The 57098-nt window shown below is 68.8% G+C and carries 55 protein-coding genes and 1 pseudogene (1 of these 56 only partly in view); 23 read left to right on the top strand and 33 right to left on the bottom strand.

The window, feature by feature from the left end:
• A protein-coding gene (locus PUT80_RS04210) for an LLM class flavin-dependent oxidoreductase (protein WP_037807638.1) crosses the window boundary here: on the bottom strand, nucleotides 1–549 show its 5' portion. 339 nt of this gene lie to the left of the window's left edge; only the first 549 of its 888 coding nucleotides appear in the window; the start codon lies at nucleotides 547–549; the stop codon falls past the left edge of the window.
• 57 nt (nucleotides 550–606) lie between these two features.
• On the opposite strand from PUT80_RS04210, the gene PUT80_RS04205 reads away from it, so the two are divergent.
• Entirely contained in the window at nucleotides 607–1431 is an 825-nt protein-coding gene (locus tag PUT80_RS04205) for an HAD family hydrolase (protein ID WP_106961491.1), read from the top strand.
• A gap of 85 nt (nucleotides 1432–1516) precedes the next feature.
• Here the strand turns inward: PUT80_RS04205 and PUT80_RS04200 are convergent, their stop codons facing one another.
• Nucleotides 1517–2248, bottom strand: a complete 732-nt coding sequence (locus PUT80_RS04200) for a lysophospholipid acyltransferase family protein (protein ID WP_043837805.1) — start codon at nucleotides 2246–2248, stop codon at nucleotides 1517–1519.
• A gap of 65 nt (nucleotides 2249–2313) precedes the next feature.
• Nucleotides 2314–3831 carry a hypothetical protein gene (locus tag PUT80_RS04195; RefSeq protein ID WP_275291158.1) on the bottom strand — a complete coding sequence of 506 codons (1518 nt, stop codon included), beginning with the start codon at nucleotides 3829–3831 and terminating at the stop codon, nucleotides 2314–2316.
• 194 nt (nucleotides 3832–4025) lie between these two features.
• Here PUT80_RS04195 and PUT80_RS04190 point away from each other — a divergent pair, with 194 nt between their 5' ends.
• Nucleotides 4026–5948: a DUF6541 family protein gene (locus tag PUT80_RS04190; RefSeq protein WP_275291157.1), complete on the top strand. Its 1923-nt coding sequence runs from the start codon at nucleotides 4026–4028 to the stop codon at nucleotides 5946–5948.
• 7 nt (nucleotides 5949–5955) lie between these two features.
• On the opposite strand, the gene PUT80_RS04185 is transcribed toward PUT80_RS04190, so the two are convergent.
• Together PUT80_RS04185 and PUT80_RS04180 are read right to left on the bottom strand one after the other, a co-directional pair.
• Entirely contained in the window at nucleotides 5956–6342 is a 387-nt protein-coding gene (locus PUT80_RS04185; RefSeq protein WP_275291156.1) for a hypothetical protein, read from the bottom strand.
• A complete protein-coding gene (locus PUT80_RS04180; protein ID WP_275291155.1) occupies nucleotides 6335–6811 on the bottom strand; it encodes a hypothetical protein in 477 nt (158 codons plus the stop codon). The genes PUT80_RS04185 and PUT80_RS04180 overlap by 8 nt, the downstream gene beginning before the upstream one ends.
• 307 nt (nucleotides 6812–7118) lie before the next feature.
• Here PUT80_RS04180 and PUT80_RS04175 point away from each other — a divergent pair, with 307 nt between their 5' ends.
• A complete protein-coding gene (locus tag PUT80_RS04175) occupies nucleotides 7119–8657 on the top strand; it encodes a tachylectin-related carbohydrate-binding protein (protein ID WP_275291154.1) in 1539 nt (512 codons plus the stop codon).
• Nucleotides 8658–8723: 66 nt separating this feature from the next.
• Here the strand turns inward: PUT80_RS04175 and PUT80_RS04170 are convergent, their stop codons facing one another.
• The 7 genes from PUT80_RS04170 to PUT80_RS04140 are packed head-to-tail and all read right to left on the bottom strand — an operon-like array spanning nucleotide 8724 to nucleotide 15220.
• Nucleotides 8724–9755 carry a lysylphosphatidylglycerol synthase transmembrane domain-containing protein gene (locus PUT80_RS04170; RefSeq protein WP_275291153.1) on the bottom strand — a complete coding sequence of 344 codons (1032 nt, stop codon included), beginning with the start codon at nucleotides 9753–9755 and terminating at the stop codon, nucleotides 8724–8726.
• Between the two features lie 14 nt (nucleotides 9756–9769).
• Nucleotides 9770–11014: an acyl-CoA reductase gene (locus PUT80_RS04165; protein WP_275291152.1), complete on the bottom strand. Its 1245-nt coding sequence runs from the start codon at nucleotides 11012–11014 to the stop codon at nucleotides 9770–9772.
• Complete coding sequence (locus tag PUT80_RS04160; protein ID WP_037807099.1) at nucleotides 11011–12063, bottom strand: acyl-protein synthetase; 1053 nt, start codon at nucleotides 12061–12063, stop codon at nucleotides 11011–11013. Before PUT80_RS04160 ends, PUT80_RS04165 begins: the two co-directional genes overlap by 4 nt.
• The gene (locus PUT80_RS04155) at nucleotides 12060–13469 is read right to left on the bottom strand and encodes an AMP-binding protein (protein ID WP_037807096.1); all 1410 of its coding nucleotides are present in this window, start codon (nucleotides 13467–13469) and stop codon (nucleotides 12060–12062) included. Before PUT80_RS04155 ends, PUT80_RS04160 begins: the two co-directional genes overlap by 4 nt.
• A gap of 28 nt (nucleotides 13470–13497) precedes the next feature.
• Nucleotides 13498–14229, bottom strand: coding sequence for an SDR family NAD(P)-dependent oxidoreductase (locus PUT80_RS04150; protein ID WP_275291151.1), 732 nt, complete (start codon nucleotides 14227–14229; stop codon nucleotides 13498–13500).
• Nucleotides 14222–14467, bottom strand: a complete 246-nt coding sequence (locus PUT80_RS04145) for an acyl carrier protein (RefSeq protein WP_134664451.1) — start codon at nucleotides 14465–14467, stop codon at nucleotides 14222–14224. The genes PUT80_RS04150 and PUT80_RS04145 overlap by 8 nt, the downstream gene beginning before the upstream one ends.
• A 9-nt stretch (nucleotides 14468–14476) precedes the next feature.
• On the bottom strand, nucleotides 14477–15220 hold the full coding sequence (locus PUT80_RS04140) for a UDP-N-acetylglucosamine acyltransferase (protein ID WP_275291150.1): 744 nt from the start codon (nucleotides 15218–15220) through the stop codon (nucleotides 14477–14479).
• A gap of 191 nt (nucleotides 15221–15411) precedes the next feature.
• On the opposite strand from PUT80_RS04140, the gene PUT80_RS04135 reads away from it, so the two are divergent.
• Complete coding sequence (locus tag PUT80_RS04135) at nucleotides 15412–16518, top strand: DegT/DnrJ/EryC1/StrS family aminotransferase (protein ID WP_275291149.1); 1107 nt, start codon at nucleotides 15412–15414, stop codon at nucleotides 16516–16518.
• Nucleotides 16515–17468, top strand: a complete 954-nt coding sequence (locus tag PUT80_RS04130) for a Gfo/Idh/MocA family oxidoreductase (protein WP_037807086.1) — start codon at nucleotides 16515–16517, stop codon at nucleotides 17466–17468. Before PUT80_RS04135 ends, PUT80_RS04130 begins: the two co-directional genes overlap by 4 nt.
• Here PUT80_RS04130 and PUT80_RS04125 read toward each other — a convergent pair whose 3' ends face one another.
• The 7 genes from PUT80_RS04125 to PUT80_RS04095 form a co-directional block, all read right to left on the bottom strand.
• Nucleotides 17469–18206 carry a hypothetical protein gene (locus PUT80_RS04125; RefSeq protein WP_275291148.1) on the bottom strand — a complete coding sequence of 246 codons (738 nt, stop codon included), beginning with the start codon at nucleotides 18204–18206 and terminating at the stop codon, nucleotides 17469–17471.
• Entirely contained in the window at nucleotides 18203–18703 is a 501-nt protein-coding gene (locus PUT80_RS04120) for a SigE family RNA polymerase sigma factor (RefSeq protein WP_037807080.1), read from the bottom strand. The genes PUT80_RS04125 and PUT80_RS04120 overlap by 4 nt, the downstream gene beginning before the upstream one ends.
• Before the next feature lie 109 nt (nucleotides 18704–18812).
• Complete coding sequence (locus tag PUT80_RS04115) at nucleotides 18813–19385, bottom strand: Uma2 family endonuclease (protein WP_275291147.1); 573 nt, start codon at nucleotides 19383–19385, stop codon at nucleotides 18813–18815.
• An 84-nt stretch (nucleotides 19386–19469) separates the two neighbouring features.
• Complete coding sequence (locus tag PUT80_RS04110) at nucleotides 19470–20087, bottom strand: acyltransferase (RefSeq protein ID WP_275291146.1); 618 nt, start codon at nucleotides 20085–20087, stop codon at nucleotides 19470–19472.
• Nucleotides 20087–21271 carry a glycosyltransferase family 4 protein gene (locus PUT80_RS04105; protein WP_275291145.1) on the bottom strand — a complete coding sequence of 395 codons (1185 nt, stop codon included), beginning with the start codon at nucleotides 21269–21271 and terminating at the stop codon, nucleotides 20087–20089. Before PUT80_RS04105 ends, PUT80_RS04110 begins: the two co-directional genes overlap by 1 nt.
• Before the next feature lie 70 nt (nucleotides 21272–21341).
• Nucleotides 21342–22271, bottom strand: a complete 930-nt coding sequence (locus PUT80_RS04100) for an NAD-dependent epimerase/dehydratase family protein (RefSeq protein WP_134664465.1) — start codon at nucleotides 22269–22271, stop codon at nucleotides 21342–21344.
• Between the two features lie 26 nt (nucleotides 22272–22297).
• Nucleotides 22298–23446, bottom strand: coding sequence for a DegT/DnrJ/EryC1/StrS family aminotransferase (locus tag PUT80_RS04095; RefSeq protein WP_093572722.1), 1149 nt, complete (start codon nucleotides 23444–23446; stop codon nucleotides 22298–22300).
• Between the two features lie 114 nt (nucleotides 23447–23560).
• Between PUT80_RS04095 and PUT80_RS04090 the strand changes: the two genes are divergently transcribed.
• Both PUT80_RS04090 and lhgO read left to right on the top strand, forming a co-directional pair.
• Nucleotides 23561–26638, top strand: a complete 3078-nt coding sequence (locus PUT80_RS04090; RefSeq protein WP_275291143.1) for a BTAD domain-containing putative transcriptional regulator — start codon at nucleotides 23561–23563, stop codon at nucleotides 26636–26638.
• 61 nt (nucleotides 26639–26699) lie between these two features.
• The gene (gene lhgO / locus PUT80_RS04085; protein WP_037807063.1) at nucleotides 26700–27884 is read left to right on the top strand and encodes an L-2-hydroxyglutarate oxidase; all 1185 of its coding nucleotides are present in this window, start codon (nucleotides 26700–26702) and stop codon (nucleotides 27882–27884) included.
• Between the two features lie 19 nt (nucleotides 27885–27903).
• Here lhgO and PUT80_RS04080 read toward each other — a convergent pair whose 3' ends face one another.
• The 3 genes from PUT80_RS04080 to serS all read right to left on the bottom strand — a co-directional run bounded on the left by PUT80_RS04080 (nucleotide 27904) and on the right by serS (nucleotide 30750).
• The gene (locus PUT80_RS04080; RefSeq protein WP_275291142.1) at nucleotides 27904–28905 is read right to left on the bottom strand and encodes a DUF3558 family protein; all 1002 of its coding nucleotides are present in this window, start codon (nucleotides 28903–28905) and stop codon (nucleotides 27904–27906) included.
• Between the two features lie 76 nt (nucleotides 28906–28981).
• On the bottom strand, nucleotides 28982–29455 hold the full coding sequence (locus PUT80_RS04075) for a hypothetical protein (protein WP_275291141.1): 474 nt from the start codon (nucleotides 29453–29455) through the stop codon (nucleotides 28982–28984).
• Nucleotides 29456–29481: 26 nt separating this feature from the next.
• The gene (serS, locus tag PUT80_RS04070; protein ID WP_275291140.1) at nucleotides 29482–30750 is read right to left on the bottom strand and encodes a serine--tRNA ligase; all 1269 of its coding nucleotides are present in this window, start codon (nucleotides 30748–30750) and stop codon (nucleotides 29482–29484) included.
• 152 nt (nucleotides 30751–30902) lie between these two features.
• On the opposite strand from serS, the gene PUT80_RS04065 reads away from it, so the two are divergent.
• On the top strand, nucleotides 30903–32183 hold the full coding sequence (locus PUT80_RS04065) for an aspartate aminotransferase family protein (RefSeq protein WP_043837839.1): 1281 nt from the start codon (nucleotides 30903–30905) through the stop codon (nucleotides 32181–32183).
• A 94-nt stretch (nucleotides 32184–32277) separates the two neighbouring features.
• Here PUT80_RS04065 and PUT80_RS04060 read toward each other — a convergent pair whose 3' ends face one another.
• Genes PUT80_RS04060 through PUT80_RS04045 form a run of 4 tightly spaced genes read right to left on the bottom strand, consistent with a single transcriptional unit; the run spans nucleotide 32278 to nucleotide 35518 of the window.
• Nucleotides 32278–33192 (bottom strand): haloalkane dehalogenase, encoded by a 915-nt coding sequence (locus PUT80_RS04060; protein ID WP_275291139.1) that lies wholly within the window; start codon nucleotides 33190–33192, stop codon nucleotides 32278–32280.
• Between the two features lie 37 nt (nucleotides 33193–33229).
• On the bottom strand, nucleotides 33230–33682 hold the full coding sequence (locus PUT80_RS04055; protein ID WP_037807046.1) for a DUF350 domain-containing protein: 453 nt from the start codon (nucleotides 33680–33682) through the stop codon (nucleotides 33230–33232).
• A gap of 54 nt (nucleotides 33683–33736) precedes the next feature.
• Entirely contained in the window at nucleotides 33737–34903 is a 1167-nt protein-coding gene (locus tag PUT80_RS04050; RefSeq protein ID WP_037807043.1) for a glutathionylspermidine synthase family protein, read from the bottom strand.
• A complete protein-coding gene (locus tag PUT80_RS04045) occupies nucleotides 34904–35518 on the bottom strand; it encodes a hypothetical protein (protein ID WP_106961492.1) in 615 nt (204 codons plus the stop codon).
• 97 nt (nucleotides 35519–35615) lie between these two features.
• On the opposite strand from PUT80_RS04045, the gene PUT80_RS04040 reads away from it, so the two are divergent.
• From PUT80_RS04040 to PUT80_RS04025, 4 genes are all read left to right on the top strand, one after another.
• Nucleotides 35616–36605, top strand: a complete 990-nt coding sequence (locus PUT80_RS04040) for a septum formation family protein (protein ID WP_275291138.1) — start codon at nucleotides 35616–35618, stop codon at nucleotides 36603–36605.
• A 3-nt stretch (nucleotides 36606–36608) separates the two neighbouring features.
• On the top strand, nucleotides 36609–36959 hold the full coding sequence (locus PUT80_RS04035) for a metallopeptidase family protein (RefSeq protein ID WP_037807040.1): 351 nt from the start codon (nucleotides 36609–36611) through the stop codon (nucleotides 36957–36959).
• Between the two features lie 153 nt (nucleotides 36960–37112).
• Nucleotides 37113–38354: an MFS transporter gene (locus PUT80_RS04030; RefSeq protein WP_275291137.1), complete on the top strand. Its 1242-nt coding sequence runs from the start codon at nucleotides 37113–37115 to the stop codon at nucleotides 38352–38354.
• Between the two features lie 56 nt (nucleotides 38355–38410).
• On the top strand, nucleotides 38411–38869 hold the full coding sequence (locus PUT80_RS04025; RefSeq protein WP_134727970.1) for a hypothetical protein: 459 nt from the start codon (nucleotides 38411–38413) through the stop codon (nucleotides 38867–38869).
• Nucleotides 38870–38890: 21 nt separating this feature from the next.
• On the opposite strand, the gene PUT80_RS04020 is transcribed toward PUT80_RS04025, so the two are convergent.
• From PUT80_RS04020 to pheA, 3 genes are all read right to left on the bottom strand, one after another.
• Nucleotides 38891–39559 (bottom strand): DUF4232 domain-containing protein, encoded by a 669-nt coding sequence (locus tag PUT80_RS04020; protein ID WP_037807032.1) that lies wholly within the window; start codon nucleotides 39557–39559, stop codon nucleotides 38891–38893.
• Between the two features lie 151 nt (nucleotides 39560–39710).
• Nucleotides 39711–40328, bottom strand: a complete 618-nt coding sequence (locus PUT80_RS04015) for a histidine phosphatase family protein (protein ID WP_275291136.1) — start codon at nucleotides 40326–40328, stop codon at nucleotides 39711–39713.
• A gap of 82 nt (nucleotides 40329–40410) precedes the next feature.
• Nucleotides 40411–41316, bottom strand: a complete 906-nt coding sequence (pheA, locus tag PUT80_RS04010; RefSeq protein WP_037807627.1) for a prephenate dehydratase — start codon at nucleotides 41314–41316, stop codon at nucleotides 40411–40413.
• Between the two features lie 98 nt (nucleotides 41317–41414).
• On the opposite strand from pheA, the gene PUT80_RS04005 reads away from it, so the two are divergent.
• The 4 genes from PUT80_RS04005 (at nucleotide 41415) to PUT80_RS03990 (ending at nucleotide 45010) form a co-directional block, all read left to right on the top strand.
• Entirely contained in the window at nucleotides 41415–42038 is a 624-nt protein-coding gene (locus tag PUT80_RS04005) for a macro domain-containing protein (RefSeq protein ID WP_275291134.1), read from the top strand.
• 134 nt (nucleotides 42039–42172) lie between these two features.
• Nucleotides 42173–43108: a type I pantothenate kinase gene (coaA, locus tag PUT80_RS04000; RefSeq protein ID WP_037807027.1), complete on the top strand. Its 936-nt coding sequence runs from the start codon at nucleotides 42173–42175 to the stop codon at nucleotides 43106–43108.
• 164 nt (nucleotides 43109–43272) lie between these two features.
• Complete coding sequence (locus PUT80_RS03995) at nucleotides 43273–43422, top strand: hypothetical protein (RefSeq protein ID WP_009085794.1); 150 nt, start codon at nucleotides 43273–43275, stop codon at nucleotides 43420–43422.
• Nucleotides 43423–43456: 34 nt separating this feature from the next.
• The gene (locus PUT80_RS03990) at nucleotides 43457–45010 is read left to right on the top strand and encodes a DUF1841 family protein (protein WP_238603623.1); all 1554 of its coding nucleotides are present in this window, start codon (nucleotides 43457–43459) and stop codon (nucleotides 45008–45010) included.
• Here PUT80_RS03990 and PUT80_RS03985 read toward each other — a convergent pair.
• The gene (locus tag PUT80_RS03985; protein WP_275291133.1) at nucleotides 45007–45870 is read right to left on the bottom strand and encodes a hypothetical protein; all 864 of its coding nucleotides are present in this window, start codon (nucleotides 45868–45870) and stop codon (nucleotides 45007–45009) included. The genes PUT80_RS03990 and PUT80_RS03985 overlap by 4 nt on opposite strands.
• Before the next feature lie 108 nt (nucleotides 45871–45978).
• Between PUT80_RS03985 and PUT80_RS03980 the strand changes: the two genes are divergently transcribed.
• The 6 genes from PUT80_RS03980 (at nucleotide 45979) to PUT80_RS03955 (ending at nucleotide 51582) form a co-directional block, all read left to right on the top strand.
• Nucleotides 45979–46299, top strand: a complete 321-nt coding sequence (locus tag PUT80_RS03980) for a nucleotide pyrophosphohydrolase (protein WP_134664482.1) — start codon at nucleotides 45979–45981, stop codon at nucleotides 46297–46299.
• A 62-nt stretch (nucleotides 46300–46361) separates the two neighbouring features.
• The gene (locus tag PUT80_RS03975; RefSeq protein WP_158714396.1) at nucleotides 46362–47030 is read left to right on the top strand and encodes a Crp/Fnr family transcriptional regulator; all 669 of its coding nucleotides are present in this window, start codon (nucleotides 46362–46364) and stop codon (nucleotides 47028–47030) included.
• A 109-nt stretch (nucleotides 47031–47139) separates the two neighbouring features.
• Nucleotides 47140–47892, top strand: coding sequence for an adenylate/guanylate cyclase domain-containing protein (locus tag PUT80_RS03970; RefSeq protein ID WP_037807018.1), 753 nt, complete (start codon nucleotides 47140–47142; stop codon nucleotides 47890–47892).
• An 80-nt stretch (nucleotides 47893–47972) separates the two neighbouring features.
• Nucleotides 47973–49901, top strand: a complete 1929-nt coding sequence (locus tag PUT80_RS03965) for a hypothetical protein (protein ID WP_037807015.1) — start codon at nucleotides 47973–47975, stop codon at nucleotides 49899–49901.
• 1 nt (nucleotide 49902) lies between these two features.
• A complete protein-coding gene (locus tag PUT80_RS03960; protein ID WP_037807013.1) occupies nucleotides 49903–50883 on the top strand; it encodes a hypothetical protein in 981 nt (326 codons plus the stop codon).
• A gap of 72 nt (nucleotides 50884–50955) precedes the next feature.
• On the top strand, nucleotides 50956–51582 hold the full coding sequence (locus tag PUT80_RS03955; protein ID WP_009085782.1) for a response regulator transcription factor: 627 nt from the start codon (nucleotides 50956–50958) through the stop codon (nucleotides 51580–51582).
• 1 nt (nucleotide 51583) lies between these two features.
• Here PUT80_RS03955 and PUT80_RS03950 read toward each other — a convergent pair whose 3' ends face one another.
• Nucleotides 51584–52540, bottom strand: coding sequence for a WYL domain-containing protein (locus tag PUT80_RS03950; protein ID WP_037807011.1), 957 nt, complete (start codon nucleotides 52538–52540; stop codon nucleotides 51584–51586).
• A gap of 59 nt (nucleotides 52541–52599) precedes the next feature.
• Here PUT80_RS03950 and PUT80_RS03945 point away from each other — a divergent pair, with 59 nt between their 5' ends.
• Nucleotides 52600–53739, top strand: coding sequence for an epoxide hydrolase family protein (locus PUT80_RS03945; protein ID WP_037807009.1), 1140 nt, complete (start codon nucleotides 52600–52602; stop codon nucleotides 53737–53739).
• 1037 nt (nucleotides 53740–54776) lie between these two features.
• Here the strand turns inward: PUT80_RS03945 and PUT80_RS03940 are convergent.
• On the bottom strand, nucleotides 54777–55958 hold the full coding sequence (locus tag PUT80_RS03940) for a GAF domain-containing sensor histidine kinase (RefSeq protein ID WP_078870230.1): 1182 nt from the start codon (nucleotides 55956–55958) through the stop codon (nucleotides 54777–54779).
• A gap of 70 nt (nucleotides 55959–56028) precedes the next feature.
• Nucleotides 56029–56649 (bottom strand): annotated as a pseudogene (locus PUT80_RS03935) (ATP-binding cassette domain-containing protein); the annotation flags it as partial.
• Between the last annotated feature and the right edge of the window lie 449 nt (nucleotides 56650–57098).

The following is a 57098-nucleotide window of genomic DNA, read 5'->3' as shown; positions in this document are numbered from 1 at the left end:
GGCCAGCGTCATGGTGCGCGGGCCGTTGGCCGCGACCAGGAACGGCAGCCGGGGGCGCTGCACCGTGCCCGGCAGGTTCCGCGCGCCGCGCGCGGAGTAGTACTCGCCGGAGAAGTCGAAGTTGTCGGTCATCAGCAGCCCGTCGAGCGCCTCGACGAACTCGGTGAAGCGGTCGACCCGCTGCCGCGCGGTCAGCTCCGGAGCGGCCAGCACCTGCGCGTCGTAGCGCGAACTGTCCACGCCCGCTCCGACGCCCAGCACGAACCGGCCGTCGGACACGTCGTCGAGGGTGATCAGCTCGCGCGCGAACGGCACGGGGTGCCGCGCGACCGGAGAGGCGACGAAGGTGCCCAGCCGGATCGTGGAGGTGACCATGGCGGCCGCGGTGAGGGTGGGCACAGCGGAGAACCACGGCCCGTCGACCAGCGACCGCCAGCCGAGATGGTCGTAGGTCCACGCGTGGTCGAAGCCGTACTCCTCGGCCGCCCGCCACTTCGGCTCGGCCGCCCACCAGCGGTCTTCAGGAAGAATTACGATGCCTGCTCGCACGAGGCCGACCGTAACGTCCGGCACTGACATTCGCTCGAACGGGCGGCGACCGGGAGAATGGGAGACGTGGAGAAACCCCGGTTGATCGCGTCCGACGTCGACGGCACCCTGCTCGGCCCCAGCGAACAAGTGACGCCGCGCACGGTGTCGGTCGTGCAGCGGGTGCTGGCCGACGACGTGCCGTTCGTGCTGTGCACCGGCCGCCCGCCGCGCTGGATCGCGCCGATCGCCGGACCGCTCGGGCTGACCGGCTACGCGGTGTGCGCCAACGGAGCCGTGCTGCTCGACATCGGCACCGACTCGGTGGTCGCGGTGCACGGCGAACTCGAGCCGAAACTGCTGCACGACCTGGCCTCGGCACTCGACAAGGCCCTGCCCGGCTGCCGGCTGGCGGCGGAACGGATCAGCACCGGATCGGTGGACCACGAACTCCGCAATTTCGTGATCGAGCCGGAGTACCACAACCCGTGGGGCGACGAGGAGAGCCGCATCGCGCCGCGCGCCGAGGTGCTGGGGAAAACGGCGATCAAGCTGCTGGTCAGCCGCCGCGGGATGACGTCGGAGGAGATGGCCGAGGCGACGAGCGCCGTGCTCGACGGGGCGGTGGACGTCACGTATTCGTCCTCCGGCGGGCTGATCGAACTGTCCGCCCACGGCGTGACGAAGGCGACTGGGCTCGCGGACATCGCCGAGCGCTTCGACGTGCCCCAGTCGTCGGTGATCGCCTTCGGGGACATGCCCAACGACGTCGAGATGCTGCAGTGGGCGGGCCACGGCGTCGCGATGGCCAACGGCCACCCGACCGTGCTGGCGGTGGCGGACGAGGTAACCGGACCGGCCGCGGAGGACGGGGTGGCGGAGGTTCTGGAGCGCTGGTTCTAGGCACCCCAATGTGGCATTGGGTGCGTCAGATGCACCCAACGCCACATTCGGTGCGCTCAACGCACCCAATGCGGCATTGGGGCGCTCAAGAGCGGCGGTCGAGCGCAGCCGCCTCCTCGGGCGTCGGCGCGCTGCCGCCGAGGTGGGCGGGCAGCCACCAGCGCTCGGCGTCGCTCTGCGGGGCCTCCGGGTACTCCGCCTGTGCCTTCTCCAGCAGCTCCGACATCCGGGCGCGCAGGTCCGTCGTCAGCGCTTCGCACGAGTCCTCCGGGCCGGGGCGCATCGGCTCGCCGATCACCACCGAAATCGGCACGTGCCTGCGGGTGAGGTCGCGCGGACGGCCCTTCGTCCACAGCCGCTGCGTGCCCCACAGGGCCATCGGGATCACCGGGACGCCCGCCTCGGCGGCCATCCGGACCGCGCCGGTCTTGATGTCCTTCACGGTGAACGACTGGCTGATCGTGGCCTCCGGGAACACGCCGACGACCTCGCCCGCGCGCAGCCGCGCCACGGCCTCGTCGTAGGACGCCTGCCCGGCGGCGCGGTCCACCGGGATGTGGTGCATGCCGCGCATCAGCGGGCCGGCGACCGGGTTGCTGAAGATCTCCTGCTTGGCCATGAACCGCACGAGCCGCTTCGCCGGGCGGGCGCCGAGGCCGCAGTAGATGAAGTCCAGGTAGCTGACGTGCGTGCAGGCGAGCACCGCACCGCCGCGGGCGGGCACGTGTTCGGCGCCGGTGACCCGGAGGCGGTTGTCGAGCAGCCGGAACATCAGCCGCGCGGCGACCAGGACGGGCGGGTACACGAATTCAGCCATGCGCCCAAGGCTACGGGACCGTAGGTTTCCCGCCGGTAGGTCGCGCGGGTCGGCTCCGCCACACTTCAGGGGCAGGACACGTAGTGGAAGTCCGGGGCGCGGTCGAGTTCGCCGACGAGCCGGCTGGCGTCGTCGGCGCGCGGGTAGACCGCGATCCAGAACGGCGTCCCGGTGCGCCGGAAGGTCGCGACGCGGTACCAGGCGGGCAGGTCGTCGGCACAATCCTGGCGATCGGCGTATCCCGACCGGCCGGGCACGGCGAGCGTCGACCGTTCCGCGTCCATCCCGACCACCAGCACGTGCGAACCGGCGCGGCTCGCGAGCAGCCCCGGCGACCCGGCGCTCACAGTTGATCCGGGCGGCAGGTAGCGGGCGAGCCAGTCGCCGACCTCGGCCAGTTGCGCTCCCTGCGTGCTCCAGGCCCGCACGCGCTCCAGCACTTCAGGACTGAACACGGAGACCGCCACCGCTACCCCGGTGAGCGCCGCAGTGACCGCCGGAACCGCCCGGGAAATCGCCCGCGGCCTCGGCACCGGAGCGAGGACGCCGCACCCGGCCACCGCGGCGACCGCCAGCAAGGGCGGCACCGGCACGAGCAGCCGCCACGACAGTCCCGGATCCTCCTCGAAAAGCACCACGATCCCGGTGTGGCCGACGGCGAGCGCCAGCACCAACCACAACGCCGACCGGGCTTCCACCGCGCGTCCACGCGATGCCACCAACCCCGCCACCACCGCGGCCGGGACGAGAAAACCCAAGTGCGCCAAGGCGAAGCCGCCCAGATACGGCCAATCCGGTGCGGGCGGCAGGCTCACGTCCGACGCGAACCGGTCGTAGTAGGTAACGCGCCAAGCCGTCCACGGAGCCAAGAACACCAGCGCGCCCAGCACAAAACCGACCGGCGCCCACCAGGTGTGCCGCCCGCGCACGGCAGCGAAAACGAGCCATCCCGCGCCGACAACGGCGAGCGCAATCCCTTCCGGCCGCGTCATCACCGCGCTGGCGACGAGCACGCCGGCGACCAACGGCCGGCCCGCCACCAACGCGTACGCGACACAGAGCATGAGCAACGCGAACATCGGCAGCTCAGTGCCCGAAAGCCCGTACACCGCAAGCCCGTTCGCCCCCGCGGTCAGCAACGCCGCCGCGACCCCGATCGCGCGCCGCGGCTCGGCCCCCTCCGGCAACCAGAGCGCGGCGATGCGGTTGGCGAGGAAATACGCCATCAACACGCATCCCAACGCGGCCACGCCACTCAATACGACAGCCGCCGACGGCACTTCCGCACCGAATGCCCCGCGCGGCAAGGCGATCGTTACGAGCCAGAGGAAATTCGAGTACGTCTCGCTGCGGTCGCCAGGGTTGAAGACCGGGCCGTTGCCGTCGGCGATGTTCTGCGCGTACCGGAAGCTGACGTACGCGTCCTCGGTCGCGGTGGCGAACAACAGCTGATGCAGCAGCGAAAACCCGAGAACGAGCAGAAGAACCCCGACCCGCCACCGCCGGTCCTGCCCCATCCGCCGCCAGGCGGCGACGACCAGCGCGGCCAGCGCCAGCCATCCCCCCACGACCGCGTAAACCACGCGCCCCCAGCCTCCCGCGCCCCTCACCCGTCCAGCCGACCCCCGGGCGGACCGTTCCTCACCGGCTCCAGTCAAGCGCGCGGCCGCGCTTCCCGGACATCAGCCGTTCGGGTGTATATGGGGTGCGGCTAGCCTAAGGCCCGATTCCCATCCGCCACGGGGAGCAGGCGGACGCCGATAACTCGAGGAAGACTGTGCCGAGCGACCCCACAACGTTGTCCGTGGTAGCCAGCATCGCCTGCTGCCTGCTCGTGCTCGGGATTCCCGGGCTGATCACCGGCGCCGCCGCCGGATTGCGCGGCTGGCTGCTGGCCGGCCTGACCCCGCTGCTGAGCTACGCCGTCGGCGGCCTCGCGGGCCCGTGGACAGCGGCGATGGGGCTGCCCTTCAACGCCTGGACCTATGCGCTGGCCACCGTCATCTTCGCGGCTGTCGCGTTTGGACTCCGGTGGCTCACGGTGCGCCGGTGGCGGCCCGAGCGAGAGGTGCGGGCCTGGGAACCGCGGGCGAACTGGGCGGTCGCTGCCTGCGTCGTCCTCGCCACCGTCATCGGGTTCTACACGGCCGCGCACGGCATGGGCCACCTCGGCGCGATCGCGCAAGGCGGCGACGCGCCGTACGCGGCCAACGGCGTGCGCTACATCGCCGAAACCGGCGACGGCAGCCTTTTCGGCATGGGCACGGTGAACTGGTACGGGGACGGGAAACCGCCTTTCTACCCGAACGCGTACCACCTGCTCGCCTCCGTCCAGTACACGCTCAGCGGCGGTTCGATCCCGCTCACCCTGGACGTGAACACGGCCCTGCTGCCGGGCTTGCTGGCGCTTTCGCTCGCGGTGCTGGTGCGGGCGTTCCGCGGCCGCGCGGTGCTGGCCGGAGCCGTCGCGCTCGCCTCGGTCGCGCCGGTGATGGGCCTGTACGAGTCGATGGACCGCGGGCCGCTGTACCCGTTCCTGCTGGGCATGGCGCTCACCCCGTTGGCCGCCGTGGTGCTGCGCCGGTACCTCGACCGGGTCGCACCGGACACCGGTTTCGTGCTGATGATCGGGGCGGTCGGACTGCTCTGTATCCACTCGTCCACGTTGTTCGGCGCGATCCTGTTCGCCGGGCCGCTGCTGGTGCAGCGCTGGATCGAACGGTGGCGCTCGATCGGCAGGGACCTGCTGGCACTGCTGCCGATCGCGGTGCTGGCGATGCTCGTGGCGTGGCTGCAACTGTTCGGCGCGCTGGGGCTGGCGAACAGCTCGACGGTGCAATACCTCGGCTGGCCCAGCGAATGGCGCGCGACGACCGCGCTCGGCGCGTTGCTCGGGTTCCAGCATTTCGAACCACAGCCGCAGATTGTGCTGTCGGTGGCGCTGCTGGCCGGTTTCATTTTTTTCCGCAGGCTTGGCTCGCTGCGCTGGATCGGCTTGACCGCGCTGGTCACCGGCTTGTTCTACATGGCGGTCTCGTCCTCGGACGCACCGCTGGTCATGGCACTGGCCCGGCCGTGGTGGGACGACCCGTACCGGTTCATCACGATGGCGATCGTGCCGCTGTCGTTCATCGCGGGCCACGGAATCGCGGGACTGCACGAGTGGCTGAAGGAACGGCTGCCCGCGCGGGTACCGCCGGCAGCGCTCGCCGGGGTGGTTCTGGTCGCCTTCGCGGGAGCCTCGAAAGGCCTGTACACCGAGACCAACAGCGAGGTGGTCGCGCGCGGGTATCACCGCCCCGATCCGCACACCCTGGAAATCACGCCCGGCGAGGAACGCGCGATGGCGGAACTGGGCAAGCTCGCGAAGCCGGGTCAATGGGCGATGAACGACCGCTGGGACGGCACGCCGTGGACCTACGCGCTCAGCGGCGTCCGCACCGTCGCCGCCCACGACGACGGCACGAGCCCGCCGTCGGATGCCGTGCTGCTGGCCGCGAAATTCCGCGACTACGACACGGACCCGGCCGTCCGCGCCGCCGTACAGCGCCTGAACATCCACTGGGTGATCCTGGGCCGTCCGGCGGCTCCGCCGAAGCGCGCTTATGCGGATCCGGGGGTGAACGGGTTGGCGGGGCTGCCGTTCCTGAAAGAGGTGTACCGCAACGAGGACGCGGTGATTTACCAGCTGAATCGCTGAGGGCTGGTCATTCCAGGATCAAGTACGGCCTCTTCAGCACCCGGAAAATATACTGATCGGGCCCGACTTTATCGACCAGAGTGCGAAAGTTCGCCGCACTGAGCACCGAGTACAACGTCTCCTCGAGGATGTCCTTCGCGGCATCGTCCGAATCGGCGACCACGGTTTTCCACTTGACGGTGACGCCGTACGGCGGGCCCGCGTGGACCTCGACCACCGCCCCCGGACTCGCCTCGGTCCACGCGTGCACGACAGCCGGGATCCCCATCCGCACCAGCTCGTCGCGGGCGAGATTCGCCAGTTCAGTCCACGACTCGACCGCTTCCGCCGAAGCCTGGACAGCCTCGCCGCCCTCGGTGGACCACGTTTCCATCAACCGAAGCGGATCAGACACTCTTGGCCCCCCTCAACCGGGCCGGCGCGGCCAAAACCCGGAACTCGTAGTACCTGTGCGCGGAATTGTCGATGAACACTCGGAAACCAGCCTTGTCGAGCAAGCGGTGCACCGCGCGCTCTATCATCCCGGTCACTTCGAACACCCGGACCACCAGCGGGTCGTCCATTTTCTGCGCGATCAGCTTCTCCCGAAAACTCTCCGTATCGATGATGGGCGCATGCCAGCCGAACAGCACTCCGTACGGATACCGGTCGGCAATATGAATGCACACCCCAGGAGGAGTGTCCAGAGAAACGGGGTCGCGGGAAGTGCTGATCGAGGCGGGCAGCCCTAGCCGTTGCAGTTCAGCACGAGCCAGGTTCGCCAATTCGACCCAGGTCGCAACTGCCTCGTCCGGAGCGCGATCCTCGAGCGCCTGCTGCTGGTCAAGCAGGGATTTCTTGGAGAATTGGAACGGGTCTGTCACAGCGGTTCCTCATCATTGTCAACCCGTCCGGACGGAGGGTCTTATTCTCGACAAAATACCGGAACCGGCCTCGCTGTGACGCTCCTCACAGCACGTAATACCCACCCGGCACCGGCGATAGCAAAGCGGACGATCTGCGGCGATCAATCGAACGGATTAACATACACATGAAAGAACTGGGGATAGGCAGCAATTGCGTCATTCGGTCTATGGACCGCGAAAGCCGTTACTGGTATTCGGCCTGCCGCGCCCGGTCCTAGCCGCCGATTACGCCAGCACTCCATCGGACCGAGAAGGAAGAACGCCTGTGCCTCGAAGAACCCGCAGCATCCTGGCTCTCTCCGCAACCCTGGTCACCGGCGGCGTACTGACCGCCGTCCCGGCGCACGCGATTTCCGGCGGAACTGTCGTGCCCTCCGGAACGTCGGGCTATCTCGCGCGCATCGCGACCCCGACAAAGGCATGCTCGGCCGCGCTGATCGACCCGTCCTGGGTCATCACCTCGGCGACCTGCCTGACCGCGAGCGCCACCGGTGCGCCTACCGAAAACGCGACGGTCAGCGTCGGCGCGGTCGACGTCAGCACCGGAGCAGGGACGAACGCCAAGGTCGTCAAAGTAATCGGCCGGACCGATCGCGATGTCGCGCTGGCGAAACTCGACAAGCCCGCTACCGGGATTGCACCGGTCGCACTGGCCACGACTGCCCCGGTGAGCGGGGAATCCCTCCAACTGGCTGGCTTTGGCCGTACCGCGACCGAATGGGTGCCTGCTCGGCCGTCCATTGCCACGTTCTCGGTCTCGTCGGTGAACGCCACCGAGGCGTCGGTGACTTCAGCCAACGGTTCGGACACCTGCCTCGGCGACGCTGGCGGCCCCGCCCTGCGCACGGTGGGCGACAAGGTCGAGGTCGTAGCCGTCAACAGCCGCTCCTGGCAGCACGGCTGCCTCGCGGTGACCGAAACCCGCGAAGGCGGCACCGAAGCCCGGGTCGACGACCTCGCCGACTGGGTCCGGCAGAACACCGTTCCGACTCCGGTGAGCTGCCCGAACGGCGCGGTCGTGTGGGACGACATGGCCGACGGCAGCCTGTGGCGGCACATCCACAATGGCCCGGTGAACGGCACAGCGAGCTGGACCGAACCGACCAAGTCGAGCGGCAACGGCTGGTTCGGGCGGCCGGTCGCGGGCAAGAACGGCGCCATGTGGGACGTCCACCGTTCGTACGGCGCGGGCGACCCTTACGGCGACGGCGTCCTCAAGCTCTGGAAATGGGACGGCGCGAACCTGACCGGCGGCAAGGCGGTCGGCGACGGATGGGCCCGGTATCTCACGCCGGAGTTCAAGAATCGCATCACCGTCGACCAGGCCGGTCGCATTTTCATGGTCAACGACCAGGGCGAACTGCGCGCCTACCTATGGGACGACGCTGCCAACAAGTGGGTCGACGGCAACGGCCAGCTCGTCGACACGGGCTGGACGAAGTACGACTCGATCACCGCTGCCGGCGACGGCGTGCTCTACGCCCGGACGCCGAACGGCAATCTGTACCGCTTCCAGTACGACTTCGGCACGGCGAAATGGACTCAGCGGGAGAAGCTGGTCGGCACCGGATGGAACATCTTCAGCGGCATCTTCTCGCCTGGAGCTGACATCCTGTACGGCCGCGGCGCCTGGGGTCCGGGCCCGTGGGACGGCAAGGACGGCCCGGTTCTGCGCTGGTACCGGTACTCCGCGAACACGGACACCTGGCTGCCGGTAGGTACCAGCGGCACGAGCGTCGGTTCCGGGTGGAACACCGACCTCCACGCGACTGCCGCACCGGACTCGTGCCGGCTCGTTCCGTGAGCTGAGCTCTCCTTAAACGACTGAGGAGGCCGCCCGAACCCGGGCGGCCTCCTCGTATGCGAGAACTCAGGCGGCGTCGACCGGAGCCGTCCGCCGGGCCGCCATCTTCGCGCCCAGCGCGGCGAAACCGGCCGTGAGCAGGTCCGCCACGGTGAACATGACCCGCGACGCCACCGCGAAGGCCGTCGCCTGGCCGACCGTCAGGCCGCTGGCCGTGAGGACCGCGACCTGCGCGACCTCGCGGACGCCGACCCCGCTGGGCAGGATGAAGGCGAACGTGCCGACCGTCATCGCGACGGCCATCGCGCCCACGCACAGGATGAATCCGTTGAAGCCCGGCGCGCCGACGGAGTTCGCCAGCAGCCACAGGTGCACGCCCTGCAGAGCCCACGCGCCGGTGGAGGCACCGAACGCCTTGAGCACGACGCCCCAGCCCAGCGGCTCGGCGAGCGGAGGACGGCGCAGGAGCTTCAGGACCAGCGACGTGCCCCAGCTCAGGATGCGCGGGTGCAGCAGCGCGAGACCGACCGGGATCAGCACGAACAGCCACATCGCGCGCGGGCTGTTGCTGAACACCGCCGGTGCCGCGAGCAGCGACACGACCAGCGCGGACACCACGCTCACGCCCAGCTGGATCAGCGAGCCAGTGAAGATCCGGGCCCTTGCCAAGCCGGCCTTGCGACCCAACTCCATCTGCAGCAGGTACGCCCACACGGACCCCGGGACGTACTTGCCGAGCGAGCCGACCAGGCAGATCTGCGCGCCGCGCGCGTAGCCGATCGGTTTGCCCAGATGGTCAACCAGGACCTGCCAGCCCCAAGTGGACACCATGATCGCCAGGATCAGCGCCACCAGGCTCAGCGCCGAGGACTGCCAAGCGACATCCGACAGCGTGTGCCAGAACTCGTCCCAGTTGGACGCCAGGCTCTTCGCCGCGAAGCCGATCACCAAGAGGATGGCGACCCAGCGCACGACGTCGAGCACCCGCGCCTTGGTGGACTTGCGGGCTTTTCCGGTGGTCGGGGCGTCCTCAGTGGATGGAGTGTCCTCAGTGGACGGGGTGTCGTCCCCCGGGCTCTGCGTACGAACGGTCGTCACTGCCTCTCAGCTCCTCAGGCCTGTACCGTGACCAGCCGGCTGAACTCGGACAGCAGATCGTAGCCGTCCCAGACCCCGGCGAACGTGAGGGCCGAGCCGAAGGGCACGACCCGGTCCACCCCGCGTCCGGCGAGCGCCGTCACGAATCCGGTCAGTTCCTCGCGGGTGAACCCGAACTGGCTCACTGTCTGGTCCTTGCGCTGCACGATCGGCACCAGCTCGTCCAGCGACGCCACCGAGGCGTTCGCGAACGTGCCCGCGCCCAGCCATTCGCGCGGCATCACTTTGGCGTCGGCCAGCTCGAGCGTCGCCAGCGCGTTGCCGTCGAAACGGATCGACGACACCAGACCGTCGACCGCCGCGCCGTACGCCGACACTCGCTTCTGCACGGCCATCGCCGGCTCGGTGACGTGCTGTTTCGCCGCCAGCACCTCGGCGAGCAGCCCGCGGAACTCCTGTCCGGCGGCCTGCGCGCCCGCCGCGTCACCGACCCAGAACACCGCGCGCGGCGACGAGCAGGCGGCCTGGTCGAACCAATACGAGTCGTTGTAGAAGCCCTCGGCGGCCGCCTTGCGCTGCTCCGGCGCGGCTTCCTGCCAGCCGCGCACCGACGCGATCGCGAACGACGAGCGGTCCGGGAAGGTGAGGTCACGCGCGTGCGGGGCCAGCGGGTATTTCCGCAGCGCGGCCACGGAAGCGTCGCCGCCCCAGATCACCCGCAGGTCCGCGGCCAGCGACAACGCGCCGCTGACCTCGTCGCTGCGGTCGTAGGTGACCATCCGCTGGGTGGCGCGGATGGTGGCCGCGGTCTCCGGCGAGACGTCTTCCATCGCCGCGTTCAGCGCTTCCAGCACGGCTTCCGCCGCACCGGCCGAACGCGAGGACACGCGCACGACATTGCTGTTGCCCGCCAGCGCCGACAGCGCCCACGAGTACACGAAAATGGTGTCCACGTTGGCGGGCGGCACGTGGAAAACGAGCCCGCGCGGGAACCGCAGCGAATCGCCGTTGGTTTCCAAAGTGGACAGTGACTTCGAGAGTTCTCCCTTGCGCAGGAAGAAACCCAGCGAGGCCAGCTCCGGGAAACGCCGCGCCAGCGCGGGCGCGAGCAGCTTGCGCGCGAACTTGGTGACGAACTCGACCACCCGCGGGTCGCCGACCGTCAGCCTGCCGCCGGGCGGTTCCTCGCGCAGCTCGTCCAGCAGGGCGCCGACCGAAACCGAGTCGCCCAGCGGAAAACGCTGGTCCAAAGCACTCACGCGGCCGCTCCCTGGAACGTGTCCGAGCACCCGCGGGCCTCGGCCTTCGGCAGCCTGCCCAGCACGGAGAAGTGCTTGCCGGGCCAGTCGCCGTCGTCGATTCCGTTGTACACGCCCAGGTCCTCGGTGAGCAGCACGTGCCCGGGGTACGAGCGCGGCAGCGTGCTCACCACCTCGATGACTCCCGGTTTACCGACCGGCTGCTCTTCCCAGGTCTCCGGGTCGCGGATCACGACGTCGGCGAAATCGGGGCAGTACAAGGAGTTCCCGGACGGGCCCTCGAGGAACACGGTGCCGATCTGCTCGATCATCCCGTAGTAGTTGTGGATCCGGGTGAGTCCGGTGTCCTCTTTGAACCGCCTGCGGAACTCGCTGTTGTCGACCGCGCGGTCGATCAGCTTCTTCCAGCCGCCGGAGTGGATGAGGATGCCGTTCGACAGGTCGAGCTTGTGCTCGCGGGCGACCTCGTAGAGGTACTGCCACACCATGAAGGTGAAGCCGAAGATCAGGAAGGGCTTGTCGCCGTACTCGGCGAGGAACTTCCGCACGGCCTCGACGTCCGGCTTGTCGTTCTCGTCCAGCACGTAGGTGTGCTTGCGGCCGAAGTTCGCCATGCCGAGCACGCCCGCGCCGCGCGCGGAGAACGAACGGCGGTTCTTGATGATGCCGATCGTGTCGACCATCAGCATCGGCAGCCGCTCGCCGCCCAGCACCTCCTGCAAGGTGGCGCCGAGCTGCTTCGTCTGCGCGCCCGCCGCTTCCTTGTCCAGGTAGATCCGCGACGCGCCGGCCCCGGTGGTGCCCGAGGACGTGAGGGTCTTGAAGACCTCGGAGTCCGGAATGGACTTCAGGTCGTGCGTTTTGAACATCCGCACCGGCAGCCACGGCAGGTCCGCGATCGTGGCGAACGACGCGTCCGGCGCGAAACCGAGCGAGGAGAGGATGCGCTCGTACCCGGCGGAGTTCGCCCGGTGGTGCGCGGTCAGCTCCGCGAGCTCAGGGAGCAGCGCCGCCTCTCGCTCCGCCTGCGAGCGCGTGAACACACTCATACCCGTCCTTCCAGCGACCGGTAGTCGATCTTCCCGCTGGCCAGCAGCGGCACTGTGTCGATCGGGCGCACGTCGAACCCGCTGGCGTGCAGGTGCAGCCGCTCCGCCAGCGCCCGGGCCGCGTCCTTGCAGATCGCCTTCGCGCCGTCGCCCTCGGGCAGTTCGGCGAACAGCACGACCTTGTCGCCCGCGGGCACCGCGGCCACGACGTCGATGCCCACCGCGGCCGTGCGCACGGCCTGCTCCAGGTCGTCCAGGCTGACCCGGTTGCCGAATACCTTGCCGATCCGCTTGAGCCTGCCGGTGATGTACAGATACCCCTCGTCGTCGAGGTACCCGAGATCCCCGGTGGCCAGCATTCCGCCGTATTCGTCGCCCGCGCTCAGCCCTGCTTCGTCCTCCGCGTAACCCATCATCACGTTAGGTCCACGGTAAAGGACCTCACCGACAATTTTGGGATGCGTGGTTTCCTCGCCGTCGTCGCGGCGGATGGAGAACGAACCGCCCGGCAGCGCCGGACCGGCCGAGCCGATCTTGTCCGCGAGCCGCTCGGCGGGCACCGTGGTCATCCGCGGGGACGCCTCGGTCTGGCCGTACATGACGTACATCCGGCCGCCGACCGCGAGCATCTTGTCGTTGAACTCGGCGACCAGGTCGTCCCGCAGCTTGCCCCCCGCCTGGGTGAGGGTCCGCAGAGTCGGGTACTTCGCCGGGTCGAATTTCAGCCGGCGCAACATTTCGTAGTGATAGGGCACGCCGGACAGCGAAGTCACGCCGTGTTCCTTCACCGAATCCCAGAATCCGCGGCCGAGTACGCCTGAAGATTCGATAACCACAGTCGCACCGCGCAAAAGGTGCGAATTCAGCACCGAAAGTCCGTAGCTGTAGTGCAGCGGCAGACAGGTCGGAGCGACCTCCTCCGCGTCGATCGCCAGCACCTGCGCGATGGCGTCGGCGTTGGCCAGCAGGCCCTGCCGGGACAGCCGGACGAGCTTCGGATTGCCGGTGGAACCGCTGGTCGGAAGCAGAACGGCGAGGTCAGGGTGCGGGACCGCGCCCTCGGCCGACTCACGCACCCAGTGCCCGTTCTCGGCCCGGTAGCCCTCAGGCGCGTCCGCTTCGGGCGCGGCCAGCACGGCAGCCGGCCGGAACCGGGTGATCAGGCCTTCGAGCACCTCCGCGTCGAGCGCGGGGTCGATCAGCGCGATCGCCCGTCCCGCCTCGAACGCGCCGAGGTACCGCAGCACGCTGTCCAGGTCCAGCGACATCCGCGCGAACAGCACGCCGGGCGGGAGCTCCGCCAGCGCGGCCGCGGACCGTTCGACCTCCGCCGTCAGCTCGTCGCCCGCCAGCGTGCGGCCACCGGCCACGTCGACCAACCGGGACCCTTCGCCAACCAGATTCACCGAACCTCCTCGCCCTCGCGAGAGCACTTCACAGCACCAAGCCGCCGTCGACGCCCAGCACCTGACCGGTCACGAACGACGCCTCGTCGCTCACCAGGAAGCGGATCGCCTTCGCCACGTCCTCGGCGGCGCCGAGCCTGCCGAGCGGCGTGCGCGCGATGTTGTCCGCCTTCGCGTCCTCGGCGAGACCGGCGGTGAGGTCGGTGTCGATCACGCCCGGCGCGACCGCGTTGACCCGGATGCCGGAGCGGCCGAGTTCCTTCGCCGCCGAACGCGCGATGTTCGCCACCGCCGCCTTCGACGCCGCGTACACCGTCTGACCAGCGCTTCCGTACTCGCCGACGATGCTCGCCAGCACGACGATCGCGCCGGTCTTCTTCCGCATCATCGCCCTGGCCGCGGCCTGCACGGTGTGCAGGGTGCCGGCGACGTTGGTGCTCAGCGTGGTGTCGACCAGGTCTTCCTTGATCATGCCGAGGAGCGCGTCCTCCATGACGCCGGCGTTGGCGACCACGATGTCGAGCTTGCCGTGTTCCTTCGCCACGCCGCGCACCAGCGTGGAGACCGCTTTGGCGTCGGTCACGTCGAGCGCGAGGCCTGCCGAAGCGCCGGCCGCGGCCGCGGCCTCCTTCGCGCGCGACTCGTCGCGGCCGGTCAGCACCACGGTGGCCCCGGCCTCGGCCAGGGCCTTCGCCGTGGCGAGGCCGATCCCGCGAGTCCCGCCGGTGACGAGCGCGACGCGTCCGGACAGATCAGTCATTCTTGGACTTCAGCTCGGTCACCATGTCGACCGCGACCTTGAAGCTCGACATGTCGATCACCTGGTCGGTGTCGAACTCGACGTCGAACTCGTCCTCGATGGCGGCGATCAGCGCCATGTGACCGACCGAGTCCCACGCCTCGATGTCGCGGTACTTGAGGTTCTCGACGTCAACGTCCCCGTCGAGATCCAGCGCCTCGACGAAGACCTCTCGCAGCTTGGGGGCGATTTCCGACATTCACAGCTCCTAGTGTTCGTCGCGGGGGCGGGCGTCCCACGCCTTGACCACGGTAGAGAGGTCCCCGGGAAGGCGATCGGCCAGCCCGTCGTCCGGCAGTTCGCCCTTGCCCTTCAGCCACGGCGAGAGCGCCTCGATCATGGCCTCGTCGAGGCCGCGCCGGGACAGCCCGACCACATTGACGCCGGTCACCCTCGCCGGGTTGCCTACCGCGATCGTGAAAGCGCCCACTTCGCGGCGGACCGCCGAGCTCATCCCGACCATCGCGCCCGGCCCGATCACGACGCGCTGGTGCAGCACCGTGCCCATGCCGAGGTTCGCGCCGTCCCAGATGTGGCAGTGCCCGCCGGTGATCACGTTCGACGCGACGGTGACGCCCGAACCGACCAGGCAGTCGTGCGCGATGTGGCTGCCGCGCAGGTAATAGCTGTCGCTGCCGAGGGTGGTGGTGCGCCAGGTGCCCTGGTGCACGCTCACGTACTCGCGGATGCGGTTGCGATCGCCGATCACGACGCCGTAGCCGTCCTGGTCCGGATCACCGGTCGGCGCTTCCTCCCAGGCCGCGGGATGCGGACGCCCGCGGTCCTCGCCCGGCGTGCCGATGGTCACGTGCGGTCCGATCCAGTTGCCGTCGCCGATGCGAGCCGGGCCGACGATGACCGCGTACGGGCCGATGACGTTGCCTTCGCCCAGCTCCACGCCCTCGCCGACGACTGCCGTGGGGTGAATCCGGTTGGGTGCCGCAGGTGACACAGTCGGTGATCCGTTTCGTCGCTTCCGGCCTGGACGGCCTGGGGTCAAGGGCTGCCTGCGGCGCCCGGTAACGTGTGGCCCGCGTGCATGCAGGGTGGCCGGGCGCAGAACCGGCGGCTTTCCGGCCTCGCGGCCGGAGCGCCTAGCACTGTACCGGACGCACAGAAATCCCCAGCCGAGAGAGACTGCCGATGATCCCCATTACCGTGGTCGACGTCCGAGACGCGGAGGACCTGGTCGTCGAGGTGCTGCGATCCGGCTCCATCGCTCAGGGGCCGATGGTCAAGCGCTTCGAGGACGCTTTCGCGCAAGTCGCGGGCACGAAGCACGCCATCGCCGTGAACAACGGGACGACGGCGCTCGTCGCGTCGCTGCAGGCGCTGGACCTTCAGCCCGGGGACGAGGTGGTGACCTCGCCGTTCACCTTCGTCGCGACGCTGAACGCGATCCTGGAGGCGGGCGCGACCGTCCGGTTCGCCGACATCCGGCGCGACGACTTCGCGATCGACCCGGACGCGGTCGCCGCGGCGGTCGGCCCGCGCACCAAGGTGCTGATGCCGGTCCACCTGTACGGCCAGACCGCGGACATGGGCAAGCTCGCGCCGCTCGCCGCCGAGCACGGGCTGCGGATCATCGAGGACTCCGCGCAGGCCGTCGGCGCGTCGTTCGAGGGCAAGCAGGCCGGGTCGTACGGCATCGGCTGCTTCTCGCTGTACGCGACGAAGAACGTGACCACCGCCGAGGGCGGCGTGATCACCACGGACGACGACGCGCTGGCCGACAAGCTGCGCGTGATGCGCAACCAGGGCATGAAGGCCCGCTACCAGTACGAGATGGCCGGGCACAACTACCGGATGACCGACCTGCACGCCGCGGTCGGCATCCCGCAGCTGGAGAAGCTCGACCAGCTCACCGCTGCCCGCCAGGCCAACGCGAAGCGGCTGTCCGAGGGTCTCGCCGGCACGCCGGGCCTCGAGGTCCCGCAGGTGCTGCCGGGCCGCGAGCACGTGTGGCACCAGTACACCGTGCTGGTCGGCCCGCACGCGATGCTCTCGCGCGAGGAATTCGCTTCCGCACTGACCGAAAAGGGCATCGGCAACGGGATCTACTACCCGAAGATCGTCTTCGACTACGACTGCTACCGCGGGCACCCGCTGATCCCGGACGCTCGCGTCGAGGACTTCCCGGTGGCGTCCGCCGTTGCCGCGCAAGCGCTTTCGCTGCCGGTGCACCCGCACCTGACCGAATCCCAGCTGGACCGGATCATCGAGGCCGTTCGCGAGGTACTGGGCGCATGACACACCGCATCGCACTCGTCGGCACCGGCAACATGGGCTCGCTGCACGCGCGTGTCCTGTCGCAGAACGACCGGGTGGACCTGGCCCGCGTGATCGACCCGCGCGAGGAAGCGGGCCGCGCGGTCGCCGACCGCTACGAAACCCAGTGGACGCCGGAAATCGGCTCACTGTCCGATGTGGACGCAGTCGTGCTCGCCTCGGCCACCGAGGTGCATTACGAGCTGGCGCAGGAGATTCTCGGCCAGGGCAAGCCGATGCTGGTCGAGAAGCCGGTGTGCAACAGCCTCGAGTTCTCGCAGGAAATCGTTGCCCTGTCGGCAAAGAAGGACGTCCCGCTGATGTGCGGGCTCCTCGAGCGCTACAACCCGGCCGTGATGACCGCGCGGGCGCTGGTGAACGAACCGGTGCACCTGATGGCGCGCCGGCACGGCCCGTACGCGCCGCGGATCAAGACCGGCGTCGCGTGGGACCTGCTGGTGCACGACGTCGACCTGGCGATCCAGTTCTTCGGCGGGTCGACCCCGAGCCGGGTCACCTCCAGCGCCGGCTACTTCCACCCGCAGTCGGTCACCGGGGCCGAGGACACCATCGAAACGGTGCTGTCGTTCCCCGCCGGACTGGCCACGGTGTCGGCCTCGCGGCTGGCGCAGCGCAAGGTCCGGTCGCTGACGGTGTCCGAACTGGACCGCATGATCGAGATCGACCTGCTGCGCCGCGACGTGACGATCTACCGGCACGTCTCGCACGATTCGGTCACCCCGGACGGCCTCGGCTACCGGCAGCAGACCGTCATCGAGATCCCGGAGCTGGTCACCGCGCGCGAGCCGCTGGCGACCCAGCTGGACCGGTTCGTCGACCTGCTGGAGGGCAAGGTCGACGCGGACGTCGAGCGGGCGCTGATCCTGCCGTCGCACGAGGTCGTGGCGCAGGTTCTGGCTGAAGCCGCCTGATTATTTGGTGAGGCGTTTGCCGTCCGCGGAGTAGGCGACCAGCGGGGTCGCGCTCTCCGCGGACGGTACGTCGTCCTGGTCGAACCAGAACACGACGACGTCCGGATCCTCGCTCCAGCGCGCTGTGTGCGCCGGGACCGTGCGACCGTCCACTGTGGTCTCAATGCGTGCGGCCGGCCCGCTGAAGTAGCCGTAGACCGGCACCCAGGTATCGGACACGGTGGTGCCGCCCGAGGTGGCGTGGAAGCCGAAAGAGCGGTCCCTGCCTTCGGATTCGTTGGCGAGGTAGAGCGGGCGCAGGTTGCCGTCCGGTTCGGACAGACTGGCCATCACTCCGAATTGGACAGTCGGCAGGTTGTCCGGGTCGTCGATTTCCGTTGCGTAGAAGACAAGTTCCGCACCGTCGGAGTAGGTGCCGGTGGAAATCACGTCACCGAGCGGCCGCGGCTCAGCCGACGTCGAAGCCGGTGCTGACGCCGCGGTGCTCGTTGTTATTACCGACGGCGGAGGCACTGCCGCCGCGTGCACCTGCTCCGGCGCACCGCCCGGCGAGCGCAGCCAAGCCGCACCGAACACGACGGCGACCACGGCCACTGCCGCTCCCGAGGACGTCAGAAACCGCCGCCGACGCCGGATCCGCCCGCCGTCCTTGAAGATTCGCTCCAGATCGGGCTCCGCGAAGGGTTCCGCGGGCGCTTCCTGAAGCGCGGCGCGCAACCGGTCGAGTTCGTCCGTCACGCGCTCACCTCCCCGACCAGCGCGTCACCGTCCACGCGCAGTTTCGCCAGCGCGCGGGAATTGGTGCTCTTGACCGTGCCGACGGACACACCCAATTCCTCGGCGACTTGGTGTTCCGGCAAATCGAAGAAATGCCGGAGCACGACCACGGCGCGTTCCCGGGCGGTGAGCCGGGCCAATGCGTCGGAAAGCCATTCCCGGTCCGTGACGGCATGCGAAATGTCCGGCACCTTCGACGGTTCCGGCATCTCCTCGGTGGCGTATTCGCGGATCGGGCGACGCCACATGTCGATGACGTGATTGGCGAGGACGCGCCGGGCGTAGGCGTAGGGGTTCTTGCGCCGCACCTTAGGCCAGGCGGCGTAGGTGCGGGTGAAGGCGGTCTGCGCGGCGTCCTCAGCCTGGTGACGGTCGCCGGTGAGCAGGTAGGCGGCGTGGGTGAGGCGGGCAGAACAGGACCGCACGAAGTCGGCGAATTCGTCGTCCCCGCGCACGATCCCCCCTCTGTTTCCCGGTGGCCTTACTGTCCAGGTTACGGGGGCGGGGGACGTGCGTCGACGTAATGGCTGGTCAGTCTTGTCTCAACGGCGACGCATGGTGTTCGGGTCAGCGCTGCGCGCGAGGGTCGACAAGCGCGCTCAGATCGAGCTTCACCGGCGCGCCCGCGACCTCGAGTTCGACGGTGCCGGAATACTCGCCGAAATTCTCGTAATCGCCGTCGATGAGCCGGTAAGCAATCATGCTGACCGGCGGATCCAGATCCACGATCCAGTAATGCTCGATCCCCGCATCGGCGTACTCGAAAAGCTTCGCACCCAGGTCGACGTGCTTCGTTCCGGGGGACAGCACCTCGATCACCAGCTCGGCATCCGCCGCGGCGATCCGTGCGGGGTTGGACTCCGCGACCTCAGCCGAGGTCACGACGACGTCCGGAACGCGGATCGTCAGCGGGCTCTCACACAGGAGCAGCTCCGCCTCGGCACCGGCGCTCATTTCCGGGCAGAGCTGCTCGTCGAGCAAGAAAGCCAACCGCGTCACGGACCGCAGGTGGAACCACATCGGACGCGGCGACACGGACGGAACCCCTTCGACAACCTCGATCCGGACCTTCGGGTTCTCCGGAAGGTCCGCCCAGTCGTCAAGGGTCAGGAGGTGGTGAGGCCATTCAAGGACACTCATGGAATCTCCTTCACCGACAGTGACTGAGAGCAGTGTCCCATGTTACCCGGAGCATCCGCCAGCGCGTGACGCACCGTGTCCGAATCACTTCTCCGTGAAGTCGCCTGACGGAGAGCCCCATCCCGACGAGTCGTCCGACAGCGATCGGCGGCGGGCGTTTTCCTCGCGGACCCGCTTCACCTCGGCCTCGATGTACTCCTCGTCGTAGCGCTGGAATACCCGCGCCGGGTTGCCCGCTACGAGCGAACGCGCGGGAACGTCCTTGGCGACCACGGAGTTCGGCTGCACGGTCGCGAAGTCACCGATCGTGACGCCCGGCATGATCACCACGAGGCCGCCGATGAAGCAGCCCTTGCCGATTTTCACCGGCTTGCGTTCGATCAGGTCGCTGCCGGAGTGGTTCTCCAGAGCCATGTTCGCGAGCCAGCTCGAGTGCGTGAACACGAGCGTGTTCAGGCCGATGCTGGTGTGTTCGCCGATTTCCAGCCCGCCGCTGGCGTCCAACGCCGCGCCCTCGCCGATCCAGCAGTGCTCGCCGATCGTGAGGTTTTCCGGGCTGATGATCTTGACCCGCTCGCGCACCCGGCACGATTCCGGCAGGCCGTAGAAGCGAGCCCGCTCGGCATCGTTCATGTACTGCGACACGAGGTCGTTCAGGATCATCGGGCGCAGCCGGTTGCTGCGCTCGTCCTCGAAGAACATCAGTTGTCCGCCACCATTTTCGTGAGCACCCGCAGGTGTTCCTCGGTCACCACGTCGAGCCCGAAATTGGCCCGGACCATCGAGCTTTCCCGCTCGGCGATCCGCGCGCGCAGTTCCGGGTCGTCCAGAAGGGACAGCACCGTCTTCTCGACCGCGTCCGAGTCGTCCGGGGGGACCAGCAGGATGTTCTCGCCGTTGTGCAGTTCGATACCGGGGTAGTTGTCCTCGGTGACCGACGCGATGGTCGCCGTGCCGGACAGCATTGCCTCCAGGGACGCGGTGCCGCAGCCGCCGTTCAGGTCGTGCGTCACGATGTCCGCCGCCGCGAAGTACGCGGGCACGTCCGCCTTCGGCACCGCGCCGGTGACGATCAACGCGTCGGCTACGCCCAGTTCCTTGGCTCGCTGCTGGAACGCGTCGTGGTACACCCGGCCGACGATCACCACGCGCAGGCCGGGGTGCCGCTCCAGAATGGCGGGCAGCGCCTCGATCAGCGGCAGCCGGTTGCGCAGCGGGATCACGTGTCCGAGCGACACGATCAGCGGCGCGTCCCCGATCTCCAGTTCCGCGCGCACGTCCTTGGTCACCGGCTTGGCGAAGTGCCCGGTGTCCACCGCGATCGGGAAGTACTCGGAGTTCTCGTCGCTCGTGCCGTAGCGCTCGACGCAGTAGTCCACGCCGAGCTTGTCGAGGATGACGAAGCGCGGGCGCAGGTACTTCAGCACCGGGTTCACCAGCATCGCGTCCAGCGCCCGGAACACGCGGCCGTACATCTTGTTCTCGCTGATCAGCAGCGTGTGGATGGTCAGGAGAACGGGCAGCTTGTGCCGGCGCGCGTAGATGCCGACCATCCAGGACAGGTCGAAGAACTGTCCGTGCAGGTGCACCGCGTCCGGTTTGAACTCGTTCAGCAGCTTCCACAGCCGCCGCCAGTTGCCCGGCCGCATCGACGCGAACGTCATGTCGAAGTCGATCGACAGGCCGAGCTGCGGCATTTTCACCGCGGGGAGGCGCACGACGCGGTAGCCGTCGCGCTCCTCTTCCGCCGGCGCGTCACCGTAGGCAGCGGTGATCGCCAGCACTTCGTGTCCGGCAGCCGCGTACTCGGCGGCCAGCGAGGCCGACATGTGCGCGCTCCCGCCCACGCGCGGCGGGAAGAAGTTGTTCACCACCACGATCCGCATGGGCTTTCCTTCGGCCGGGCCCGCAGTGCTCATTACGCATTCCCCTCGGAAGACGCGCCGACGGCGAGGCTCACTCGGAGTCCCGCACCAACGCGCGCATGCCCTCTTCGACGGTGATCTCCGGCTCCCAGCCGAGCACCTCGCGGGCCCGGGTGATGTCCGCGGCGCGGCGGGACACGAGGACGTCGCGCTTGTTGAACACCGGCTCGACGTCGACGCCGACCGCCTCGATCAGGATCTTCGCCAGGGTGGCGATCGAGGTGTCGATGCCGGTGCCGATGTTGATCGGCAGGTTCGACTGCTCCGACTCCAGCGCGGCGACGACGCCCTTGGCGAGGTCGGTCACGTGCACGAAGTCCATCGACTGGTCGCCCGCGCCGTCGATGATCGGCGGCTGGCCGGCGCGCAGGCGCTGGATGAAGTGGTTGATGACCGAGGTGTAGTACGCCTCGATCTTCTGGCCCGGGCCGTACACGTTGAAGAACCGCAGCGCGTTCCAGGAGAGGCCCTTGGTGCGCTCGTAGAAGCCGAGCAGGTCCTCGCCCGCGCGCTTCGAGATGCAGTACGGGGTGAGCGGGTTCAGCTTGTCGTCCTCGTGCATCGGCAGCTTCTCCGGCTCGCCGTACACCGAGGCGCTGGAAGCGAACACCAGGCGCTCGACGCCCTCGTCGGCCGCGGCCGCGAAGACGTTGTTGTTGCCGACCATGTTGATGTCGATCGACTCGCCCGGGTCCGCGATCGACTTGTTGATCGACACGGTGGCGAAGTGGATCGCGTGCGTGCAGCCGCGCATGGCCTCGCGGACGCCGACGCCGTAGCGCACGTCCTTCTCGACCAGTTCGACCTTGCCGGTGGCGACGAACTCGTTGACGCGGTCACGGTCGCCGCGGGTCATGTTGTCGAAGATCCGGACCGTGTAGTCCTTCTCCAGCAGGATCGGGATCACGTGCGAGGCGATGAAACCGCCGGCGCCGGTGAAGAAAACTTTCTTGTCGGACATGGGTTCTCCTCAGGGAGGTCGGCGGGTCAGGAAAGAGCGGACACGGCTTCGCGCACGGTGGTGACCACGCGCTCGACTTCGCTGTCGGTGAGTTCCGCGTGCATCGGGATCGCCAGCTGGCGGCGGAAGGCGTCGGCGGAGACGGGCAGCGGCTGCTGCTCGCCGTACACCGGCTGAAGGTGGGAGGCGTAGGTGCCGAAGTTGCACTGCACGCCCTGTTCGCGGATCCGCAGGGCCAGCGCGTCGCGGCTGATCTCCGGGGCCACCGTCATCAGGTAGGCCTGCCACGGGTGTTCGCGGTCGGGAGCCTCGACCGGCACGGTCAGCGCGTCGACGTCCTCGAACGCCTCGTGGTAGCGCTTGGCCACCGAGCGGCGGGCGGCGAGCAGGTCGGGCAGCCGGTCGAGCTGGACGCCCATGATCGCGGCCTGGATGTCCGACAGCCGGAAGTTCCAGCCCAGCTCGTGGAAGGACGGGATCGGCAGCGTGTCCGAGCCTTCGCGGCTGATCGCGGGCTCGATGCCGTAGGTGTGGATCTTGCGCGCGTGCGCGATCAGGTCCTCGCGGTTCGAGACCAGCGCGCCGCCCTCGCCCGCGGTGATGCCCTTGCGGCCGTGGAAGGAGAACGCGGCGAGGTCGGCGAGGCTGCCGGCCGGGCGGTTGCGGTAGGTCGCGCCCGCGGAGCAGGCGGCGTCCTCGAACAGCCACAGACCGTGCTTGTCGGCGATGGCGCGGTACTCGTCGAAGTCGCCGGGCTGGCCCGCGACGTCGACGGCGAGGATGCCGACCGTGCGCGGCGTGATGAGCGCTTCGATCGCGGCCGGGTCGGCGCTGAAGATGTCCGGGCGGATGTCGGCGAAGACCGGCTTCGCGCCGGCCTGCAGCACGGCGTGGCCGGTCGCCGGGAAGGTGTAGTCGCCGACGATCACCTCGTCGCCGGGCTGGACGCCGAGCACCTTCAGTCCCAGGAACAGGGCGGAGCCGCAGTTGCTGGTGGTCAGAGCGTGCGCGGTGCCGGTCAGCTGCGCGAACCGCTCCTCGAAGCGACGGCACGCCGGGCCCGCGCCGGCCAGCCAGCCGGAACGGAACACTTCGGCGACGGCTGCGAGCTCTTCGTCGCCGACGGTCGGCTTCCCGAGCAGGACGGGTTCGCCCACTGTAGATCTCCTGTGCATCGGGGTGTCCCGCATTGCGCGGGGTCGCGCCAAAGTGTATAGAAGTCGCGTTTGCCTCCTGTTTCGGGGACAGAACCCACGGGTAAGCACCCGTTCCGGGCATAGGCTCACGGGATGCGGATCGGGGTGCTGGGGGCCGTCGTCGCTTGGGACGGCGCGGGCGGGACGGTCGCCGTGGGCGGCCCGCGAGGCCGGGCGCTGCTCGCGTTGCTCGCGGCGGACGCCGGGCGGTTCGTGTCCGCCGAGCGGCTCATCGACGGGCTCTACGGCGAGGAACCGCCGGACGGCGCGGCCAACGCGCTCCAATCGCAGGTTTCGCGGCTGCGCGGCGCGCTGAAACTGCCGATCGAACTCACCTCGGCGGGGTACCGCCTCCGGATCGAACCGGACGAAGTGGACGCGCACCGGTTCGAGCGGCTGGCCGGCGAGGGCCGCCGCGAACTGGCCGAGGGCGACCCGACGCGGGCCAGCGACCTGCTCGGCGAGGCGCTCGCGCTGTGGCGCGGACCGGCGTTCGCCGACGTCCCCGCCGCAGAGGTCCAGGCCACCCGGCTGACCGAACTGCGTGCCGAAGCGGCTGCCGACCGGGTCGACGCGGAGATCTCGCTCGGCCGCGCCGCCGACGTCCTCGACGAACTGCGCACCGCCATCGCCGAGAACCCGCTGCGCGAGCGGTCGCGGGCTCAGCTGGTGCGGGCCTTGCACGCCGCCGGGCGGACCGCCGAGGCGCTCGCCGCGTTCGAGGACGCCCGTTGCACGCTCGCCGACGAACTGGGCGCGGACCCTGGTCCAGACCTCACCGAGGCGCACCTGGCCGCCTTGCGCGGCGAATCGGCGAACGCCGCGACCCCGTTGCCCGCACAGCTCACCAGCTTCGTCGGCCGGGACCGCGAACTGCGGCAGGTCGCGGATCTCCTGCGCCAGGCCCGGCTCGTCACGCTGCTCGGCCCCGGCGGGACGGGGAAGACCCGGTTGGCCGTCGAAGCCGCGGCGGACGCGGGACCGTGCGTCTTCGTGGAGCTGGCCCCGCACGTCGCCGACGACGTTCCGCAGGCCGTCCTCACCGCGCTCGGCCTGCGCGAGGGCGCCCGCGGTCGCCAGGACCCGGTCGACCGCCTCGTCTCGGCCTTGCGCGACCAGGCGACGTTGCTGGTGCTGGACAACTGCGAACACGTCATCGCCGCAGCCGCGAGGTTGGTCGCGCAATTGCTGCCCGCGTGCCCCGGGCTGCGGGTGCTGGCGACGAGCCGGGAACCGCTCGGCATCACCGGCGAACAACTCGCGCCGATCCCCCGCCTGGCCGTCCCACCGCCCGACGCACCCGATGCGGAGACCTACCCCGCCGTCCGGCTGTTCCTCGACCGCGCCCGGGCGAGCGACCCCGCGTTCCGGCTGACCGACGAAACGGCGGCCGACGTCGTGCGGATCTGCACCGCGCTCGACGGCCTCCCGCTCGCGCTGGAACTGGCCGCCGCCCGCGTGCGCACGCTGCCGGTCGCTGACATCGCCGCACGGCTCGACGACCGCTTCCAGCTGCTGGCCCGCGGCAGCCGCACCGCCGACGAGCGGCACCGGTCGCTCCGCGGCGTCGTGGAATGGAGCTGGGATCTCCTCGATGACGACGAACGCCGCCTCGCCCGTCGGCTGACCGTCTTCACCGGAGGCGCGACGCTCGCGTACGCCGAGCAGGTGTGCGACGTCCCCGTCGACCTGCTCCCCGAACTCGCCGACAAGTCGCTCGTCGAACCGTCGAGCGGGCGCTACCGAATGCTCGAGACGATCCGCGCGTTCTGCGCGGAAAAGCTCGACGCCGCAGACGAGACCGAGCGCTTCCGGCACGCCCACGCGCAGGTTTTCCTGCGGCTCGTCGAGGAAGCCGACCCGAAGCTGCGTACTGCGGACCAGCTGGACTGGCTGCGGAAAATCGACGCTGAGTACGACAACATCGTGGCCGCGCTCCGGTGGTCTGCCGCGGCAGATCCGTCGACCGCGTTGCGGATCGCCGCCGCGCTGTCGATGTATTGGTGGCTGCGCGGACGACGTTACGAAGGCGCGGCGCTGTCGATGGAAATCGTGCGCCACTGCCAAGCGGAGCCGCCGGAAGGACACCGCGAGCAATTCCTCATGTGCCTGCTGACCGCGATGGCCGGTGCCCCGGAAGCCGCCGAGACGGCGAACTATCGGTCCTATGTGGAGCGGTACTTAGCGGAAAGCTCCTGGACCCCGGAGCATCCGATGATGCTCATGCTGTCCGGCGTCGTGCTCGGACCCCCCGACGACGAGGACGCGCGGCTCCGGCTGTCCGGGCTCGAAAAGCATCCCGACCCGTGGCTCACCGCGCTCGTGCCGATGGGCGACGGTCTGCGCGCGATGCTCGCCGGGGAACTCGACGAAGCCGAACGCGGTCTGCGAGAAGGCGAAGCGTGCTACCGGGTGCTCGGCGAACGCTGGGGACTGTCGATGGCGCTCGACCACCTGTCGCAGTTGCTGGTTTTGCGCGGCCGCCACGAGGATGCGCTCGCCGCGATGACCGAGTCCCTGTCGCTCATGCAGACGCTCGGCGCGACCGACGACTACGCGGACCTGCTGTGCCGTCGCGGCGACAGCCGAGCGTTGCGCGGCGACCTCGCCGGCGCGAAGGCCGACTACGAGCGGACCGTCGAACTCGCCCATCGCACCGGGATGCCCGAGACGCGAGGCAGCGGTCACGTCGGCCTGTCCGGCATCGCCCGCCGCTCCGGAGATCTGGCCGGTGCGCGGGCGCTGGCCGAGCAGGCGCTCGCCGAATGCGCGGCGGACTCGTTCTCGGCCGCCATCGTGCGGGCAGCCGCGTCGATCGCGCTCGGCTGGATCGACGTGGCCGAGCACCGCCCGGAGGATGCCCGCCGACGGATGCAGCTCGGCGTCGAAACCGCGCACCGCTGGCATGACCACGGGTCACTGGCCACCGCGTTCGAGGGCGTCGCCGGGGTCTTCGCCGAGGAGGGCCGGTTCGCCGATGCCGCCGCCTTGCTCGGCGCGGCGGCCGCGGTGCGCGGGGCCGCCGTGCCCGGCCAGCACGATGTCGCGCAGGTCACCGCGGCCGCGGAGAAGACGCTCGGACCGGACGGGTTCACCGCCGCGTACACCGCCGGTAAGCAGCTAGAACCGCATCAACGCCTCGCGTTGGCCGGATTGTCCCCGGTTCAGTGAACGGGTACCACGCCGTCGGGGGGTACGCAGCGCCGCACCGGAGCGCGTAGCCTTCCCTGCCGTGCGGAACGTAGTTGTGATCGGTGGGGGAATCGTCGGGCTGTCGGTCGCGTGGGAGCTGTCCCAGCGCGGCCAGGACGTGACGGTGCTCGAAAAGGAAGCTCGCTGGGCGGCGCACCAGACCGGGCACAACTCCAACGTCGTGCACGCCGGGCTCTACTACAAGCCCGGTTCGTTCAAGGCGCGGATGTCGGTCGGCGGCAACCGGTCCATTGTGGATTTCGCCAGGCAGTACGGGGTGCCGGTGCAGGTGTGCGGCAAGCTCGTCGTGGCGACCCGCGAGGAGGAGATCCCCGCGCTGGACACGCTCGCGGAACGGGCCGAGGCCAACGGCGTGCCCGCCAAGCGGATCACCCCCGCGGAGGCCCGCGAGTACGAGCCGGAGGTGTCCTGCGTCGCCGCGCTGCGCGTCGAGTCGACCGGCATCATCGACTTCCCCGCGGTGTGCGCGGCGCTCGTGCGGCTGCTCGACGAGGCGGACGCGGACCTGCGGCTGAACACCCCCGCGCTGGGCATCCGCCCGGCTCGCGGCGGCGGGGTCGAGGTGGCCACCGGCTCCGAGGTGCTGCACGCGGACGCGCTGGTCAACTGCGCCGGCCTGCACGCGGACCGGGTCGCCGAGATGGCCGGCATCACGCCGAGCGCGCGCATCGTGCCGTTCCGCGGCGAGTACTACGAGCTGAAGCCGGAGCGCCGCCACCTCGTGCGCGGCCTGATCTACCCGGTGCCGGACCCGACGCTGCCGTTCCTGGGCGTGCACCTCACCCGCATGCTGGACGGCAGCGTCCACGCGGGCCCGAACGCCGTGCTCGCGCTGCGCCGCGAGGGCTACCGCTGGGCGGACGTGTCGGTGAAGGATCTCGCCGACGTCGCCCGCTTCCCCGGCGCCTGGAAGCTGGCCCGCAAGTACGCGTACCCGACCGGTCTCGAAGAGGTGCTGCGGTCGTTCTCGAAGAAGCGGTTCGCCGCCAGCCTCGCGCAGCTCGTGCCCGCGGTGACCGAGGACGACATCGTGCGCCACGGTTCCGGCGTGCGGGCACAGGCGCTGCGCCCGGACGGTTCGCTGGTGGACGACTTCCTCATCGAGTCCACAAAGGACCAGGTACACGTGCTCAACGCGCCGAGCCCGGCGGCGACGAGCGCACTGGAGATCGCCAAGTACATCGCCGACCGGGTGACCGACTGAGCCGTCCGATGTAGACGGTTCAGCCCGGCAGATTCCCTGACACCATCGGAATTCCGGCCTTGATCGCGTCGCACGCCTTGGTCTTGTCGGCCAGCTGCCCGCTGACGATCTGGATCGAGGCGGTGTCCGAAACCGGGAGTCCGGCCGCGCAGATCACGCCGCCGGAATCGTTGAAGTTCGGGAACAGCGACCACTTCCGGCCGTTCACGTCGATCTGCTCGGTCGGCGCGACCTCCATGCCGGGCCAGCGTTTCAGCGGAACGTCCGGCCCGACCCAGACCTCGAACGGCTTCTGCCCGCCGTCGCCGTCGATGTCTTTCCACAGGCAGTAGGTCACGTTCGGCGAGATGACCTTGGAGCTGTCGAGTTCGCCGTTCGGCGCCATTTTCAGCTGCTGCGCCTGCTCCGGCTTCAACAGCTGACACGGATTGACCGACGCGAGCGGCCCGGTCGGCGCGGTGCCCTCCGGCGGCGTGCTCGGCGCGATCGACGGTGCGGGCTGCCCGCCCGGCAGATGCGCGGCGACCTGCGGGATGACCTTCTTTGCGCGTTCGCACGCCTGCGCGTCGTCCGGATAGGACACGCTCACGAAGGCGAACGACTTCGCGCCGAGCGTCGTGTACAGGTCGCAGCTGCCGTTGATGAACCCGGCGTAGCGCGTCCACGGGAAGCCGCCGAGCTGCACCGGGTCGGCCTTTTTGAGGGCGCCCTGGAGGTAGTCGTCGAGGCTCAGGTCCACCGACCAGCCGACGGACATGACCACCGTGTGGTCGGTGTCCGTCCCGGTCCACAAGCACATCGCGGGCGCGCGCTGTTCCTTGCGCGCCTTCACCGACCGGCCCGGCGGCTTGTAGCCGAGCCCGGCGAGCTGCTTCGCGTCGAGAAGCTGGCACGGCTCGACGACCGGCGTGACCGGCCCCTGCCCCGGCACCGGCGAAGCCACGCCGCTCACCTGTTGCGTGCACCCGGCGAGCAGCATCGCGACCGCCGCCAGGGCGACCGCCGCTTGTTTGAACCTCATCAGCTGCCTCCTCCGCTCCGCACCCTACTGAGCAGCGGGGTTCCGCACCCGCGGAACGGGAAGGAAGGACCGGAGATCACGGTTTGGGCACCGCACGCCGCAGGACGAACGCGGAAATCCCGGCGGCCGCCACGACCACCGCGGCGGCGGCGATCGCGATGGCCATCGTGGTTCCGTTCACCTGCGGCCGGAACGGATGCGAGTTCGGCACCAGCAGGATGACGCCGGAGCCGATCGCCGCGAGCAGCAGACCGAACAGCCAGATCCGCAGGGCGCCTTGCCGGAGCGTCGCGAGGAACTGCGCGTCCGCGGACCGGAACATCGGCCGCCGATCCCGCCCCCGGACCAGCATGACCCCGTTGACGACGAGGCAGAACGCCGCGCCGCCGATCGCGATCAGCCCGAACCGGAACGACGCGTGCGTCCCCTTTTCCGCGGCGAAGAGCAGCCAGCCCGCGACCGCGAGCACGGCGAACGCCAGCGCATAGTCCACTGTGGCCAGCGCACCGGCCTTGCGCAGAGCGGGGATCAGGGCTCTGTCGGATTCCATCTGAGGTTGTCTCGCCTTCGCGAAGTTCAGCGCTTGACCGGCTCCAGCACCTCAAGCCCGCCGAGGAACGGACGCAGCGCCACCGGCACCCGGACCGAACCGTCGGGCTGCTGGTGGTTCTCCACGATCGCGACGATCCAGCGCGTGGTCGCCAGCGTGCCGTTCAGGGTGGCGGCCGTCTGCGGTTTGCCGTTGTCGTCGCGGTAGCGGACGGACAGCCGGCGGGCCTGGAAGGTGGTGCAGTTGGACGTCGAGGTCAGCTCGCGGTAGGTCTCCTGCGTCGGGACCCACGCCTCGCAGTCGTACTTGCGGTAGGCGGACGTGCCGAGGTCGCCGGTCGCGGTGTCGATGACCCGGTACGGGACCTCGATCGCGGCGAGCATGTCCTCTTCCCAGCCCAGCAGCCGCTCGTGCTCGGCCTCCGCGTCCTCCGGCTTGGCGAACACGAACATCTCGACCTTGTCGAACTGGTGCACCCGGATGATGCCGCGGGTGTCCTTGCCGTACGACCCGGCCTCGCGGCGGTAGCACGACGACCAGCCCGCGTAGCGGCGCGGACCGGCGACGAGGTCGAGGATCTCGTCCGAGTGGTAGCCCGCGAGCGGGACCTCCGACGTGCCCACGAGGTACAGGTCGTCGTCGCGCAGCCGGTACACCTCCGACGAGTGCGCGCCGAGGAAGCCGGTGCCCGCCATGATTTCCGGGCGGACCAGCGACGGCGTGATCATCGGCGTGAAGCCGTTCGCCGTCGCGCGCGCCACGGCCATGTTCAGCAGCGCGAGCTGCAGCTGCGCACCGACGCCGGACAGGAAGTAGAACCGCGAGCCCGACACCTTCGCGCCGCGCTCCATGTCGAGCGCGCCGAGGCCTTCCATCAGGTCGAGGTGGTCGCGCGGGGCGAAGTCGAACGACGGCACCTCGCCGACGGTCTTCAGCACCGCGAAGTCGTCCTCGCCGCCGATCGGCGCGTCCGGGTGCACCAGGTTCGGCAGGATCCGGAACAGCTTGTCGAACTCCTCCGACGCCTCGTTCTGCTCGACCTCGGCGGCCTTGACCTGCGCCGACAGGTCCTTGGCGCGGGCGAGCAGGGCGGGCTTGTCCTCGGCGGAGGCCTTCGGCACCTGCTTGGACACGGACTTCTGCTCGGCCCGCAGCTTGTCGGCGGTCGCGATCGCAGAGCGGCGGCGCTGATCGAGGTCGAGCAGCTTGTCGACCACTCCCTCGTCCTCGCCACGGGCACGCTGCGACGCGCGCACGGCTTCCGGGTCTTCGCGCAGAGTCCTGGGGTCAATCACGGACAGAAGGGTAGTCGCAGGCCAGCCGTGGCTTCGACGCGGTTTCCCGTACACACTGTGCGCCGCCCCGAAGACAACCCGACAGTCTGATCGTTGTCGCCCGTTTCCCGCGCTCCCCATACTCGCTAGAACCCGGAGCGGAGGGAACTCACATGACCGACGACCTGCTCGCGCGCCACCGCGCGGTGCTCCCGTCCTGGATGTCCCTGCTGTACGACGAGCCGATCGAAATCGTGCACGCGCAGGATCGCCGTCTCACCGATTCCACCGGCCGCACCTACCTCGACTTCTTCGCCGGCGTGCTCACCAACGCCATGGGCTACGACGTCCCCGCGATCAGCGACGCGGTCCGCAAGCAGCTGGACACCGGCGTCCTGCACACCTCGACGCTGTACCTGATCCGCTCGCAGGTCGAACTCGCCGAACGGATCGCGCGGCGCTCCGGCATCCCGGACGCCAAGGTGTTCTTCACCAACTCCGGCAGCGAGGCCAACGACACCGCGCTGATGCTCGCCACCCAGTACCGCCGCAGCAACCAGGTGCTGGCGATGCGGAACTCGTATCACGGCCGGTCGTTCGGCACGGTCGCGATCACCGGCAACCGCGGCTGGTCGGCGTCGTCGCTGAGCCCGATCAAGGTCAACTACGTCCACGGCGGCTACCGCTACCGCAGCCCCTTCCGCGACCTGCCCGACACCGCCTACATCGACGCCTGCGTCGCCGACCTGGTGGAACTCCTGGAAACCGCCACCGCGGGCGACGTGGCCTGCCTGATCGCCGAGCCGATCCAGGGCGTGGGCGGCTTCAGCTCCCCGCCGGACGGCCTGTTCAAGGCGATGAAGGAAGTCCTGGACGAGCACGGCATCCTCTTCATTTCCGACGAGGTCCAGACCGGCTGGGGCCGCACCGGCGACCATTACTGGGGCATCGAGGCCCACGACGTGGTGCCGGACATGATGACCTTCGCCAAGGGTCTCGGGAACGGCCTGGCAGTGGGCGGCGTGGTCGCCCGGGGCGACGTCATGGACTGCTTCCAGGCAGAGTCGTTCTCCACTTTCGGCGGCAACCCGGTGTCCATGCAGGGCGCGCTGGCCGTCCTCGACTACATCGACGAGCACGACCTGCAAGCCAACTGCAAAGCCCGCGGCGACCAGTTGATGCGAGGCCTGCGCGCGGCGAACAGCCCCTGCGTCGGCGAGGTGCGCGGCAAGGGGCTGATGATCGGCGTCGAACTGATCGAACCGGGCACCACGACGCCGAATACCGCTGCCGCCAAGCAAATGCTGGAAGAAACGAAAAAGCGCGGACTGCTCATCGGAAAGGGCGGGCTGCACAAAAACGTCCTGCGGATCGGGCCGCCGATGACGCTGACCGAAGCCGAGGCGGCCGAAGGACTGCAGATCCTGCTCGACTCGCTGGCCGCCCTGTCCTGACCCCAATGTGGCATTCGGTGCGTCAGATGCACCCAATGTGGCATTCGGTGCGTCACATGCACCCAATGCCACATTGGGGCGCTCGCGGCGAGGGTCAGCGGCGGGCGAAGCGGGCCACGTGCTCCGCGAGCGTCTCCCCCGCGTCCTCCTGCAGGAAGTGCCCAGCCCCGGCGACCGTCGGGTGGTCCAGACCAGCAGCCCCGCGCATCGAACGCTGCAGAATCGGCCCCATCGCGCCGGTGATCGGGTCGCCGTCGGAGAACGCGCACAGGAACGGCACGTCCAAATCCGTCAACGTCGCCCACGCCGCCCGATTGGCGTCCGACGCCGGATCGTCCGGTCGCGTCGGCACCAGCCCCGGCATCGCCCGCGGCCCGGCCTTGTACATCTCGTTCGGGAACGGCGCGTCGTAAGCCGCCCGGATGTCCTCCGGCAGCGGCGTCTTGCACCCGGACTGCACACACCGCCCGACATCCAGAATCTGCGCGCCCTCCACGGCTTCCCGGAACTTGTGCCACACCGGCGGCATGTCCACGTCCCCGGTCGGCAGCCCGGTGTTGGCCGCGACCACCCCGGCGAACCGCCCCGGATGCTCAGCCACCAGCCGCAGCCCGATCAACCCGCCCCAGTCCTGCCCGACGACCGTGACCCCTTCGAGCCCGAGCACGTCGAACGCGAACCGCCGCATCCATTCGACGTGCCGCGCGTACGTGTGGTCGACGATCTCCGCAGGCTTGTCCGACCGGCCGAACCCGACCAGGTCCGGGGCGATCGCCCGCAGCCCGGCATCGGCCAGCACCGGAAGCATCTTCCGGTAAAGGAACGACCAGCTCGGCTCGCCGTGGAGCAGCAGAACGGGCGGCCCGTCCGCGGGCCCGGCCTCGACGTAGCCGACTCTGATCAGCCCGCCGTCCGGGTCGGACAGGTCGGTGTACTGAGGTTCGAAGGCGAAATCGGGCAGGTCCGCGAACCGGTCTTCCGGCGTCCTGAGGAGTCGCACGGTTCCCACGTTAGTGGGAACGGGACCGCGCGGCAGTGCGCGAACGCTACGAAATCGCTACCGCGACGACCAGCCCGAGCCCGAGGTGCGCCGCCGCGACGACGACGCTCGCCGGCGCGAACTTCTCGCTCTGGATGGTGGACCCGACGTCGATCCGGGTCGCCCACTCCAGCAGCCGCACCGCCAGCACCTGCACGATGACCCCGATCAGGCCGTAGACCAGCGACGTGATCAACCCGGCGGTCAGGTCGCTCGCGGAGCTGTAGATCGCCACGACCACGATGAACGCCATCGACAGCAGCCCGGACGCGGTCACGATCACCGCGTTCGGCAGCCCGCGGGTGACCAGCTTCGACAGCTTGCCCGGCGTGGTGAAGTCGATCGCGTAGAAGCCGGCGAACATCAGCAGCAGGCCGACGATGCCGTACAGCAGGATCGCGCCGATCCCGCGCACGAGATCGGAACCGAAGGTCGCGGGCAGCGCGAGGGTCGTGGTCACGGGGTCTCCCTGGATGGCCAATTCAGCCAGTTGAATCGGACATCCAGGGTTGTATCACGACTCCGGGATCCGGTGCGGCACAAACGCCGCGCCGTCGTCGGTGACGAGTCCGCTGGTCTCGCGGATGCCGAGGCCCGCCGACTGGTCGCCGACGATCCACGCGCCGAGCGCGGGCCGGTACCCGTCGAACTCGGGCAGCGGGTCGAACGCCTGGTAGACGTAGCCTTCCGCGCCGTAGACGCCGTCGGTCTGCGTCTCGTACCCGGTGGCCACGATCTGCACGTTCGCGCCCTCGCGGCCGAGCTTCGGCTTGCGCACGTACTCGGTGAGCAGGCCGGGATCGTCAGCGAACGCGGGCAGCAGGTTCGGGTGCCCGGGATAGTTCTCCCACAGCACGGCGAGCAGCGTCTTGTTCGACAGCAGCATCTTCCACAGCGGTTCGACCCACAGCGTGCGCGGCATGGTCTCCACCGCGAACTTGCCGAACTCCTCGTCGACGACCCATTCCCACGGGTACAGCTTCACCACCGTGGACATCTGTCCCTCGGCGAGGTCGACGAACCGCTTGAGCACCGGGTCCCAGCCGATCTCCTCGATCGCGAGCCCGACCGTGTCGAGCCCGGCCTCGGCCGCGGTCTCCTGCAGGTACGCCGTGGTCACGTGGTCCTCGCCGCTCGGGTCGGCGGAGGACCAGGTGAAGTGCAGTTCGTTCGACGGCAGCTTCCCGCCGATCTCCTCCCAGCGCTCGACCAGCTTCTCGTGGATGGAGTTCCACTGGTCGTCTTCCGGGAAGACGTCGGTCTTCCAGTGCCACTGCAGCAGCGACGCCTCCAGCAGCGTGGTCGGCGTGTCCGCGTTGTACTCCAGCAGCTTGGCCGGCGACTTGCCGTCGTAGCGCAGGTCGAAGCGGCCGTAGACGTGCGGGTCCTGCCGCTTCCACGACTCCGCGATGTGCGGCCACACCCATTCCGGGATGCCGAAGCGCTGGTACTGCTCGGTGGTCACGACGTTGTCGACGGCCTCCAGGCACATCGAGTGCAGCAGTTCGACGTCCGCCTCGAGCGAGAGCACCTCGTCCATGTCGAAGACGTAGTGCACCGATTCGTCCCAGTACGGACGCGGTTTGCCGGTGCCGTCGCGTGCCGGGGTGCCGTAGACCAGGCCCTGCTCTTCGACGATCCGCTGCCAGTCGCGGCGCGGTTCCCGCCGGTCCCGATACACCTATGAGCCTCCGCTCTTCCCGGTCCCGCCGAAGCTGCTGCCGCTCTTGCCGCTGATGCCGAACCCGCCGCGCTGGACGCTGGTGCCCGACTTGGTCGAAACGTTGGTGTTGCCCGACGGCGCGGTGTAGCTGCCGCCGGACACGTGCTGCCCGATGCTGCCGCTGCCGCCGTAGTTGTAGCGGTACTGCGAGTAGCCGCCGCCCGGGAGCGGGATGATCCAGAACCCGCCGCTGTAGTGCCCGCCGTGGCTGGTCGCGTAGCTCTCGTCGCAGTACTTGTCGTCCTGGATGACCCCGTCGGACGAGACACAGGACGCGGTCATCTCGGCGGGCTTCGCGATCGTGTAGAACGTCGCGACCAGCCCGACGAGACCGACAGTGACCCCGCTGCCGATCAGGATCTTGCGTTTGGTGGCCGCCTTCGCGTCCGCCGCCTCCCTGGCCGCGACGGCTGCCTGCCGTTCGCGTTCCTGGTCGGCGATGGCCTGCTTGCGGGCCCGTTGTTCGGCCACCGAGGGCTGCCGGGGCTGCGTGTTCGCGTCCTGGAACCGCATCGAACCCGGCTTCTTCGGCTCCTCGGGCGGCTGCACGCCGCTGTTGTCGTCTTGCGTCATGTGCGCTCCGTAATCCCCCAGCACTGCAAACCCCGCGTTCTACCCTAATCGACCCGGCACACGCGCGGTTCATGCGGCGCGGGCATCATGGGTATCGATGTCTCAACGCTCGGAGCGGTTCCCTTCGCGTATGCAGACCCTGACCACCCGCGTGGTGATGGCCGGGGTGTTCCTCGGCGCGGTCATCGCGCTGGCCTTGAGCGTCGCCTTCTCCTGGACCGACACGCTCGCCGGCGGCACGGGCGGCGGCGAGGGCAAGCTCAGCGAGGCCGCCCAGCAGGCGTTCCACTCGCCGCCGGGCACCTGCCTGGCCTGGAACGCCAAGGACGCCTCCGACGCGCACCAGGTGCCGTGCACGCAGCCGCACCTGTTCGAGGTCACCACTGTGGTCGACATTGGCGCGAAGTACCCGCAGCAGGCTCCGTTCCCGAGCCTCGACCAGTGGCAGGACATCGCCCAGCAGCAGTGCAACGCCGATGTGCGGCCGTACCTCGGCCATCCGCTCGACCCGTACGGCAAGCTCACCACCAACCTGCTGCGGCCCACGTCGGCGCAGTGGGCCCAGGGCGACCGCCAGCTGCGCTGCGGCCTGCAGTTCGCCGGTCCGGGCGGGACGCTGCAGCTGACCACCGGCGCGGCGAAGACCCAGGACCAGTCGATGGTGTGGGCCCCGGGCACCTGCCTCGCGCTGGCCGGCAAGGGCGTCGGCGACCCGGTCGACTGCAGCAAGCCGCACTCGTACGAGATCATCGCGACGCTCGACCTCGCCTCGCACTTCAAGGACGGCTACCCCAAGCTGGACGACCAGAAGTCCTGGCTGGACACCGAGTGCAACAAGGCCGCGAAGGAGTACACCGGCAGCGCCGATCTCTCCTCGAAGAAGCTCACCCTGGGCTGGGACTCGCGCGAGCAGGAGAGCTGGGACGCCGGGTCCACGAAGGTCAACTGCAAGGTCGCGGCCACGCTGCAGGACGGCAGCGGGTTCCAGGCCGTCACCGGCAGCGTGAAGAGCGGGGCGGCGAACTCGTCCGGCCAGCAGCAGAGCCCGCCGCCCAGTTCCAGCTCCGGCGCCGGCGGAGGCAACTGAGCCGTGCCCGTCGAGATGAGCCAGGCGCGGTTCGAGGAACTCGTCTCCGACGCGCTCGACCAGGTGCCCCCGGAATTCGCCTCGGCGATGGACAACGTCGTGGTGCTGGTCGAGGACTTCAACGAGGAAGCGCCGGACATCCTCGGGCTCTATCACGGCATCGCGCTCACCGAGCGCACCAGCCACTACAGCGGGGCGCTGCCGGACCGGATCTCGATCTACCGCGAGCCGATCCTCGACATCTGCGACACCGAGGACGACGTCGTCGAGGAAGTGCTGATCACCGTGATGCACGAACTCGGCCACCACTTCGGCATCGACGACGAGCGGCTGCACGAGCTCGGCTGGGGCTGATTCCGGCGGAACCCCGTCCGTCCGTTGCTCTTCCCTGTTCGACACCACGCCGCGACCACGGAAAACACCGAAGGTCACCAAAGCGTCACAGAACGCCGCCGATCTCCCTAGACTGGCCTCACCAGGGCGTTTCCTTTCCTCGTGAGGTGGTTCGTGTCGCATCGTCAGACGGACAGCCGGCTTCGCTGGCTGCTCGCCTCGAGCGGCACGTCGAACCTCGCCGACGGCATCGCCAAGGTCGCTTTCCCGCTGCTGGCCACCACCCTGACCCGGGATCCGGTCGAGATCGCCGCGCTGTCGGCGGTGCAGTTCCTGCCGTGGCTGCTGTTCGCCATCCCGGCGGGCACGCTCGTCGACCGGATCGACCGCAAGAAGGCGATGGTCGCGGCGAACGCGATGCGCGCGCTCGTGGTCGCGGCGGTCACCGCACTGCTGGCCTTCGGCACGGTGGAGATCTGGACGATCTACGTCGCGTCGCTGCTCGTCGGCATCGCCGAGACGGTCGCGGAGAGCGCGGCGAACGTGCTGCCGCCCGCGCTCGTCGAGGCGGACCGGCTGGAGAGTGCCAACAGCAAGCTGCAGGCGTGCGAGATCGTCGGGCAGACGTTCCTCGGCGGCCCGGTCGGCAGCGCCACCTTCGCGCTGTTCGCGGTCTTCCCGTTCCTCCTCTCGTCGGTCGGGTTCGCGGTCGGCGCCGCGGTGCTGCTTGGCATGGCGGGCAGCTACCGGCCGCGGCAGGAAACGAAGTCGCACATCCGGGCGGATTTCGCGGACGGCTTCCGCTGGCTGCGGCGGCATTCGCTGCTGCTGCGGCTGCTCGCGATCGCCGGTCTGCTCAGCCTGATCAGCGAACTGGCCCAGGCGCAGCTGGTGCTGTACGCGCTGGAAGACCTGCATTTGTCCGACGCCACGTTTGGCGCTTTCGCGTTCGTCGGCGGAGCTGGCGGACTGCTCGGAGCCGGGTTGACGCCGCGGCTGGTCCGGCGCATCGGACGGCGGACGGTCCTGGTCGGCGGGGTGTTGTTCTGCGCGCTCGGCTTCGGCGGCATGGGCCTGGTGCGGCAGCCGGTGGTGTCCGCGGTGCTGTTCGGCGTGTTCGCGGCGGCGGTGGTGGCGGTGAACGTCGTGCTCGCGACCGCACGCCACACGCTGGTCCCGGGCGAACTGCTCGGACGCGTCCTCGGGGTCTGGCGCACCGTCGTCTGGGGTGCGATCCCGCTGGGCGCGCTGCTCGGCGGATTGCTCACGAAACTGCTCGGTTCGGCGGGCGACACCTTCGCCGCGTCCGGCCTTCTGCTGCTGTTCGTGACCGGCTATGCACTGTACGCGCTGCGCGGGCACCCGCTCGATGACAAAACGGCCTCGACCGGCGACGGAGTCCGTTCGCAGCAGTGATCCGGCGCGGGTTTGGTGCTGAAATAACACCTCACCCCGGCCGCCGGAGGTATGCGATGACTGCACTCGACACCCCGCCGCTGCCGGACGACGACCGCGACACCGAACTCGAATCGCCGCCGCCCGCCGCCCGTCGGCCGCTAGTCATCGCCGCGGTCGCCGGATTCGTGCTGGGCGGATGCGTGCTCGGGCTGCTGTGGGGGCTGTCCGGCCAGCGTGCCGGAGCGAATGTCGACGCCGCGGCAGCCTGCGCCGCGTTCGCTCGCGTCGGGCACATCCCGGACACCACCGGGGGCGTCGACGCGGCGCAATTCACCCGGATGTCCGACGACTCGGTGCACCGCGTCACCGGCGCGGCGGAACTGGCCAAAGCGGCGGCGACCTTCGACGGCAACTACCAGCCGCTGGCCAAAGCCCTCGACGCGGTGAACAAGATGGTGCTCAGCAGCCGCTTCGACAACCGCGACGGGCAGGCCGCCGTCGTCCAGGCGGAACAACTCTGCGCGCGGGGCTGACCCCACGCGCAGAGCGACCGGTCAGGCCTTGTGCACGGTCTTCACGCCGAGCTGCTTGCCCGGGATGTTCGTGCCCGCGCAGCCGAGGCCGTCGAGCGGCACGAACTTCGACGCGGTCTCCTGCGGCAGGTACACGCGCAGACCCTTGACCGGAGTCGGCTTGCAGACGCCCGGGTCGAAGTTGCGCACCTGCGCGAACTGCAGGTCGGCCGCGGCGGTCTGGCCGGGAGCCAGCTTCACCGGCGCGCCCTTGGTGCCGTCGCGCTCGGCGGCCTGGCCGATCTGGGTGCCGTTTTCGCCGCCGACGTAGGACACGCCCGGGAAGCCCTGGATCGTGCACGGCGTGCTGCTGGTGTTCTTGATCAGCAGCGGCCGGTACTCCGAGCCGGCGCCGGCGTCGCCGCCGCCCAGCGACAGGGACACGTCTCCGGCCTTGCACAGGCCGTTGTCAGCGGGTGGTTTCTCGGCCGGTGCCGTGCCGCCGCTCGGGGCGGACGACGACGCGGAAGACGGAGCGGACGACGCGGCGGACGAAGCCGACGACATCGGGCTGCTCGACGGGGTGTCCGAACTCGCCGGGCCGCTCGCGGCGGGTGCGCCCTGGCCGCACGCGGAAAGCAGCAGCGCCCCCGACGCGCCCACTGCGGACAGGAAGACCAGGGAAATCCACGGTTTCTTCGTGTTTGCCATCTCACTCGCCTCGCTGTGCTGGTGAACGCCTAACTGAGTGAAACCTTCATCCGGAGGACGTGCCAGGTCCGGACGGGGTTGCTCCGCATCCGGTGAGTTCCCCACCGGGCCCGGCTTCACTCAGCGTTTCCCCGCACGAGTGACCGACCGCTCACGAAAGGCGGGTATCGACCCAGCGGAGGCACTCCCATCCGTGGTCGCGGGCTTCCAGCTCGACGAACTTCGTGTTCGGGATCAGGGCCTCGTTCGCCAGCTCCGCGGGCACGTTCGAGGCCAGCCATTCGCCGGCGAGCCGGATCGCGCCGCCGTGGCTGACCAGCACGACCACCCCGTCCGGCGACGTTTCCTCGTGCTTGGCCCGCAGCTCGTTCGCCGCGCCGAGCATCCGGTCGCGCACCTGCGTACCGGTCTCGCCGCCGGGGATCGGGATCTCGAGGTCGCCTTGCGTCCAGGCCTTCACCACCCGCAGGTAGACGCCGATCGAGTCCAGGTCGGTGTTGCCCTCGAGATCTCCGGCGTCGACCTCCTTGACGCCCTCGATCACCTGCACGTCGAACCCGAACGCATCGGCCAGCGGCGCCGCGGTCTGCTGCGCACGCACCGCTTCCGACGCGTAGACCGCCACGATCGGCTCGTCTTTCAGCTGTTCGGCGAGCGCCGCGGCCTGCTCACGACCGAGTTCGGTGAGCGGCGGACCAGGCAACGCGGTGTCCAGCGCCCGGCGAACATTGCCCTCGGTCTGCCCATGCCGGACCAGCAGCAACCTCATGCCGTCGCCTCCTTGACGAGTTTCACGCTGGGAATCCTGGAGCCGACGGCATGAATAGCAATGATTCGCTTGCAAGCTGCGCTCATGCGCCCTCTCCCTTCAAAACCGCGTCGACCCACGCCTGCGCGTCGAGGAAATCCTGGTTCCCCGCGCCCTCTTCGATGGTGGCCGCGACCTCGTCGGCCCGCGGGTGCGAACCGAGGAAGCGCAGGTGGCAGCGGCGGCGCAGGGCGGTCATCGCGTCGATGATCCGGGGTTCGGCGACGTGGCCCTCGAAGTCGATGAAGAACCGGTACTCGCCGAAGTTGTTGCGGGTCGGCCGGGCGTCGATCCGGGTCAGGTTGATCCCGCGGCCGGCCAGTTCGACCAGCAGATCGGACAGCGTCCCGGTGCGGTTGACCGCCGCCGCGACGATCGACGTGCGGTCGGCGCCGGTGGGCGCGGGCAGTTCGCCGGGGCGGCGCACCATCAGGAACCGGGTCTGCGCGTCGCGGACGTCGGCGACGCCGGTCGCCAGCTCCTCCAGCGGGTAGTGCTCGATCGCGACCGGCGCGGACACCGCCGCGTCGAAATCGCCCTCTACCACGCCGACCGCCGCCGCCGCGGTGGACGACGAGGCGACCGGGGTGGCGTCCGGCAGATTCGTTTCCAGCCATGCGCGCACCTGCGCGAGCGCGTGCGGATGGCTCGCGACGGTGCGGATTTCGCCGCTGCCCGGCCGTTTGAGCACGCTGAAGTGAATCGGCAGGATCGTCTCGGCCGTGGCGACGAGCGGGTCCCCGTCGCTGAGCCCGTCGAGCGTCGCGGGGACCACGCCCTCGACGGAATTCTCGATCGGCACGCACGCGGCGTCCGCGGCTCCGTCACGGACGGCCTGCAGCGCCAGCCGGACGGTCTCGTAGGGGGTCAGGTCCTCGCCCGGCGCGAGCGCGCGGGCGGCCTGCTCGGTGAACGTGCCCTGAGGGCCGAAATACGCGATCCGCAACACGACGGTCAGGCTAGCGACCGCGGGCGTGGCGCTTTTCACTCGGACAGCCGGTGGCTAAACCGGTTACGCCGGGTGGCGTTTTTTGCCATGCTGGAACGGTGACCGCCGACTCAGGCACACACGCCGGGCACGGGGAAGCCGGTTTGCCGGGTTCTCCCCGAACGCCGGAATTGGTGCTGTGCGCCGTCGATGAACCGCTGGCCGCGGCGTGGACCTCCGCCGTGGCGGATTTCGGCGGCTCCGTCCGCGTGCACCGCGGTTCGGTGCTCGACATCCCCGCACAGGCGGTGGTCAGCCCGGCCAACTCCTACGGCTGGATGCGCGGCGGGATCGACGCCGTCTACTCGCGGGCGTTCCCCGGCATCGAGCAAAGCGTGCGCAGCGCGGTACTGGCTTCTTACGGCGGTGAGCTGCCGATCGGCGAGTCGGTGATCGTCCCGACCGGCGAATCCGAACCGGCGTGGCTGATCAGCGCGCCGACGATGCGCGAACCCGGCGAACGGCTGCCCGCCGACACCGTCCACCCGTATCTCGCGGCACGCGCGGTGTTCCTGCAATGGCAGCGCGGACAGCTGGATTCCGGCCCGGTCTCCTCGGCCGTGCGGACGATCGCGATGCCCGGGCTCGGCACCGGCGTCGGCGGCGTGGCCCCGGCCGCGTGCGCCCGGCAGGTCGCCGCCGCGTGGCAGGAAGTTTTCGGGGCCAACGGTCACCTTCGGTGATCGAATTCCCGCCCCGGTCAGGGGTGCGTGCATCACATCACAGCGCGTTCACGCGCGGTAAGCCCTACCGTTGATACGGCGTTACGGAAGTAGCGCAGACGGAGCCAGCGCAGGCGACGGCCGAGGAGTGTGCGATGCCCACACGGGTCCGTGAACTCAGCCCTTATGTAGAGCTGCATCGGGAACAGTGGCGGGAGCTGCGCAGCTCCACTCCGCTGCCGCTGACCGCGGACGAGCTGGTCCGGCTCCGCGGGCTCGGGGAGCAAATCGATCTCGCCGAGGTCGCCGACGTGTACCTGCCGCTTTCGCGGCTGATCAACCTCCAGGTGAAGGCCCGGCAACAGCTGTACGAGGCCACCACGACGTTCCTCGGCGAGGACTGTCGGGGCACCAAGGCTCCGTTCGTGATCGGCATCGCGGGCAGCGTCGCGGTCGGCAAATCGACCACCGCCCGGATCCTGCGCACCCTGCTCGCCCGCTGGCCCGACCACCCGCGCGTCGACCTCGTGACGACCGACGGGTTCCTCTACTCCCGTTCCGAGCTGACCCGGCGCGGGATCATGCACCGCAAGGGTTTCCCGGAAAGCTACGACCGCCGCGCGCTGCTGCGGTTCGTCACCGAGGTGAAGTCCGGGGCCGAGCGGGTGTCCGCGCCGGTGTACTCGCACCTGGCCTACGACATCCTCCCGGACCAGGAACAGGTCGTGGAGCGGCCGGACATCCTCATCATCGAGGGGCTGAACGTCCTGCAGCCCGGCCCGAGCCTGACGGTCTCGGATCTGTTCGACTTCTCGATTTACGTCGACGCGCACATCGACGACATCGAGCACTGGTACGTCGAGCGGTTCCTGAAGCTGCGGCACACCGCGTTCGCCGATCCCGCCTCGCACTTCCACCACTTCGCCGGCCTGCCCGACGACGAGGCCCGCGAAGAGGCCCGGCACCTGTGGCGCACCATCAACGAGCCGAACCTGATGGAGAACATCAAGCCGACGCGTCCACGCGCGACTCTCGTGCTCCGCAAGGACGCCGACCACGCCATCAACCGTGTTCGACTGCGGAAGCTCTGAGGGTCACCCACACGCGTCTCTCCGGCCTCATTCTGCACAGCGGCCGGAGTAATTGACCGATCGGCCAGCGTCTTCGTAACCACTTGGCCGATACCAGCGCACCCGTCCGCAAGCGACCCTGAGAGCAGCAGGACGAGAGCAGTTGACCTGCGGAGGAGGCCACGATGTTGACTATCGTCCTGACCTGGGTCGGCGCGGTATTGGGATTGACGCTGCTGGTCGCGATGGCCGCCGGGGCGTTCGTCGTCGACTTCGACGACGCGCTGCGCGAACGGCGCGTGAAGGCACGCGGCACGGCGGAGCCGACCAGCTGAGGCCTGAGCTTCGGGTCCAGGCAAGATGTGCGGCATGAGTCCGGTGAGCCGCGCGCGCAAGAAGAGTTCCCTACCCACCGCCCCCAGCGTCAACGGTCTGTTCAAGGACGTGCTGCGGGACTTCTCCGCGGTCGCGGCCGAGCCCGGTCCGTTCGACATCGAACTGCTGGGTTCCGAGGTCGTCGGGCAGTGGCGGGACGTCGTCGTGGAGGACGAGCCGGAATCGCAGCTGGGACTTGAGCTGATCGCCTTCGCCCAGCGCAAGATCACGCCCGGTGCGGCGGCGCTGCTGGCCGCGCTGAAGGTGCTGGCCGAGTCCGAAGAGGAGCGTTCGGCGGCGGCCGAGGCGCTCGGCGTCGTGCTCGGCCGGGGCATCCCGGAGCCGGAGTGGGCCGCCGAGGTCGGACAGGTCAGCGTCGGCGAATGCTGGCGCACCGGGGATGTCTACGGCGACGAATCGTCGCTGCTGTGCGTCTTTTCCCGCGGCGACCACTCGCTCGGTTTGCTGGCGCTGCTGGACTTCACCGAGGGCGGCCGGGTGCGCGACCTGGTGGTCATCGAGGAGCCGCACGAGGTGCTCGCCGAAATGCGCTCGCAGGTCGAGGAAGACGGCGAACTGGTCGTACTGGAGAAAATCGAGCCCGCCGACGCGCACCGGCTGCTGGTGTCCGGGATCGCGGCCACCGACGCGCTGGACGAGCCGGACGTCGGCGAGGACTACACGCGATTCCACGCCATCGCGCTGACCTGGGCGCGTTCGCTGCCGGAGCCGACCGAGGTTCCGCCGGTCGCCGAATGGACTGCCGCGCAGCGCGAGGAAGCGGTTACCCAGTTCCTCTCCGACACGAACCTGCCGGACGCCGACGCCGCCCGCGAAATCGCCAATCTGCTGGTCGACCACGGCTGCCGCACCGAACCGGCGAACCCGCTGCGCGTGGGCCCGGAGAAGCTGGCGCGGTTCCTCGAATCCTTGCTGGACGGCGAATACGAGCTGGAAGACGAGGACGCCGTCGCACCGGTCGTGCTGTCCTGGGCGGGCTGGGCCGCGGCGCGCGCCGGACTGTCCGAAGTCGCCACGGCCGCGCTGCTGGAAGAAGTCACCGAGTATCTCGGCGAGTACCTCTCGGACGACGACGAGGACGAGGACTTCAGCGACTACCTCGACGGCACCGAATCCGCCGACGAGGCACTGGAAGTGGTGGCCCGCCGCCGGTTCGCGGTACCCGAACTGTCCACAGTGATCGGTGATGAGGAACTGACCGACCTCGACCCCGGCGACCCGGAACAGCGCAGGCTGCTGGTGATCGGCGCGCACCCGGAGTACCACGAATCGCTGGCCGCGGAGGAATTCGACGGCGCGGACGGCCTGCGCCTCGCGCTTGAGACGTCCATTGTGGACCAGCTGTGGGACGACGAGCCCGCCGAGGTGTGGACCGCCGCGCAGAACCTGCTGCAGCAGGACCTTTCCCGCGCCGACGTCCTCGACCGCCTGGTGACCGTCCTCGAAGGACAGTTGACCGAAACCGAGGAAGAAGACCAGCTGGACTACGACCTCGACGCCTACCGCGCCGCCTTGGCCGAAATCTAGCCCTTCGGCAGCGCGATCCGGGCCGACCGGATCTCCGCGAGCAACCGGGTCTTGCGGCGGTGGACGTTCACCAGCTCGGCGACGTAGCCGGTGAACTCCTCCGCCGTCCCCGCTTGCTTGTGGAGAGTGCGCAGTTTTTTGAGGCACTGCGCCGCTTCCCGGTACGCGCCGGCTTCTTTCTGCGCGATCAGCTGCTCGATCCGTTCGCGGTATTCCGGAATGGACTCTTCTTCTTTTCGCGGCACCTCTTTTTGCCGCGGTGCCTCTTGTTGCCGCGATGTTTCCTTCCGCTGCGGAGTCAACACGCGCGCCGCGTAAGCGATCGCCTCGCTGTGCCGCCCAGCCGCCCGCAACACGCGGACGATCTTGAGACTGACGTCCACCCGCGGCGGTTTGGCCGCGAGAATGGCGACCAGCCCGTCCACGTCCCCGCTCGCCTCGGCGATTTCCTCCTGCAGCCGCTCGGCGACCTCGCGCTTTTCGGCCTGTTTCCCGCGCAACACTTCGTCCACAATGGACTTCATCCGGGCGAGCCCGGCGTCCCCGAGCGCCGCCGCGAAATCCGCCACCGCGACCGCCCGCCCGCTGAACGCCGCCTCGAGCACCCAGTCCGCGAGCAGCTCCGGATCCGGCGGCCGAGCCGCACAAGCCCGCGCGTACAGGGCGACCGCCTGGTCAAGCCGCACCTCGAGGTCCGCCGCGAGCGCACCGTGCTGCTCGAGCATGCCCACGATGTCGTCCACCGCCCGCCGCGCGAGCGGAGCGAGATCAGCGCGGCTGCCGGAGTCGAGCAGCCGCCGCACAGTATCGAGAACCGCACCGATTTTGGCGGTGTACTCGACTGGGTCGGGGACGCTCACGCGAACAGTCTGCCGTATGGCCCGTAACCGGCGTGTGGGCCAACGGCGTACTCTTTTCGGCCCAACCCGGACACCCCGGGTGAGCACCGCGCGTGATAATCAGGTCCGGTGACCCTAGAAGACCTCACCCAGCGCCTCCGCGACTTCGCCGCCGCCCGGGACTGGGAACCGTTCCACACCCCGAAAAACCTGACGATGGCTCTGTCCGGCGAAGTAGGCGAGCTGATCGCCCTGTTCCAGTGGCTGACCCCGGAGGAAGCCGCGAACTGGCGCGCGGACCCGGCCCAGGAGTTCAACGTCCAGGACGAAATCGCCGACGTAATGCTGTACCTGGTCCGGCTGGCGGACGTACTGGGGATCGACCTGCTGGAAGCGGCGAACGCGAAGGTGGACCGGAACGAGAAGAGGTTCCCTCCGCTAGCCCGGTGAAACCGGATCAATCGCCGACTCGGCCGCTTCCCTGGCCGTATCGGTTGAGAGACACTGAGCCGGTGGATAGTGCGCCGCCGGCGTTCTCGACCTGGATGGAGCAGGCCGCGCTCGACGAGCTGAGAAGCCAGGGAGTACGCCGTCCTTTCCGGACCGGCACCCGGCTCTTCCGGCAAGACGATCCGCACGGAAGCGTGTTCCTCATCGAATCCGGCCTGGTCACGGTCTCTGTGGCGGACGCCGACGGGACCGAGCTGATTGTCGGCATCTACGGCCGCGGCGAACTCATGTGCGAGGTGAGCGCGGTGGAGAAGAGTCCGCGATCAGCTTCTGGCGTCGGCAGGCGGCCAGGGTTCGTCACCGAGATCCCCGGATCCGCGTTCCGTGCTTTCACTGTCCGCCACCCGCAGGCGATGCGGTACTTGCTGACCGCGGTCCGGCTGCGGTTGCAGCGAGCCGAACAGGCTCGGCTGACCCAGCTCTCGGTCGACGTGCTGGGCAGGGTCGCGCAAACCCTGCTCTCGTGGGCGGAATCGTTCGGTCGCACCGGCCCGAGCCACATCACCATCACCGGGTTCTCCCGGCGCGAGCTGGCCCAGACTGTCGGCGCGTCGCCCAAGTCGGTCGACGCCGCGCTCGCCCGGTTGACCTCCGACGGCGTCGTCCGCACCGGACGGTTGCTGTTCGTCCTGCGTGATCTGCCTCGCTTACGGGCGCTTGTCGAGCGGTGACGATTAGCACGATTCCGCTCCCCTGTCTACCCACGAGGTGGTAGTCGACGGGCCAGGTCGTATCGAAGACTCTCCGCACCGGATCACGGGAAGGGGAGAAAAAATGCCAATGCCCAGCTCAAAAGCGCTGTTCGGCTACGACATCGTCGACTCGTCCAAGGTCGACGACGATCAGCTCGACGACCTCCGACGCGACGCGAAAAAATTCGTCGAAGCGGCATTGACGGAGTCCGGTGCCGACCTGACCGCACGCGCCAACTACTCCTATACCGGCGACGGCTCCCTGTCGGCTTTTCCAGAGCAGAACCTGCCCGCGCTGGTCGACGCCGCGTACTTGCTCCAGCCGAAGCTGTACCAGCACAACCGCCGGCACCGTCCGGCCATTCGGCTGCGGCTGGCAGTGCATACCGCACCGGTCGTCGTGACGGAGGACGAGCGCTATCAACGGCCGACGATCAACCTCTCCCGGCTTCTGGCCGCGAAAGCGTTCGACGAACTGGTGAAGGACCTCGAAGCCCGTCGCGAGGTGCCGGTAGCCCTAGTGGTCTCGGACCAGACCTATCGGGCCGCGGTGAAAGGCAGGCACACCGCCCACCTGCGCCCGGACCAGTTCGCTCCCTTGCGCCTCGGCCACAAGGAGTTCGGAGAACAGGGCTGGGTCTGGGCGCCCGGGCTCGATCCGGAAGCATTGCCCGACCCCGCGAAACCCAGCCGGTCCTCGACGCCAAGCGTCGCGCGGAACCCGAGCAGCAATGGGTCGGCACCGCAGTTCAACACTGAAACCGTGTACGGGGTGAACCTGCAAGGCTCGAATTACGGGCCGATCGAGTCGACCATCCAGGTTCCTGGCGGGCCGCGGTGACTGCGGCAACCGAAGCACCCGCCTCCGAATCTCCGTCCGTCGAGTCCCCGGCACCCGACAGTCCAGCCGCCGCGGGCCCGGTGGATGCCCCAGAACGAACCGAATCTCCCACCGTCACCGGGACAAACGTCGAAGGCGACCACAACGGGGACATCTACCAGATCTTCAAGCCGGATGAACCGGAAACCGCCAAGTCCAGCCTGGTGGAAGGACCGGTGCCGGAGGACCGGATCACCCAAGCCGCCGAGGCGTTCTGCTTCCCCGAGCGGTTCGCCGATGCGGCTGCCATCCTCCGGAAGCGGCATCTCGTCGTGCTGGCCGGACATTCAAGTGGGCGGACCCACTCCGGAATCCGCCTGCTGATCGACCTCAACCTCGAATCGCTGCACCACCTCAACCCGACCCGTCCGCCGAAAGATCTCTTGACCCGCCAGGCGACTACGACCGGTTACCTGTGGGCAAATCACGATGCCACCGGTTGGTCGCCGGAGGACTGCGAGCGCACGCTGGACCAACTGTCGGAGCGGCTTCGATCGCAGCACTCGTATCTGGTGCTGACTTTCCTGGGCAAGCCGGAACTAGGCAACGTCACTAAATACGTCGCCGAATTGGCCGCACCACCGACAGCAGCCGTCGTACAGGCGCATCTGACCGCGCGCGGAATCTCCGACGGCCGCCGGGCCGAACTGCTCAGCGAGATCGACCTCGAAACCGTCTCGCCGGTGCATCGTGGACCACGCCATGCCGCGGAAGTGGCTCGACTGCTGGCCGCGGTCGAAGCGGGAGAACATTCGTTGGCCGATGTGAAAGCCACGTTGACGAGCCGTGCTGACGAGGACATCCAGGCCTGGTTCGAAGAGCACCCCGACGTGAGCAGCAGGGCTCTCGCCATCACTGTTTCCTTGCTCGAAGAATGCCCGTATTACGATATCGCCTCCGCTGCCAATAAACTCGAAAAAGTACTGGCCAATCCAGAGAACGAGGAAATCTGGCCTTACCAGCCGCCTGATCTCCTCGAGCGGAGCAGGAGCGACCGGCTGAACTCGGTCCACGCACACGTCGTGCGCAACGCCTCTGGTTCGAACATCGCGCTAGGGCCGGTCAAGTTCAGCCGTCCGGGTTGGGGGCCACGGCTGCTGAGCTTCGTGTGGACCGAGTTCGAACGGGTCCGGCCCGTCATTCAGGAATGGCTGTGCACGCTCACCAAGGAACTGCTGAGCGAGTCGCCAGCACAACGAAGGGCACTGACCCGATTCGGCACCACACTGGCCTCCGCCGCGGAACCCAACCCGATGCAATGGGTTCTTCCTTGGCTAGGCCCGGACAAGCCAGTCCACAGCCAGACCATGGCCGCGACGGTACTGGGCGCGCTGTGCGCCAACCCCGGGTACATCCAGCAGATCAAGGACGTCTTGCGGCATTGGAGCAAGCCGAACGCACCAGCCTGCTACCGCCATGCGGTCGCGATCGCCTGCGGAGTCGAATTCGGAAAAGCTCATCCAGAATTCGCTATGACCCAACTGGGAAGGCTCACCAAGAACTGCGACGAGAGCCTCCGGTACTTGATCCCGAGGGCCGTGCAGGCGCTGCTGGCCGAGCCCAACAATCGAAGCCTGGTCCTGAGCACCGCGGCGGTGTGGCTGCTCACTGGAGGGGCACAAGCCCAGGCCATGGCTTATCAGTGCGCGATCAAGGCTCTTTTCGTCGCCGGAGCGGAGAAACCGCTCACCGAACGCGACAAGCCCGCGGTGCGGCTGGTCGGCTCAGCACTGCTCACAAGCCGGAAGTACCGACCGCTGATGATGCGATGGCTGGCCAACCAGGGTGCCTTGGCGACTATCTCCGCCAGCGAGGCCGCGAAGAGCAGATACCTGCTGCACACCCTCCTCACCGGCGACTCCGATTTTGTCCGGCGTTTTGGATACGACCTCCGAAAATATCTGGACGCCCACCGTGACAACTCTCGAGGACTCGCCCGTCAACTCGATCTGATCGTGAAGGAAATCTGAGATGGAGAACGAATCGCCCTACCAGTCTTGGCACGGGGTGCGCCGGCTTCCCCGTCCCTTCGCTGCCATCCTGCGCCATCAATCGCGCAAGCGGCACGACCGGGTCCTGGTCGCTCGCTGCGACGACGGAATGTGGGCCAGCACGAATCTGCACCTGGGCTCTACGACCGGCGTGCACAAGCTCGGGCTGAGCATGGCGAAGCACGTGAAGGACCTCTACGAGGTCGACATCTCGCCGACCAGCATGACCTTTACGAGCGTGTTCGAAACAGCGAACGAAGGCGGCATCGTAGAGGCGACTATCTCGGTGATCTGGCAGGTCACCGATCCGGTCGCCCTGATCTACCGGCCGAAGTTCGATCACCTCGACGCCATCCGCAGCAGTGTTGAGGACCGGCTGCGCCCGGTCGTGCACCGAACCGCGTTGGACGAGGTAGAAGACCTCGCGGACGTCGCCGACCGGCTGCTCGCTCCGATGATCCCGGTGAGCGAGGGCCCCATCTCGTGGGGCAAGGCCGACACGCTCTTCCGCCTCAACGGTGCCGGTTCCCTGCACCGGCACGCACTCGAGACGATCCGGCGGGCTCGCATCGTCGACCGTGAGCAACGCGAAATGGACCGTGAGCGCATCAGCTTTTTCAGCGAAGTGATCGATTCCGGCAAAGTGAGCCTGCTCGCCATGATGCTGAGCCAGGACAAGGTGGAGGTGAAGACGGTCCTCGACTACATCCACACCTACGACATCCCGATCGGCCGAAACCTGCTCGACAGCGACGACCCGTTCCGCAACGCGGTGGGACGACTGATGAGCGAGGCCGACGACTTCGACCGCCAGGAAATGCGGCTCGCGCTCCTCGACTCGGCGAACTCACGGGGCCGCGACAGCGAACTGGCCAAGCTGCGCGCAACACTGGACGAGACGCTTGCGGGCGAACGCCGGAACGGCTCCCGCCCGCGTTCCAACGGCTCGAGTCCGGGATGAGGTCTCATTGCCCGCTGGTGTCGTGCGGCACCACCGGCAGACGAACCGCCCCATGCCCCGTAACCTGGAGATATGCCGATCCAGGTGCTGCTCGTAGACGACCACGAACTCGTCCGGCGGGGCCTGCGCGACCTGCTCAGCGACGAGGCCGACCTGGAAGTGGTCGCGGAGGCCGGGAGCGTCGAGGAGGCGCTCGCGGTGGCCATGCACGTCGAGCCGGATGTCGCGGTCGTCGATGTTCGGCTCGGGGACGGCGACGGCATCACGCTCTGCCGCGAACTGCGGTCCAAGCCGAATCCGCCGGCCTGCCTCATGCTCACCGCGTTCGACGACGAGGAAGCCATGGTCGGCGCGATCATGGCGGGTGCTTCGGGCTATCTGCTCAAGCAGGTTCGCGGCCAGGACGTGGTGAACGCGGTCCGCGAGGTCGCCGCCGGACGGTCGCTGCTCGACCCGGTCAGCACCGCTCGCGTGCTCGACAAGCTGCGCCATCCGCCGACCGACGAGCTGGCCGCCCTCACCGACCGCGAGCGCGACGTCCTGGAGCTGATCGGACAGGGGCTGTCGAACCGCGAAATCGCCGAACGGCTTTTCCTCGCCGAGAAAACGGTGAAGAACTACGTGACGTCCGTGCTGGCGAAGCTCGGCATGCAGCGCCGCACCCAGGCCGCGGCGTGGATTGCCCGGCGCGGCAAGTGAATCAGCTGCCCGCGACGGCGCGACCGTAGCGTTCGGACAACAACTGCAGCCGCGGGATCAGCTCCGGCGGCGATTCGACCGTGAAGTCCATCATCAGCATTCCAATGTAGACAGCCACGGTGTCCAAACTGTCCGCGCCGGTGACGAGTACGCATTGGTGCTCGTCAAGGGGTTCGACGACGCCGACCGTCGGATTGATCCGCGCCAGCACCTCGTCCGCCGGGGCGTCGATGCGCAGCCGCGCGTGCACGATCCACCCGCTCGCCGCGATCGTGCGCATCGCGAAGGCGGTGTAATCCCCGCCCGGCAAGGGATTCGGCTCGAACCGGCGGCGGGTCGGCATCCGCGGCTGCATCAGGTCGACGCGGTAGGTCGCCCAGCTGCCGTCCTGCGGGTCGCGCGCGACCAGGTACCACCGTCGTTGCCAGCTGAGCAACCGGTACGGCTCGACCAGCCGCAGTTCGTCCGCGTAGTCGAAGCGGAGCCATTCGACGTGCCGGATCGCCCGCGCGACCTCCTGCAGCACGGCGCCGTCGACCTCCGGATCGGGCGCGTCGGTGCCGGTGTTCTCCGGACCGCGGTCGATTGTCGAGCGCAGGGCGTCGACCGTCGGACGCAGCCTCGACGGCAGAACCTGCTCAAGCTTCGCGAGCGCCCGCGTGCCGGCCTCCTCGATCCCGGAGATACCCGCCGCCGCCCGCAGCCCGACCGTGACCGCTACCGCCTCTTCGTCGTCCAGCAGGAGCGGCGGCAGCTTCCCGCCCGAGCCCAGCCGGTAGCCGCCGACGTTCCCGCGCGTCGCCTCGACGGGATAACCCAGGTCACGCAGCCGTTCGACGTCGTGCCGGATCGTGCGGGCCGAGACGCCCAAGCGCTCCGACAGTTCCCGGCCGCTCCGCCCAGCGGCCGTCTGCAGGAGAGCGAGAAGCGCCAGCAACCGCGCCGTCGGATCGGCCATCGAAACTCCTTATTCTATTAGGAACTAATCCTACCTAATAGCCTCCTAGTGTTCTTCTCATGACGAACGCAACCGCCTCCCTCGCCCTCCGCCCCTTCACCGTCGAGGTCACCGACGCCGAACTCGCGGACCTGCACGACCGCCTCGCCCGCACCCGCCTGCCGCAGCCGTCGCCGACCGACGACTGGGACGCTGGCACCCCGAACGCCTACCTGCGGACGGCGCTCGAGGCGTGGCGGAGCTTCGACTGGCGCGCCGCCGAAGCGCGGATCAACTCCTTCCCGCACTTCACCACCGAGATCGACGGCCAGACGTTCCACTTCATCCACGTCCGCTCCGACCATCCCGGCGCGACGCCGCTGCTGCTCGCGCACACCTACCCCGGCTCGTCGGTCGACTACCTCGACCTGATCGACCACCTCGTCGACCCGGTCGCGCACGGCGGCCGCGCAGAGGACGCCTTCGACGTCGTCATCCCCGACGCGCCCGGCTACGGCTTCTCCCAGCCCGTCGCCGAAGCGGGCTGGACGGTCGCCCGCGTCGCCGTCGCGTACGACCGCTTGATGCGCGGCCTCGGGTACGAGAGCTACGGAATCCACGGCTCGGACAACGGCGCGATGGTCGCCAGGGAGCTCGGTGTGCTGAACCCGGACGGTTTCCTCGGCCTGCACGTCCTGCAGCTGTTCTCGTTCCCGTCCGGCGATCCGGCGGAATTCGAACGCCTCGAACCGGCCGATCACGCCGGCCTCGCGCACATGCAATGGTTTCAATCAGTCGGTGGCTACAACACGATGAACGCGTCGCGCCCCCAGACGGTTTCCGTTGGCCTCAGTGACTCCCCGATCGGATTACTCGCCTACAGCGAGCTGTTCAACTCCTTCGGCAACGGGACGTCGCTGGTGCCGCTGGAAACGATCCTGCTGGAGGTGAGCGTGAACTGGTTCGCCAACGCCGCTTCCGGGATGAGCCGCAGCTACCTGGAGAACGCCCGCGCACAGGCCGAGCCGCGGGTGAGCGACGCGCGCACCGGGGTCGCGGTGTTCAAGGACGACTTCCAGACCATCAAGACCTTCGCCGAACGCGACAACACCAACATCGTGCACTGGAGCCGCTTCGAGGAAGGCGGCCACTTCGCGGCGATGGAACGCCCCGCCCTCCTCGCCGGCGACATTCGCGCTTTCTTCGCTAACCGCGACTGACTCCTGCTGATTCCGCGCCCAAACCCCGCCCGCGTTGCTGCGGACGGGGTTCTCGGCGTCCAAGACAGAGCTGTGGGTAGCCGACTTCCAGGGAGTGGTTCACCCAATTGAGTGCCGAATGGATGTTCGATTCTTCGCTACCATGGGGAACGGCTCGGTGGCAGAGCGAATTCGAGGAAGGAGTGTGTTCGATGACTCGTGAAGGCTGAATCTCTTGGTGCGCGGTGTGTTCACAGCGGTGGGTTCACAACGGCGCGAGGTCGATGCGGCGTGTTTGCCGCGACGATTCAGGACAAACGCGATTCAGACAACGCAGACACAGCGCGTTTCCTGCGATCCGAGGCGGCGGATTCTAGGTGGCTGGCTTGAAACAGTGCTAGGTCGAGGTGACGTTTCGGTACTGCGCTAGGTCACCGCGACGCGGGGTCGACGACACAGTGCAGAGCTACGCCGTGCTGTGCGGCTGCCCCTGCCGAGTCCGATGCGATGTCAACTCGGTGCGATGTAGTTACCGCGACGTGCGCGCGCGGCGCGGTAACTGCCGCTTCGGAGTCCGCTCAGGACTCGACGCTGGGCGGGTTATTGCCTTATTGGCTTATTGGCTTATTGCCTTGGCAGCCAAGGCAATCCGGTCACGGCGTTCGGTGCAACGCGAACTGTCGCCGGTGCGGCGGAGTCGCCGTGCGGTGGAGTCGCAGCGTGATGGCTCCGTGGTGGCTACGCGGTGGGCGTCCCGTCACAGCTGCAAGAAGCGCGGTCGCGCGTGCGGTGTCGACGTTGCGGCATGGCTGCTTCACAGTCGATCGCTGCACCGCGGTTGTTCGTCGCTGCGCCGCAGTAGTCGTCGCCGCACTGCGGTTCTCGCCGCCGCGGTGCGGTTGTCATCGCTCCGCTACGGTTGCCGTCACCGCGCCGCGATTTGCCGTCGCTGCACTGCGATTCTCGTCGCCAGCCGCAGCTCCCCATCGCCACACTGCGGCTGTCATCCCTCCCCTGCGCTTACTGAACCCTGCGCAGCAACGCAACCACCGAACCACTCACTCAAGCGGCAGGTCAAACGCGACCAGCGTCCCCAAACTCGGCGAAGAATTGAGGAAAAACCGGCCACCAGCAGCATCAGCACGCTCGGCGAGATGCCGCAGCCCCCGGGTCGCGACCCCTTGCGGCACCCCGGATCCGTTGTCCCGCACGCGAAGCTTCACACCCTCCGCGTCGCGCGTCAACGTCACGCGGGTTTCGCTCGCACCGGAGTGTCGGACCACATTGGACAGTGCCTCGCGCAGTGCGGCACGGATGTGGTCGGCCCGCTCGGCGGGGATGTCGGCGAACTCGCCGGACAGCTCCAGGGTCGGCGGATACCCGAGCAGCTCGCCGGCGATGCGCACTTCGCCGCGCGCGGATTCGGCGAGGTCGGTCGGGGTGCCGGGGTCGTGCCGTGGCTCGGGCGAGCGCAGGGCGCGCACGGTGCCGCGGATTTCCTCGATGGTCTGGTCCAGCTGGTCGATCGCGTCGGACAGCCGGGCCCCGTCGGCCTGCGCGAAGCGTTTGCGCATGTTGCGGCGGACCCGGTCCAGTTGCATGCCGGTGCCGTAGAGCCGTTGCACGATCACGTCGTGCAGCTCGCGGGCGATGCGTTCGCGCTCTTGGTAGAGGGTCACGCGATGCCGCGCGTTCGCGCCCTCCGCCAGCGCGAGCACCACTCCGGCCTGCGCCGCGAACGCCGCGAGCATCTCGACCGTGCCCGCGGAAAACGGCTCGCGACCTTGCCGTCGGTACACCGTGAGCGCGCCGAGCACCCGCCCGCCGGAGCCGAACGGCGCGGCCGCGAACGGTCCGTACCCGCGCAGTTCGTCCGGCACATACGGGGCCGTGCGAGGGTCGACGATGAAGTCCTCCGCCGCGATCGGCTCGCTGCCGCGCGCGACCTGTCCTGCCGCGGAATCCGTCCCGAGGGTCAGCCCGCGCAGGTCCCCGACCGGCCCGCCGTCACCGTCGCCCGTCTGCACCTCGGCGAGAAAGCCGTCGACCCCATACGCCGCCTCGACCACGACGCGCCCGTCATCGGCGCTGACCATCGCCAGCCCGAGGTCCGCGTCCGCCAGCTCGACGGCTCTGGCCACGACTGTTTCCAGCACCCCCTCCGGGTCGTCCCCGGACAGCGCGGTGCTGGTGATCTCCGTAGCCGCGGATAGGGCGCGCGCGGCGAGTGTCGGGTCCATAAGCAACTCCGACCTTAGCGCGGAGCCCTGCCCCAGACCCGAAATCGTGACCGTCACCAACAACCCTCCGTCACGCCGCCACCCGCGGCAACGCCCGCCGCACGACGCGCCCGTCCCGGACCTCGAAAACGATGTCCGCTTGCAGCTCTTCATCCGCATTGTGCGTTACGTGCACGACCGTCCGTCCAGCAAGCTCTGTACGCAACGTCGCCCGCAACGCCCGTGCCGTCGGCTCGTCGAGATGCGACGTCGGCTCGTCAAGCAACACCAACTCCGCCGACGAAGCCGCCAGCAACGCCCGCGCCAACGCCACCCGCTGCGCCTGCCCGCCAGACAACCCGGCCCCGGCGCTGTCGAGCACCGTCGCCAAATCCAGCTCCGGCAACTGCGCCTGATCCAGCACCCGCCGCAAGTCGGACGTCTCCGCCAGCGGATCAGCGAGCCGCAAATTCTCCGCCACAGTGGTCGAGACAAGCATCGGTTCCTGCGGCGCCCAAGCCACCTTCGCCGGCACCACGACCTCGCCACGACGAGGCTCGAGGAACCCCAGCAAGGCCGCCACCAACGTCGACTTCCCAGCCCCGCTCGGCCCGACGACCGCCACATAAGCCCCGGTCGGCACGCTCAACTCGACGTCCTTCAGCACCGCCTCGCCACCAGGCCACCCCAGCTCGGCACCCCGCAACCGAACCGCAGTTGCACGCTCCAAGTCCGGCTCGTCGACGGACTGAGCGACAAGGGAACCCGCCGGTTCAGCGCGACGGGCTTCTTCGTCAACGTCCCCGGCGGGACCAGCCGCACCCCGCGACCGCCCCGCTCCCACGCGACCTGCTACTTCGTGGATGCCGCCAGTGGAACCAACCGCAGCGCGCGCTCGGGCGTCTGCGTCGCACGCGCCCCCGGCAAAACCAGCCGCACCCCGCGAACGCCCCGATCCCGCGCGACCTGCTACTTCGTCGATGCCGCCAGTGGAACCAACCGCAGCGCGCGCTCGGCCATCCGCTTCACACGCACCCCCGGCAAAACCAGCCGCACCCCGCGAACGCCCCGATCCCGCGCGACCTGCTACTTCGTCGATGCCGCCAGTGGAACCAACCGCAGCGCGCGCTCGGCCATCCGCTTCACACGCACCCCCGGCAA

Origin of the sequence: Amycolatopsis sp. La24, assembly GCF_029087445.1 — a bacterium.
Lineage (GTDB): Bacteria > Actinomycetota > Actinomycetes > Mycobacteriales > Pseudonocardiaceae > Amycolatopsis > Amycolatopsis nivea.
This window is presented reverse-complemented; position numbering and strand designations above follow the sequence as displayed.

Bases quoted from the DNA above. Each gene is read 5' to 3' on its own strand.
- PUT80_RS04205 (WP_106961491.1), top strand. From the start codon at position 607: ATGGGAGACGTGGAGAAACCCCGGTTGATCGCGTCCGACGTCGACGGC.
- PUT80_RS04200 (WP_043837805.1), bottom strand. From the start codon at position 2,248: ATGGCTGAATTCGTGTACCCGCCCGTCCTGGTCGCCGCGCGGCTGATG.
- PUT80_RS04160 (WP_037807099.1), bottom strand. From the start codon at position 12,063: ATGAGTGTGTTCACGCGCTCGCAGGCGGAGCGAGAGGCGGCGCTGCTC.
- PUT80_RS04150 (WP_275291151.1), bottom strand. From the start codon at position 14,229: ATGACTGATCTGTCCGGACGCGTCGCGCTCGTCACCGGCGGGACTCGC.
- PUT80_RS04145 (WP_134664451.1), bottom strand. From the start codon at position 14,467: ATGTCGGAAATCGCCCCCAAGCTGCGAGAGGTCTTCGTCGAGGCGCTG.
- PUT80_RS04135 (WP_275291149.1), top strand. From the start codon at position 15,412: ATGATCCCCATTACCGTGGTCGACGTCCGAGACGCGGAGGACCTGGTC.
- PUT80_RS04130 (WP_037807086.1), top strand. From the start codon at position 16,515: ATGACACACCGCATCGCACTCGTCGGCACCGGCAACATGGGCTCGCTG.
- PUT80_RS04115 (WP_275291147.1), bottom strand. From the start codon at position 19,385: ATGAGTGTCCTTGAATGGCCTCACCACCTCCTGACCCTTGACGACTGG.
- PUT80_RS04110 (WP_275291146.1), bottom strand. From the start codon at position 20,087: ATGTTCTTCGAGGACGAGCGCAGCAACCGGCTGCGCCCGATGATCCTG.
- PUT80_RS04105 (WP_275291145.1), bottom strand. From the start codon at position 21,271: ATGCGGATCGTGGTGGTGAACAACTTCTTCCCGCCGCGCGTGGGCGGG.
- PUT80_RS04100 (WP_134664465.1), bottom strand. From the start codon at position 22,271: ATGTCCGACAAGAAAGTTTTCTTCACCGGCGCCGGCGGTTTCATCGCC.
- PUT80_RS04095 (WP_093572722.1), bottom strand. From the start codon at position 23,446: ATGCACAGGAGATCTACAGTGGGCGAACCCGTCCTGCTCGGGAAGCCG.
- PUT80_RS04090 (WP_275291143.1), top strand. From the start codon at position 23,561: ATGCGGATCGGGGTGCTGGGGGCCGTCGTCGCTTGGGACGGCGCGGGC.
- PUT80_RS04080 (WP_275291142.1), bottom strand. From the start codon at position 28,905: ATGAGGTTCAAACAAGCGGCGGTCGCCCTGGCGGCGGTCGCGATGCTG.
- PUT80_RS04075 (WP_275291141.1), bottom strand. From the start codon at position 29,455: ATGGAATCCGACAGAGCCCTGATCCCCGCTCTGCGCAAGGCCGGTGCG.
- PUT80_RS04065 (WP_043837839.1), top strand. From the start codon at position 30,903: ATGACCGACGACCTGCTCGCGCGCCACCGCGCGGTGCTCCCGTCCTGG.
- PUT80_RS04045 (WP_106961492.1), bottom strand. From the start codon at position 35,518: ATGACGCAAGACGACAACAGCGGCGTGCAGCCGCCCGAGGAGCCGAAG.
- PUT80_RS04040 (WP_275291138.1), top strand. From the start codon at position 35,616: ATGTCTCAACGCTCGGAGCGGTTCCCTTCGCGTATGCAGACCCTGACC.
- PUT80_RS04025 (WP_134727970.1), top strand. From the start codon at position 38,411: ATGACTGCACTCGACACCCCGCCGCTGCCGGACGACGACCGCGACACC.
- PUT80_RS04020 (WP_037807032.1), bottom strand. From the start codon at position 39,559: ATGGCAAACACGAAGAAACCGTGGATTTCCCTGGTCTTCCTGTCCGCA.
- PUT80_RS04015 (WP_275291136.1), bottom strand. From the start codon at position 40,328: ATGAGGTTGCTGCTGGTCCGGCATGGGCAGACCGAGGGCAATGTTCGC.
- coaA (WP_037807027.1), top strand. From the start codon at position 42,173: ATGCCCACACGGGTCCGTGAACTCAGCCCTTATGTAGAGCTGCATCGG.
- PUT80_RS03995 (WP_009085794.1), top strand. From the start codon at position 43,273: ATGTTGACTATCGTCCTGACCTGGGTCGGCGCGGTATTGGGATTGACG.
- PUT80_RS03990 (WP_238603623.1), top strand. From the start codon at position 43,457: ATGAGTCCGGTGAGCCGCGCGCGCAAGAAGAGTTCCCTACCCACCGCC.
- PUT80_RS03970 (WP_037807018.1), top strand. From the start codon at position 47,140: ATGCCCAGCTCAAAAGCGCTGTTCGGCTACGACATCGTCGACTCGTCC.
- PUT80_RS03960 (WP_037807013.1), top strand. From the start codon at position 49,903: ATGGAGAACGAATCGCCCTACCAGTCTTGGCACGGGGTGCGCCGGCTT.
- PUT80_RS03955 (WP_009085782.1), top strand. From the start codon at position 50,956: ATGCCGATCCAGGTGCTGCTCGTAGACGACCACGAACTCGTCCGGCGG.
- PUT80_RS03950 (WP_037807011.1), bottom strand. From the start codon at position 52,540: ATGGCCGATCCGACGGCGCGGTTGCTGGCGCTTCTCGCTCTCCTGCAG.
- PUT80_RS03945 (WP_037807009.1), top strand. From the start codon at position 52,600: ATGACGAACGCAACCGCCTCCCTCGCCCTCCGCCCCTTCACCGTCGAG.
- PUT80_RS03940 (WP_078870230.1), bottom strand. From the start codon at position 55,958: ATGGACCCGACACTCGCCGCGCGCGCCCTATCCGCGGCTACGGAGATC.